The organism is Streptomyces wedmorensis, from assembly GCF_000716445.1.
Taxonomy (GTDB): domain Bacteria; phylum Actinomycetota; class Actinomycetes; order Streptomycetales; family Streptomycetaceae; genus Streptomyces; species Streptomyces wedmorensis.
In genome coordinates this window covers 110,959-163,938 of the sequence record NZ_JNWK01000008.1, presented here as the reverse complement: position 1 = coordinate 163,938, position 52,980 = coordinate 110,959, and the positions used below count along the sequence as shown (strand labels likewise).

54 protein-coding genes, 1 tRNA gene and 1 pseudogene (1 of these 56 only partly in view) are annotated in these 52,980 nt (G+C 71.9%); 24 read left to right on the top strand and 32 right to left on the bottom strand.

The features are described from left to right. Positions 1 to 229 precede the first annotated feature (229 nt). Positions 230 to 418, top strand: coding sequence for a hypothetical protein (locus tag OO54_RS47230; protein ID WP_017240135.1), 189 nt, complete (start codon positions 230 to 232; stop codon positions 416 to 418). 99 nt (positions 419 to 517) lie between these two features. On the opposite strand, the gene OO54_RS09605 is transcribed toward OO54_RS47230, so the two are convergent. From OO54_RS09605 to nth, 3 genes are all read right to left on the bottom strand, one after another. Next, the gene (locus OO54_RS09605) at positions 518 to 1,717 is read right to left on the bottom strand and encodes a MarP family serine protease (RefSeq protein WP_033202405.1); all 1,200 of its coding nucleotides are present in this window, start codon (positions 1,715 to 1,717) and stop codon (positions 518 to 520) included. An 82-nt stretch (positions 1,718 to 1,799) separates the two neighbouring features. Continuing rightward, positions 1,800 to 2,504 (bottom strand): NUDIX hydrolase, encoded by a 705-nt coding sequence (locus tag OO54_RS09600; protein ID WP_033202404.1) that lies wholly within the window; start codon positions 2,502 to 2,504, stop codon positions 1,800 to 1,802. 204 nt (positions 2,505 to 2,708) lie between these two features. Beyond that, the gene (nth, locus tag OO54_RS09595; protein ID WP_033202403.1) at positions 2,709 to 3,566 is read right to left on the bottom strand and encodes an endonuclease III; all 858 of its coding nucleotides are present in this window, start codon (positions 3,564 to 3,566) and stop codon (positions 2,709 to 2,711) included. A 230-nt stretch (positions 3,567 to 3,796) separates the two neighbouring features. Between nth and OO54_RS09590 the strand changes: the two genes are divergently transcribed. Next, positions 3,797 to 4,471 carry a Crp/Fnr family transcriptional regulator gene (locus OO54_RS09590; protein ID WP_015034542.1) on the top strand — a complete coding sequence of 225 codons (675 nt, stop codon included), beginning with the start codon at positions 3,797 to 3,799 and terminating at the stop codon, positions 4,469 to 4,471. 105 nt (positions 4,472 to 4,576) lie between these two features. Here OO54_RS09590 and OO54_RS09585 read toward each other — a convergent pair whose 3' ends face one another. From OO54_RS09585 to sp36, 5 genes are all read right to left on the bottom strand, one after another. Further along, on the bottom strand, positions 4,577 to 5,461 hold the full coding sequence (locus OO54_RS09585) for a prohibitin family protein (RefSeq protein ID WP_033202402.1): 885 nt from the start codon (positions 5,459 to 5,461) through the stop codon (positions 4,577 to 4,579). Between the two features lie 109 nt (positions 5,462 to 5,570). After that, the gene (locus tag OO54_RS09580; protein ID WP_033202401.1) at positions 5,571 to 6,401 is read right to left on the bottom strand and encodes an MBL fold metallo-hydrolase; all 831 of its coding nucleotides are present in this window, start codon (positions 6,399 to 6,401) and stop codon (positions 5,571 to 5,573) included. After that, the gene (locus tag OO54_RS09575) at positions 6,398 to 7,285 is read right to left on the bottom strand and encodes an NUDIX hydrolase (protein ID WP_033202400.1); all 888 of its coding nucleotides are present in this window, start codon (positions 7,283 to 7,285) and stop codon (positions 6,398 to 6,400) included. Before OO54_RS09575 ends, OO54_RS09580 begins: the two co-directional genes overlap by 4 nt. An 87-nt stretch (positions 7,286 to 7,372) precedes the next feature. Beyond that, positions 7,373 to 7,843 carry a RidA family protein gene (locus OO54_RS09570; RefSeq protein WP_017240142.1) on the bottom strand — a complete coding sequence of 157 codons (471 nt, stop codon included), beginning with the start codon at positions 7,841 to 7,843 and terminating at the stop codon, positions 7,373 to 7,375. Beyond that, on the bottom strand, positions 7,840 to 7,998 hold the full coding sequence (gene sp36 / locus OO54_RS44980; RefSeq protein ID WP_015034547.1) for a Sp36 family protein: 159 nt from the start codon (positions 7,996 to 7,998) through the stop codon (positions 7,840 to 7,842). Before sp36 ends, OO54_RS09570 begins: the two co-directional genes overlap by 4 nt. A gap of 190 nt (positions 7,999 to 8,188) precedes the next feature. Here sp36 and bagA point away from each other — a divergent pair, with 190 nt between their 5' ends. Together bagA and bagB are read left to right on the top strand one after the other, a co-directional pair. Further along, the gene (gene bagA / locus OO54_RS09565) at positions 8,189 to 9,151 is read left to right on the top strand and encodes an ATPase BagA (RefSeq protein WP_200146768.1); all 963 of its coding nucleotides are present in this window, start codon (positions 8,189 to 8,191) and stop codon (positions 9,149 to 9,151) included. Further along, positions 9,148 to 10,518, top strand: coding sequence for an ATPase BagB (gene bagB, locus OO54_RS09560; protein ID WP_033202398.1), 1,371 nt, complete (start codon positions 9,148 to 9,150; stop codon positions 10,516 to 10,518). Before bagA ends, bagB begins: the two co-directional genes overlap by 4 nt. Before the next feature lie 83 nt (positions 10,519 to 10,601). Here the strand turns inward: bagB and OO54_RS09555 are convergent, their stop codons facing one another. Then, positions 10,602 to 10,946 carry a WhiB family transcriptional regulator gene (locus tag OO54_RS09555; protein ID WP_030495795.1) on the bottom strand — a complete coding sequence of 115 codons (345 nt, stop codon included), beginning with the start codon at positions 10,944 to 10,946 and terminating at the stop codon, positions 10,602 to 10,604. A gap of 416 nt (positions 10,947 to 11,362) precedes the next feature. Here OO54_RS09555 and OO54_RS09550 point away from each other — a divergent pair, with 416 nt between their 5' ends. Next, positions 11,363 to 13,597, top strand: coding sequence for a transglycosylase domain-containing protein (locus tag OO54_RS09550; protein WP_033202397.1), 2,235 nt, complete (start codon positions 11,363 to 11,365; stop codon positions 13,595 to 13,597). A gap of 76 nt (positions 13,598 to 13,673) precedes the next feature. Here OO54_RS09550 and OO54_RS09545 read toward each other — a convergent pair whose 3' ends face one another. Beyond that, positions 13,674 to 14,138, bottom strand: a complete 465-nt coding sequence (locus OO54_RS09545) for a GatB/YqeY domain-containing protein (RefSeq protein ID WP_017240147.1) — start codon at positions 14,136 to 14,138, stop codon at positions 13,674 to 13,676. Between the two features lie 74 nt (positions 14,139 to 14,212). Here OO54_RS09545 and OO54_RS09540 point away from each other — a divergent pair, with 74 nt between their 5' ends. From OO54_RS09540 to OO54_RS09530, 3 genes are all read left to right on the top strand, one after another. After that, positions 14,213 to 15,151, top strand: a complete 939-nt coding sequence (locus tag OO54_RS09540; RefSeq protein WP_033202396.1) for a metallophosphoesterase — start codon at positions 14,213 to 14,215, stop codon at positions 15,149 to 15,151. A 17-nt stretch (positions 15,152 to 15,168) separates the two neighbouring features. After that, positions 15,169 to 15,906: a Pr6Pr family membrane protein gene (locus tag OO54_RS09535; RefSeq protein ID WP_033202395.1), complete on the top strand. Its 738-nt coding sequence runs from the start codon at positions 15,169 to 15,171 to the stop codon at positions 15,904 to 15,906. A gap of 38 nt (positions 15,907 to 15,944) precedes the next feature. Further along, a tRNA-Pro gene (locus tag OO54_RS09530) sits at positions 15,945 to 16,018 on the top strand. 209 nt (positions 16,019 to 16,227) lie between these two features. On the opposite strand, the gene OO54_RS09525 is transcribed toward OO54_RS09530, so the two are convergent. Next, positions 16,228 to 17,106, bottom strand: a complete 879-nt coding sequence (locus tag OO54_RS09525) for a glycosyltransferase family 2 protein (RefSeq protein ID WP_234439556.1) — start codon at positions 17,104 to 17,106, stop codon at positions 16,228 to 16,230. Between the two features lie 298 nt (positions 17,107 to 17,404). Here OO54_RS09525 and OO54_RS09520 point away from each other — a divergent pair, with 298 nt between their 5' ends. Further along, complete coding sequence (locus OO54_RS09520; RefSeq protein ID WP_078905112.1) at positions 17,405 to 18,616, top strand: serine/threonine-protein kinase; 1,212 nt, start codon at positions 17,405 to 17,407, stop codon at positions 18,614 to 18,616. 50 nt (positions 18,617 to 18,666) lie between these two features. Here the strand turns inward: OO54_RS09520 and OO54_RS09515 are convergent, their stop codons facing one another. After that, positions 18,667 to 18,948, bottom strand: coding sequence for a hypothetical protein (locus OO54_RS09515; RefSeq protein ID WP_033202392.1), 282 nt, complete (start codon positions 18,946 to 18,948; stop codon positions 18,667 to 18,669). Positions 18,949 to 19,099: 151 nt separating this feature from the next. Between OO54_RS09515 and OO54_RS09510 the strand changes: the two genes are divergently transcribed. Beyond that, positions 19,100 to 20,941, top strand: a complete 1,842-nt coding sequence (locus OO54_RS09510) for an alkyl/aryl-sulfatase (protein WP_033202391.1) — start codon at positions 19,100 to 19,102, stop codon at positions 20,939 to 20,941. A gap of 30 nt (positions 20,942 to 20,971) precedes the next feature. Here OO54_RS09510 and OO54_RS09505 read toward each other — a convergent pair whose 3' ends face one another. Together OO54_RS09505 and OO54_RS09500 are read right to left on the bottom strand one after the other, a co-directional pair. After that, positions 20,972 to 21,979 carry a YdcF family protein gene (locus OO54_RS09505; protein WP_033202390.1) on the bottom strand — a complete coding sequence of 336 codons (1,008 nt, stop codon included), beginning with the start codon at positions 21,977 to 21,979 and terminating at the stop codon, positions 20,972 to 20,974. A 177-nt stretch (positions 21,980 to 22,156) separates the two neighbouring features. Then, on the bottom strand, positions 22,157 to 23,515 hold the full coding sequence (locus OO54_RS09500; RefSeq protein WP_234439557.1) for a tetratricopeptide repeat protein: 1,359 nt from the start codon (positions 23,513 to 23,515) through the stop codon (positions 22,157 to 22,159). A 196-nt stretch (positions 23,516 to 23,711) separates the two neighbouring features. On the opposite strand from OO54_RS09500, the gene OO54_RS09495 reads away from it, so the two are divergent. Together OO54_RS09495 and OO54_RS09490 are read left to right on the top strand one after the other, a co-directional pair. Further along, positions 23,712 to 24,749, top strand: a complete 1,038-nt coding sequence (locus tag OO54_RS09495) for an Lrp/AsnC family transcriptional regulator (RefSeq protein WP_051786808.1) — start codon at positions 23,712 to 23,714, stop codon at positions 24,747 to 24,749. 56 nt (positions 24,750 to 24,805) lie between these two features. Continuing rightward, positions 24,806 to 25,096: a DUF6191 domain-containing protein gene (locus OO54_RS09490; protein WP_017240156.1), complete on the top strand. Its 291-nt coding sequence runs from the start codon at positions 24,806 to 24,808 to the stop codon at positions 25,094 to 25,096. A gap of 3 nt (positions 25,097 to 25,099) precedes the next feature. On the opposite strand, the gene OO54_RS09485 is transcribed toward OO54_RS09490, so the two are convergent. Then, a complete protein-coding gene (locus OO54_RS09485) occupies positions 25,100 to 25,930 on the bottom strand; it encodes a class I SAM-dependent methyltransferase (protein WP_033202388.1) in 831 nt (276 codons plus the stop codon). A gap of 71 nt (positions 25,931 to 26,001) precedes the next feature. On the opposite strand from OO54_RS09485, the gene OO54_RS09480 reads away from it, so the two are divergent. Both OO54_RS09480 and OO54_RS09475 read left to right on the top strand, forming a co-directional pair. Beyond that, positions 26,002 to 27,834: a S9 family peptidase gene (locus OO54_RS09480; protein ID WP_033202387.1), complete on the top strand. Its 1,833-nt coding sequence runs from the start codon at positions 26,002 to 26,004 to the stop codon at positions 27,832 to 27,834. Positions 27,835 to 27,960: 126 nt separating this feature from the next. Continuing rightward, positions 27,961 to 28,701 (top strand): SURF1 family protein, encoded by a 741-nt coding sequence (locus tag OO54_RS09475; protein WP_017240159.1) that lies wholly within the window; start codon positions 27,961 to 27,963, stop codon positions 28,699 to 28,701. 138 nt (positions 28,702 to 28,839) lie between these two features. On the opposite strand, the gene OO54_RS09470 is transcribed toward OO54_RS09475, so the two are convergent. The 7 genes from OO54_RS09470 to OO54_RS09440 all read right to left on the bottom strand — a co-directional run bounded on the left by OO54_RS09470 (position 28,840) and on the right by OO54_RS09440 (position 35,363). Beyond that, positions 28,840 to 30,096 carry a hypothetical protein gene (locus OO54_RS09470; RefSeq protein WP_033202386.1) on the bottom strand — a complete coding sequence of 419 codons (1,257 nt, stop codon included), beginning with the start codon at positions 30,094 to 30,096 and terminating at the stop codon, positions 28,840 to 28,842. Then, on the bottom strand, positions 30,093 to 30,680 hold the full coding sequence (locus OO54_RS09465; protein WP_033202430.1) for a SigE family RNA polymerase sigma factor: 588 nt from the start codon (positions 30,678 to 30,680) through the stop codon (positions 30,093 to 30,095). Before OO54_RS09465 ends, OO54_RS09470 begins: the two co-directional genes overlap by 4 nt. A 420-nt stretch (positions 30,681 to 31,100) precedes the next feature. Further along, the gene (locus OO54_RS09460; RefSeq protein WP_033202385.1) at positions 31,101 to 32,168 is read right to left on the bottom strand and encodes an aspartate-semialdehyde dehydrogenase; all 1,068 of its coding nucleotides are present in this window, start codon (positions 32,166 to 32,168) and stop codon (positions 31,101 to 31,103) included. After that, a complete protein-coding gene (locus OO54_RS09455) occupies positions 32,165 to 33,436 on the bottom strand; it encodes an aspartate kinase (protein ID WP_033202384.1) in 1,272 nt (423 codons plus the stop codon). Before OO54_RS09455 ends, OO54_RS09460 begins: the two co-directional genes overlap by 4 nt. A 209-nt stretch (positions 33,437 to 33,645) precedes the next feature. Next, a complete protein-coding gene (locus OO54_RS09450) occupies positions 33,646 to 34,314 on the bottom strand; it encodes a DUF5063 domain-containing protein (protein WP_033202383.1) in 669 nt (222 codons plus the stop codon). A 47-nt stretch (positions 34,315 to 34,361) separates the two neighbouring features. Then, positions 34,362 to 34,961, bottom strand: a complete 600-nt coding sequence (gene recR / locus OO54_RS09445; RefSeq protein ID WP_033202382.1) for a recombination mediator RecR — start codon at positions 34,959 to 34,961, stop codon at positions 34,362 to 34,364. Between the two features lie 69 nt (positions 34,962 to 35,030). Continuing rightward, positions 35,031 to 35,363 carry a YbaB/EbfC family nucleoid-associated protein gene (locus tag OO54_RS09440; protein WP_017240167.1) on the bottom strand — a complete coding sequence of 111 codons (333 nt, stop codon included), beginning with the start codon at positions 35,361 to 35,363 and terminating at the stop codon, positions 35,031 to 35,033. 270 nt (positions 35,364 to 35,633) lie between these two features. On the opposite strand from OO54_RS09440, the gene OO54_RS09435 reads away from it, so the two are divergent. Further along, entirely contained in the window at positions 35,634 to 36,338 is a 705-nt protein-coding gene (locus OO54_RS09435; RefSeq protein WP_234439559.1) for an SLATT domain-containing protein, read from the top strand. A 53-nt stretch (positions 36,339 to 36,391) separates the two neighbouring features. Here the strand turns inward: OO54_RS09435 and OO54_RS09430 are convergent, their stop codons facing one another. The 3 genes from OO54_RS09430 to OO54_RS09420 all read right to left on the bottom strand — a co-directional run bounded on the left by OO54_RS09430 (position 36,392) and on the right by OO54_RS09420 (position 39,326). After that, on the bottom strand, positions 36,392 to 37,042 hold the full coding sequence (locus tag OO54_RS09430) for a hypothetical protein (RefSeq protein ID WP_033202381.1): 651 nt from the start codon (positions 37,040 to 37,042) through the stop codon (positions 36,392 to 36,394). Between the two features lie 127 nt (positions 37,043 to 37,169). Next, positions 37,170 to 37,892 (bottom strand): GntR family transcriptional regulator, encoded by a 723-nt coding sequence (locus tag OO54_RS09425; protein WP_033202380.1) that lies wholly within the window; start codon positions 37,890 to 37,892, stop codon positions 37,170 to 37,172. A gap of 69 nt (positions 37,893 to 37,961) precedes the next feature. After that, complete coding sequence (locus OO54_RS09420) at positions 37,962 to 39,326, bottom strand: aspartate aminotransferase family protein (RefSeq protein WP_017240171.1); 1,365 nt, start codon at positions 39,324 to 39,326, stop codon at positions 37,962 to 37,964. 143 nt (positions 39,327 to 39,469) lie between these two features. Between OO54_RS09420 and OO54_RS09415 the strand changes: the two genes are divergently transcribed. From OO54_RS09415 to OO54_RS09405, 3 genes are all read left to right on the top strand, one after another. Further along, positions 39,470 to 40,075: a DJ-1/PfpI family protein gene (locus OO54_RS09415; protein WP_033202379.1), complete on the top strand. Its 606-nt coding sequence runs from the start codon at positions 39,470 to 39,472 to the stop codon at positions 40,073 to 40,075. Positions 40,076 to 40,082: 7 nt separating this feature from the next. Then, on the top strand, positions 40,083 to 40,568 hold the full coding sequence (locus OO54_RS09410; protein ID WP_033202378.1) for a MarR family winged helix-turn-helix transcriptional regulator: 486 nt from the start codon (positions 40,083 to 40,085) through the stop codon (positions 40,566 to 40,568). 128 nt (positions 40,569 to 40,696) lie between these two features. Continuing rightward, entirely contained in the window at positions 40,697 to 41,593 is an 897-nt protein-coding gene (locus OO54_RS09405) for a hypothetical protein (RefSeq protein ID WP_157856445.1), read from the top strand. Here the strand turns inward: OO54_RS09405 and OO54_RS09400 are convergent. Beyond that, a complete protein-coding gene (locus OO54_RS09400) occupies positions 41,580 to 41,993 on the bottom strand; it encodes a hypothetical protein (RefSeq protein WP_033202429.1) in 414 nt (137 codons plus the stop codon). The two genes, OO54_RS09405 and OO54_RS09400, sit on opposite strands and share 14 nt — an antisense overlap. Positions 41,994 to 42,219: 226 nt before the next feature. On the opposite strand from OO54_RS09400, the gene OO54_RS09395 reads away from it, so the two are divergent. Then, a complete protein-coding gene (locus tag OO54_RS09395; RefSeq protein ID WP_267888970.1) occupies positions 42,220 to 42,567 on the top strand; it encodes a Scr1 family TA system antitoxin-like transcriptional regulator in 348 nt (115 codons plus the stop codon). 40 nt (positions 42,568 to 42,607) lie between these two features. After that, positions 42,608 to 42,700 (top strand): annotated as a pseudogene (locus tag OO54_RS48730) (DUF397 domain-containing protein); the annotation flags it as partial. 3 nt (positions 42,701 to 42,703) lie between these two features. Here OO54_RS48730 and OO54_RS09390 read toward each other — a convergent pair. Further along, positions 42,704 to 43,627, bottom strand: coding sequence for a glycoside hydrolase family 19 protein (locus OO54_RS09390; protein WP_033202376.1), 924 nt, complete (start codon positions 43,625 to 43,627; stop codon positions 42,704 to 42,706). A 167-nt stretch (positions 43,628 to 43,794) separates the two neighbouring features. Continuing rightward, a complete protein-coding gene (locus OO54_RS09385; protein ID WP_017240178.1) occupies positions 43,795 to 44,244 on the bottom strand; it encodes a MarR family winged helix-turn-helix transcriptional regulator in 450 nt (149 codons plus the stop codon). Between the two features lie 95 nt (positions 44,245 to 44,339). Between OO54_RS09385 and OO54_RS09380 the strand changes: the two genes are divergently transcribed. Beyond that, positions 44,340 to 45,209, top strand: coding sequence for a haloalkane dehalogenase (locus OO54_RS09380; protein ID WP_033202427.1), 870 nt, complete (start codon positions 44,340 to 44,342; stop codon positions 45,207 to 45,209). Positions 45,210 to 45,478: 269 nt separating this feature from the next. Here the strand turns inward: OO54_RS09380 and OO54_RS09375 are convergent, their stop codons facing one another. Further along, positions 45,479 to 46,420 (bottom strand): NADP-dependent oxidoreductase, encoded by a 942-nt coding sequence (locus OO54_RS09375; RefSeq protein ID WP_033202375.1) that lies wholly within the window; start codon positions 46,418 to 46,420, stop codon positions 45,479 to 45,481. A gap of 157 nt (positions 46,421 to 46,577) precedes the next feature. Here OO54_RS09375 and OO54_RS09370 point away from each other — a divergent pair, with 157 nt between their 5' ends. Then, positions 46,578 to 48,116 carry a PstS family phosphate ABC transporter substrate-binding protein gene (locus OO54_RS09370; RefSeq protein ID WP_033202374.1) on the top strand — a complete coding sequence of 513 codons (1,539 nt, stop codon included), beginning with the start codon at positions 46,578 to 46,580 and terminating at the stop codon, positions 48,114 to 48,116. 111 nt (positions 48,117 to 48,227) lie between these two features. Then, positions 48,228 to 50,177: a serine/threonine-protein kinase gene (locus OO54_RS09365; protein WP_033202373.1), complete on the top strand. Its 1,950-nt coding sequence runs from the start codon at positions 48,228 to 48,230 to the stop codon at positions 50,175 to 50,177. 58 nt (positions 50,178 to 50,235) lie between these two features. On the opposite strand, the gene OO54_RS09360 is transcribed toward OO54_RS09365, so the two are convergent. Both OO54_RS09360 and OO54_RS09355 read right to left on the bottom strand, forming a co-directional pair. Continuing rightward, positions 50,236 to 50,583 (bottom strand): hypothetical protein, encoded by a 348-nt coding sequence (locus OO54_RS09360; protein WP_033202372.1) that lies wholly within the window; start codon positions 50,581 to 50,583, stop codon positions 50,236 to 50,238. Next, on the bottom strand, positions 50,580 to 51,215 hold the full coding sequence (locus OO54_RS09355) for a DUF6232 family protein (protein WP_234439211.1): 636 nt from the start codon (positions 51,213 to 51,215) through the stop codon (positions 50,580 to 50,582). The genes OO54_RS09360 and OO54_RS09355 overlap by 4 nt, the downstream gene beginning before the upstream one ends. Before the next feature lie 195 nt (positions 51,216 to 51,410). On the opposite strand from OO54_RS09355, the gene OO54_RS09350 reads away from it, so the two are divergent. After that, the gene (locus OO54_RS09350) at positions 51,411 to 51,620 is read left to right on the top strand and encodes a hypothetical protein (protein WP_033202371.1); all 210 of its coding nucleotides are present in this window, start codon (positions 51,411 to 51,413) and stop codon (positions 51,618 to 51,620) included. A 97-nt stretch (positions 51,621 to 51,717) separates the two neighbouring features. Here OO54_RS09350 and OO54_RS09345 read toward each other — a convergent pair whose 3' ends face one another. Continuing rightward, on the bottom strand, positions 51,718 to 52,980 hold the 3' portion of the coding sequence (locus OO54_RS09345; RefSeq protein ID WP_033202370.1) for an adenylosuccinate synthase. 21 nt of this gene lie beyond the right edge of the window; 1,263 of the gene's 1,284 nt are visible here — the last part of the coding sequence; the start codon falls outside the window, past its right edge; it ends in the stop codon at positions 51,718 to 51,720.

The following is a 52,980-nucleotide window of genomic DNA, read 5'->3' as shown; positions in this document are numbered from 1 at the left end:
TCGAACGCCTCGCCTCATATCTGAACAGAATTCCTGACTCAGAAGACTAGGGCCTGTCTGACAATTCGCGTCGGATCAGGCCGGGTCGTTCGGTGCGTGACCCGACGGGAATTTTCAGACAGGTCCTAGGGGCACAGGCGTCCCTCGAACGGCCATGTGCCCGGCGCATACTCCAATTGGCGGGCCCCCGGGCGGTTACCGACCTTGGGGCCCGGGCAGACGTCGAGGTATGGGCTGGACGCACGACTACAGTGACACGGCACGCGACCGCCGCTCGGCCACGGGGCCGGGCTCCCGGGAGAGGGGTGGCCCCCAGGACACGGGCCGCGCGCACGACGTGCCAGAGGTGGGGATCTCGCGCATCCTGCGACGCCGGGCCCGCTGGGTCTCGGCCCGGCTCCGGCATCCACGCGACTGACCCGACGGCCGACCGGCCCGCCGGGTCCCCGCGCTCCCGAACCTGGACATCCGCTGTCCGGCGAGCATCCGCTGTCCGGCCTGACCGGCCGGACACCCCCTAGAGGGCGCAGGCCTGGGTGTCGACCTGCTGGTCGGCGGTCCGGCCGCGCTCGATGTCCTCGCGGATCTCGTCGACCGTCAGGGCGTAGCCGGTGTTCGCGTCGTCGAGGGAGCGGGCGAAGATCACGCCGTACACCTCGCCGTCCTCGGTGAGGAGCGGACCGCCGGAGTTCCCCTGCCGGACCGTCGTGTACAGCGAGTAGACCTCCCTGCGGACCTGGTCGCGGTGGTAGATGTCGGGTCCGGTGGGGCTGATGCGGCCCCGGACGCGCGCCGAGCGCACGTCGTACGAGCCGTTCTCCGGGAAGCCGGCGACGATCGCGTCGTCGCCGCTGCGGGCGGCCTCGTCGGTGAAGGTGAGCGGCGTGGCCTTGAGGTCCGGAACGTCCAGGACGGCGATGTCGCGCTGCCAGTCGTAGAGGACGACCTTGGCGTCGTAGAGCCTGCCCTCGCCGCCTATCTGCACGGTCGGCTCGTCGACGCCGCCGACGACGTGGGCGTTAGTCATGATCCGGCGGTCGGCGAAGACGAAGCCGGTGCCTTCGAGGACCTTGCCGCAGCTCTGGGCAGTGCCGACGACCTTGACGATGGAGCGCTGGGCGCGGGCGGCGACGGGGCTGTGGGCGAGCGCCGGGTCCGGGGGAAGCACCTCGGTGATGGGCTCGTTGGCGAAGGGGCTGAAGACCTGGGGGAAGCCCGTGCGGGCGAGCGTCGAGCTGAAGTTGGCGAACCAGGTGGAGGCCTGATCCGGCATCACCTGGGAGACGCCGAGGAGCACCTTGGAGTTCCGCACCTCCTTGCCCAGGGTGGGCAGCGTGGTGCCGGCCAGGGCGGAGCCGATCAGCCAGGCCACGAGCAGCATCGCGACCACGTTGACGAGGGCGCCGCCGGTGGCGTCGAGGGCGCGCGCGGGCGACCAGGTGATGAACCGGCGGAGCTTGTTGCCGAGGTGGGTGGTGAACGCCTGGCCGATCGAGGCGCAGACGATGACCACCATCACGAAGATGACCGTCGCCGTCGTCGAGACCTCGCTGTTGTCGGTCAGCTGGTCCCAGAGGATCGGGAGCAGCAGGACGGCGACGAGGCCGCCGCCGAGGAACCCGAGCACCGAGAGGATGCCGACCACGAATCCCTGGCGGTAACCGATGATCGCGAACCAGACGGCGGCGAGCAGCAACAGGATGTCCAGCACGTTCACCGTCAGTAGCCTCGCAGATTCGTTTCCGGTCGCCCGGGGCGAGCTCGACCGGAGGCCGGACCCGCACCCGGAGGTCAGCCTGTCATGAGCGCCAGTCGAGCGGGACCTGTCTCGTGCGGTCCCATGGACGCTCCCAGCCGGCGAAATGGAGTAGCCGGTCGATCACTCCGGCGGTAAAACCCCAGACCAGAGCGGATGCGACGAGGAACGCGGGGCCCTGGTGGCCGCTCGGGTGGAGGGTGGTCGCGCGGTTCGCGGGATCCGTGAGATCCGCCACGGGCACGGTGAAGACCCGGGCGGTCTCGCCGGGGTCGACGACCCCGACCGGGCTGGGGGTGCGCCACCAGCCGAGGACGGGGGTGACGACGAAGCCGCTGACCGGGATGTAGAGCTGGGGCAGCACGCCGAAGAGCTGGACGCCGGCGGGGTCGAGGCCGGTCTCCTCCCGGGCCTCGCGCAGGGCGGCGCGGAGCAGTCCGCCGTCGGCCGGCTCGCCGTCCTCGGGGTCGAGGGCGCCGCCGGGGAAGGAGGGCTGACCGGCGTGCGAGCGCAGGCTGCCGGACCGCTCCATGAGGAGCAGTTCGGGACCGCGCTCGCCCTCGCCGAAGAGGACGAGGACGGCGGACTGGCGGCCGGCCCCGCTCGCGGGCGGCAGGAAGCGGCTCAGCTGCTCGGGCCGCACCGTCCGGGCGGCCCGGTCGACGGGTCCCAGCCAGGCGGGCAGTCCGTCCCGGCTGAGCAGGCCGCCCGTGCCGGGTCCGTGGATGTCTTCGTCAGTGCGCGTCATAGGCACCCCCGTGGTTCTCAACGCGATCAGTGGACGGGTTCGTTCCCGGGGCCCGCTCCGGGAGGGTCGGGCTCCAGGGCCCCGGGGCCGGTGGCGCCGATTCCAGGGGCTCGGCCCGGGGCCGGTGGCGCCGATTCCAGGGGCTCGGCCCGGGGGCGGCGGCGCCGAAGCCCGGGGCCCGGCTCCGGGGCCCCGGGGTCGGGCTCAGGCGCTCGCGCCCAGGGGTGGTGCCGGGCGGCCGGGGTAGCCGGGCGGCGGGTTGAGCCGCTGGCCCGGGAGGCCGCCCATCTCGTACTTCAGCAGCTTCCTGGCCTTCTCGGGGTCGGTCTCGCCCTCGCCGTACGAGGGGCAGAGGTGGGTGATCGGGCAGGCTCCGCAGGCGGGCTTGCGGGCGTGGCAGATCCGGCGGCCGTGGAAGATCACCCGGTGCGAGAGCATGGTCCACTCGCTCTTCGGGAAGATCTCGGCGATCTCCGCCTCGATCTTGACCGGGTCCTCCTGCTCGGTCCACTTCCAGCGCCGGACGAGCCGCATGAAGTGGGTGTCGACGGTGATGCCGGGGACCCCGAAGGCGTTGCCCAGGACGACGAAGGCGGTCTTGCGGCCGACGCCGGGCAGCTTGACGAGGTCGTCGAGGCGGCCGGGGACCTCGCCGCCGAAGTCGTCCCTGAGGGCGGCCGCGAGACCCATGATCGACTTGGTCTTCGCGCGGAAGAAGCCGGTGGGGCGGATGAGCTCCTCGACCTCCTCGGGCACGGCGGCCGCGAGGTCCTCGGGCGTGGGGTACTTCGCGAAGAGGGCGGGGGTGGTCTGGTTGACCCGCAGGTCGGTGGTCTGCGCCGAGAGGACCGTGGCGACGAGCAGCTCGAAGGGATTGCGGAAGTCGAGCTCCGGATGGGCGTACGGGAAGACCTCGGCGAGCTCCCGGTTGATCTTGCGTGCTCTGCGGACCATCGCGAGCCGCGATTCGGGCTTCGCGGGCTTCACGGGCTTCCGATTCGCGGCTTTCACCCGTTTCGACACGCCGTGTTCGCCCACGGCGGAATTACCTTCGGCCGACACTCTTCCAGCCCCCTTGGCCTGCGCTCTCACCGGCGAGTTGGACACCCGGCCAGCCTAGGGGCCGCCGCCGACATCCGCCCCGGGCGTGGCCGATCCGCCCCCAATCGGGCCCCTGGCGTACGGACGGGTAGCTCCGTGGGTCAAACTTGCTGTGATTGATCGCACTGTTTTGTGCGTCCGGCATCATGGGACCCAGGTCCTTTGAGCAGGTCGACAGTAGGAGAGAACTCGTGGACGACGTTCTGCGGCGCGCCCCGCTCTTCGCGGCGCTCGATGACGAGCAGGCAGCCGAGCTGCGCGCCTCGATGAGTGAGGCGACGCTCGCCCGTGGCGACGCGCTCTTCCACGAGGGCGACCCCGGTGACCGCCTCTACGTGGTCACCGAGGGCAAGGTGAAGCTGCACCGCACCTCCCCCGACGGCCGCGAGAACATGCTGGCCGTCCTGGGTCCCGGCGAGCTGATCGGCGAGCTCTCGCTCTTCGACCCGGGCCCGCGCACCGCCACCGCCACCGCGCTGACCGAGGTCAAGCTGCTCGGCCTCGGCCACGGCGACCTCCAGCCCTGGCTGAACGCCCGCCCCGAGGTCGCCACCGCACTGCTGCGCGCGGTCGCCCGCCGGCTGCGGAAGACCAACGACCAGATGTCCGACCTGGTCTTCTCCGACGTCCCGGGCCGTGTCGCCCGTGCGCTCCTCGACCTGTCGCGCCGCTTCGGCGTGCAGTCGGAGGAGGGCATCCACGTCGTCCACGACCTCACCCAGGAGGAGCTGGCCCAGCTGGTCGGCGCCTCCCGCGAGACGGTCAACAAGGCGCTCGCCGACTTCGCCCAGCGCGGCTGGCTGCGCCTGGAGGCCCGCGCCGTGATCCTGCTCGACGTGGAGCGCCTCGCGAAGCGCTCGCGCTGAGCCCGTCCGGCGGATCAGGGCCGGACAGGACCTGACACCAGACGTACGCGGAAGGCCGCCCCGGTCCGAGGACCGGGGCGGCCTTTCACGTACCCGCGGGGACGGTCAGCGCTTCGAGCCGTCCACGATCACCGGGGCGGAGACGCCGTTGCCGCAGGGCACGGTGTAGATCGCGTTCTTCGCCGCGGCCTCCTTGAACGCGTCGATGCACTGGTTCATCAGGACCTTGTCCGTCAGCGAGTCGTTGAGGATCTTGTTGGCGCGGGCGATGCCCTCCGCCTCGATCCGGCGCCGGTCGGCCTCCGCCTTGGCGGTGCGGGAGGCCTCGATGGCCCGCTCGGTGGCCTGCTGCTGCTGGATCTTGCGGTCGATCTGGCCCTGGAGGGCGTCCGAGGGCTTCACGTTGCGCAGGTTGACCGTGGTCACGACGATGCCGCGCGGGGCCAGGCGCTCCTTGATCAGGTCACCGATCTCGGCGTTGATCTTCTCGCGGTCGGAGGCGTACCCCTGCTCGCTCGAGTAGCGGGCGAAGACGTTGCGGACGATCTCCCGGCTGTCGGGGTAGACGAGCCGCTGCTGGATGGCGTCCTCGGTGCCCGCGAGCTTGTACAGCTCGACGGCCTTGGACGGGACGACGGCCCACTTCACCGTCACCTCGGCGTACATGACACCGCCCTGGGAGGAGCGGACCTCGACCACGTCCTTGTCGGAGAGGTTGAGGTCGACCGGGCGGGTCGAGAAGGTCGTGACGTTGGTGAAGGGCGACTTCACGTGCATGCCCGAGGTCATGGGCGAGCCGACCTTGCCGAAGGCGACCGGCACGCCGACCTCGTACGCGCTGATCACGTAGGTCATGCTCACGATCAGCGAGAAGACACCGGCCAGGACGGCGCCGAGGGCACCGAGCTTCAGCCCCGTCGAGTCGTTGGCACGGCCTACGAAAAAGAGCACCACTGCGGCTATGACCAGCAGGATGGCGATGACGAACACGGGCGTTCCCCCCGAAAGCTACGGCCAGAAGTAAGCGGAGCGTAAAACACGGGTCAAGCTGACCGAATGGTCGGGGGCCCACTCGGTTCAGGATCGTGACACTCCGGGCTCAGACCTGGCCGCGCTCCCGCAGGTACTCCAGCTGCGCCCGGACGGACAGCTCCGCCGCCGGCCACAGCGAGCGGTCCACGTCCGCGTAGACATGGGCGACGACCTCCGCCGCCGTCCGCAGGCCGCTCGCGACCGCCGACTCCACCTGGGCGAGCCTGCCCGCCCGGTGCGCGAGGTAGAACTCCACGGCCCCCTGCGCGTCCTCCAGGACCGGCCCGTGCCCGGGCAGGACCGTGTGGACCCCGTCGTCGACGGTCAGCGAGCGCAGCCGCCGCAGCGAGTCCAGGTAGTCGCCGAGCCGCCCGTCCGGGTGCGCCACCATCGTCGTCCCGCGCCCCAGGATCGTGTCCCCCGTCAGCACCGCCCGGTCGGCCGGCAGATGGAAGGAGAGCGAGTCCGAGGTGTGCCCGGGCGTCGGAACGACCCGCAGCTCCAGACCGCCGACGGTCACCACGTCCCCCGCGCCGAGCCCCTCGTCGCCGAGCCGCAGCGCCGGGTCCAGCGCCCGTACGGCCGTCCCGGTCAGCTCGGCGAAGCGCCCGGCGCCCTCCGCGTGGTCCGGGTGGCCGTGGGTCAGCAGGGTCAGCGCGACCCGCTTGCCGAGCATCGAAGCGGTGTCGACGACATGGCGCAGATGACCCTCGTCGAGGGGACCCGGGTCGACCACGACGGCCAGGTCCGAGCCCGGCTCGGAGAGGAGCCAGGTGTTGGTGCCGTCAAGCGTCATGGCGGACGGGTTCGGCGCCAGGACGTTCACGGCGCGGGGAGTCGCGGGCCCGGAGACCACGAGACCGCGCGGCTGCCCGGGCAGCGCCGCCGCGTCGCTCATCGCGCACCCCCGGTCGGGATGATCTTGGTGAACTCCTCGTGCCCCGGCCAGCTCAGGACCAGCTCGTCGCCCTCCAGGCGGGCCTGGGCGAGCACCGGGGTCATGTCCTGGCCGCCCGCCGCCGCCAGCGCCTCGGCCGCCGTGCCGTACGGCTCCAGGGTGCGCAGGGTCGAGATCGTCGGCGGCATCATCATCAGCTCGCCCCGGTCGTAGCCGGCCGCGGCCTCCGCCGGGCGGATCCAGACCGTGCGGTCCGCCTCGCCGGAGACGTCCCGGGTGCGCTGCCCGGCCGGCAGCGCGGCCACGAAGAACCAGGTGTCGTAACGGCGCTGCTCGAACTCCGGCGTGATCCAGCGGGCCCACGCGCCCAGCAGGTCCGAGCGCAGGACGAGCCCGCGCCGGTCGAGGAAGTCGGCGAAGGACAGCTCGCGGGCGACCAGTGCCTCCCGGTCGCGCTCCCACTCCTCGCCGGTCGTGTCGCCGACCACGGTGTCCGCGGTCTCGCCGGCGAGCAGGACGCCCGCTTCCTCGAACGTCTCGCGCACGGCGGCGCAGACCACGGCCTGGGCCTGCGCGGGGTCGTCGAGACCGAGCCGCCCGGCCCACTCGCCGAGGGAAGGGCCCGCCCAGCGGACCGGCTGCTCGTCGCGCGGGTCGACACCGCCGCCGGGGTAGGCGTACGCGCCTCCCGCGAAGGCCATCGAGGCGCGGCGGCGCAGCATGTGGACGTCAGGCCCCGCCGCCGCGTCCCGCAGGAGCAGCACGGTGGCGGCGCGGCGGGGCGCCACCGGGGTGAGCTCACCGGCGGCGAGGGCGCGGATGCGGTCGGGCCATTCCGGCGGGTACCACTGACCGTTCGACTGATTCGGCTGACCATTCGGCATGGCCGGATGCTATGCGCAAGCATCGGAATGCACGAGAGCCGGCTTCCCCGGAACGGGAAAACCGGCTCCACGCGCGCGTGCGGAACGTCAGGCCTCGACGAGCTCGACCTGGACCTCGACCTCGACCGGGGCGTCGAGCGGCAGCACGGCCACGCCGACGGCGCTGCGGGCGTGCACGCCCTTGTCGCCGAGCACGGCGCCGAGCAGCTCGCTGGCGCCGTTGATCACGCCGGGCTGGCCGGTGAAGTCCGCGGCGGAGGCGACGAAACCGACGACCTTCACGACGCGCTTGATGCGGTCGAGGTCACCGGCGACCGACTTCACGGCCGCGAGGGCGTTGAGCGCGCACGTGGCGGCGAGCTGCTTGGCCTCCTCGGCGGTGACCTCGTCGCCGACCTTGCCGGTCACCGACAGCTTGCCCGCCACCATCGGGAGCTGGCCCGAGGTGTAGACGTACACGCCCGACTGCACGGCCGGCTGGTACGCGGCCAGCGGGGGCACGACCTCCGGCAGGGTCAGGCCGAGCTCGGCGAGCCTCGCCTCGACGGCCCCGCTCACGACTTGGCCCGCTTCAGGTAGGCCACGAGCTGCTCGGGGTTGTTCGGCCCGGGCACGACCTGGACGAGCTCCCAGCCGTCCTCGCCCCAGGTGTCCAGAATCTGCTTGGTCGCGTGCACCAGAAGCGGCACCGTGACGTACTCCCACTTGGTCATGGGCCGACTGTATCCGCTGTCGGCGGGCTGCCTTCCGAGGCGGCCTGCGGGACGGCCCCGCGGCTCCCCCGAAGCACCCCCGCGGTGCGGGGCGACGCGAGCCCTGCCTGATCGGCAAGAAGCCCCCTAGGGGGCTTCTCCGGGGCGGTCAGCTGATTGGGCACGGCCGCCAGTGGTTAGGCTCGACAGCGTGAGCAGGCTCCAGGTCGTCAGTGGCAAGGGCGGTACCGGTAAGACGACGGTCGCCGCCGCCCTCGCCCTCGCCCTCGCGACGGAGGGGAAGCGGACCCTCCTCGTCGAGGTCGAAGGCAGACAGGGCATCGCACAGCTCTTCGAGACGGAGGCGCTTCCGTACGAGGAGCGCAAGATCGCCGTCGCGCCGGGCGGCGGCGAGGTGTACGCGCTGGCGATCGACGCCGAGCGCGCGCTCCTCGACTACCTCCAGATGTTCTACAAACTGGGCAGCGCCGGGCGGGCCCTGAAGAAACTCGGCGCGATCGACTTCGCGACGACGATAGCCCCGGGGGTCCGTGACGTCCTGCTGACCGGCAAGGCCTGCGAGGCGGTCCGGCGGCGCGAGAAGCACGGCGGCCACACGTACGACCACGTCGTCATGGACGCGCCGCCCACCGGCCGCATCACCCGCTTCCTCAACGTCAACGACGAGGTCGCGGGCCTGGCCAGGATCGGCCCGATACACAACCAGGCGCAGGCCGTCATGCGGGTCCTCAAGTCCCCCGAGACGGCGGTCCACCTGGTGACCCTCCTGGAGGAGATGCCGGTCCAGGAGACCGCGGACGGCGTCGCGGAGCTCCGCGACGCCGAACTGCCGGTGGGGCGGGTCGTGGTGAACATGGTCCGGCCGCACGTCCTCGACGGCGCGGCGGTACGGGCCGCCTCCGGCGACCATCGGGACGCGATCGCCCGGACCCTGGCATCGGTCGGCGTCGCGGGCGGCACGCGCCTCGTCGAGCCGCTCCTCGACGAGGCGGTCGAGCACGCCCGCCGGGTGGAGCTGGAGCGGGAGCAGCGCGCGGTCCTCGACGGCATCGGCGTCCCCGCGTACGAACTCCCCTTCCTGGGGGACGGGGCGGACATCGCAGGGCTCTACCGGCTCGCGAAGGAACTGCGGAAGCAAGGGGTGGGCGCGTGACGGAGAAGGCTGCTGCCGGCGGGCTCGACTCCGTGCCGCTCCTGGAGCTCGATCCGCTGATCGACGACCGGGGGACCCGGATCATCGTCTGCTGCGGCGCGGGCGGGGTCGGGAAGACGACGACGGCGGCGGCGCTCGGCGTGCGGGCGGCGGAGCGCGGTCGGCGGGTCGTCGTCCTCACCATCGACCCGGCCCGCCGGCTCGCCCAGTCCATGGGCATCGACTCCCTCGACAACACCCCGCGCAAGGTCGACGGCATCAAGGGCTCCGACGGCGGCGAACTGCACGCGATGATGCTCGACATGAAGCGGACCTTCGACGAGATCGTCGAGGCGCACGCGGACCCCGAGCGGGCGCAGGCCATCCTGCGGAACCCCTTCTACCAGTCCCTGTCGGCCGGATTCGCCGGTACGCAGGAGTACATGGCGATGGAGAAGCTGGGCCAGCTCCGGGCGCGCGACGAGTGGGACCTGATCGTCGTCGACACGCCGCCGTCCAGGTCCGCGCTGGACTTCCTCGACGCGCCGAAGCGGCTCGGCTCCTTCCTCGACGGCACTTTCATCAAGCTGCTGATGGCCCCGGCGAAGGTGGGCGGCCGGGCGGGGATGAAGTTCCTCAACGTCGGCATGTCGATGATGACCGGCACCCTCGGGAAACTGCTCGGGGGTCAGTTCCTCAAGGACGTGCAGACGTTCGTGGCGGCGATGGACACGATGTTCGGTGGTTTCCGGACCCGCGCCGACGCCACGTACAAGCTGCTCCAGGCCCCGGGCACGGCGTTCCTCGTGGTCGCCACGCCGGAGCGGGACGCGCTGCGCGAGGCCGCGTACTTCGTGGAGCGGCTGGCCGCCGAGGAGATGCCGCTGGCGGGTCTCGTACTCAACCGCGTCCACGGCAGCGGCGCCGTTCGGCTGTCGGCCGAGCGGGCGAGAGCCGCCGCGGAAAATCTTGACGAGGGGCGCATTGTGGATCAGGGGGGCGGGAAGGCTGAACTGCGTGGCTCCCCGGCCACCAAGCCCGAGCCGTCCGATCTCGCCACCGCCGCCGCAATCCCCCCGACCGAGGCTGCCCCCACAGCCGAACCGGCCGCACAGCACGACGACGCAGTCGCAGACACACGCACGGACTCAGAACAGCACCCCGACATGGACGTCGACGTTCGTATGCTCACCGCGGGACTTCTGCGCCTGCATGCCGAGCGCATGCGGGTGCTCGCGCGTGAGCAGCGCACGCGCGACCGCTTCACCGCGCTCCACCCCGAGGTGGCGGTGGCCGAAGTGGCCGCCCTGCCCGGCGATGTGCACGACCTCGCCGGGCTGCGGGCCATCGGTGACCGCCTCACGGCCGGGCGGATGCCCTCACCCTGAGCGGTGTCCCCGTCTCCGTACCGCGCACGGTCGCGGTCCAGCCGACCTCAGCGCACGTCTCCGTACCGCGTGCCGATCGGGTTCTAGCCGACCGCCGCGTACTCCTCGTACGTCGCGTCGTCCTCCATGGCGACGGGCAGCAGGCCCGCGCCGCGCTCGTACTCCGTGCGCGCGGTCTCCAGGAGCCGGCGCCACGACGTGACGGTCGGCCTCCTGCGCAGCAGGGCGCGGCGCTCGCGCTCCGTCATGCCGCCCCACACGCCGAACTCCACGCGGTTGTCGAGAGCGTCGGCGAGGCACTCGGTCCGCACCGGGCATCCGGTGCACACCGCCTTCGCCCTGTTCTGTGCCGCTCCCTGCACGAAAAGTTCATCCGGATCGGTAGTGCGGCAGGCCGCCTGCGCACTCCAGTCAGCTACCCAGCCCATACCGGCGCCGTCCTCTCCCGAATCGAGGCTCCCCCACGGCGACAGCGGCATATTCACCGCTGCCAGTTGGGACGTTACGGAAGGTGGGCACAGCGCAACACCCCCTTCGGGCCCAATCTTGGATGGCCCGAACGGACTATGCGTGCGCGTCAGATCACCCAGGGGAGTGATCGAAGGACATGCGTGTGATAGCGGACATATCTCTCAGATACGCCCTTCCTCGACCGGGCCACTTCGGGCACCGTGTGACGCATGAGCCGGAATCGGACACGAGCTTCCCGTGTTTCGGGGTCACGGGAATTCATACCGATGTCACGCACGGGTCTTGATGCGAGACCGCACTGCTGTGACAGTTGTGAGCAGCTTAGGCCAAGGCATATACGCGTGTCCGGCGAATGAGAACGTAGGCTGCCCCCATGGCAAAGAAGCGCTCGGGCGGTGGTCTGACCGGGACCCAGCAGGCCGCCAAGTTCCTCGGTGTCAGTGTGCTCTCCGGAGCCGTGCTGGCGGGCATCGCCCTGCCCGCGGCCGGCGCACTCGGACTGGCCGCGAAGGGCACGGTCGAGGGGTTCGACGAGATCCCCTCCAACCTGAAGACCCCGCCGCTGAGTCAGCGCACCACCATTCTCGACTCCCAGGGCGGACTCATCGCCACGGTGTACTCCCGGGACCGGCAGGTCGTCCCGCTGGAGAAGATCTCCCCGTACATGCAGAAGGCGATCGTCGCGATCGAGGACGGCCGCTTCTACGAGCACGGGGCCATCGACCTCAAGGGCGTGCTGCGCGCGATCAACCGCAACGCGCAGTCCGGCGGAGTCGCGCAGGGCGCGTCCACCCTCACCCAGCAGTACGTGAAGAACGTCTTCGTCGAGGAGGCGGGTGACGACCCCGAGAAGGTCGCCCAGGCCACCCAGCAGACCATCGGCCGCAAGGTCCGCGAGCTGAAGTTCGCGATCCAGGTCGAGGAGGAGCTGGGCAAGAAGAAGATCCTGGAGAACTACCTCAACATCACGTTCTTCGGGCAGCAGGCGTACGGCATCGAGGCCGCCTCCCAGCGGTACTTCTCCAAGCCGGCCGCCAAGCTCGACCTCGGCGAGGCGGCCATGATGGCCGGTCTCGTCCAGTCGCCGAGCCGCTACGACCCCATCAACGACATCCAGGAAGCCACCAAGCGCCGCAACGTGGTCCTCCAGCGGATGGCCGACGTGAAGGACATCAGCCAGGCCGAGGCCGACAAGGCGAAGGCCGCCCCGCTGAAGCTGAAGGTCAAGACGCCGAAGAACGGCTGCATCACCGCCGTCGACGGCTCCGGCTTCTTCTGCGACTACGTCCGCAAGACGATCCTCAACGACCCGGTCTTCGGCAAGACGGCCGAGGAGCGGCAGAAGCTGTGGAACCTGGGTGGTCTCACCATCAAGACCACGCTCGACCCGCGCGCCCAGGCCGCCGCCAACGAGGCCGCCATCGCGAGGGTCAACAAGGACGACCCGGTCGCCGCCTCGGTCGTCCAGGTCCAGCCCGGGACCGGCAAGATCGTCTCGATGGGCCAGTCCCGTCCGTACGGCCTGGACCAGAAGCAGCACCAGACCACGCTCAACCTCGCCGTCGGCAGCAAGATGGGCGGCACGACGTACGGCTTCCAGGTCGGCTCGACGTTCAAGCCGATCACCGCGGCCGCGGCCCTGGAGAAGGGCCTGAGCCCGGCGCAGGTCTTCGACACCCCCACGCAGATCAACATCCCGGAGACCGACTACACCCGCTGCGACGGCAGCCCCGCGGGTTACGGGAACTGGGAGGTGAACAACGAGATCAAGTCGGAGAAGGGCGCCTATGACATGACGAGCGCCCTCGGCAAGTCCATCAACACGTACTTCGCCAAGCTGGAGCAGATGGCCGGCCTGTGCGAGACGCTGACGATGGCGAAGCACGTCGGCTACGAGCGCGAGCTGGGCAAGCCCGTCAAGCAGAGCCCGTCCATCACGCTCGGCAGCATCGAGAGCACCCCGCTCGACATGGCGTCCGTCTACGCGACCTTCGCCAACCGCGGCATGTACTGCACCCCGGTCGTGATCGAGTCGATCAAGGCCGCCAACGGCGACAAGCTGAACGTGCCCCAGTCGAAGTGCTCGCGCGCGATGTCGCAGCACACCGCCGACGTCATCAACCAGATGCTGAAGGGCGTCGTCGAGGACGGCACCGGCACCAAGGCCGGCCTGAGCGACCGCGACAACGCGGGCAAGACCGGTACCACCAACGACCGCAAGGACGCCTGGTTCGTCGGCTACACCCCGAACCTGTCCACCGCCGTCTGGGTCGGCGACGACGTCGGCGAGAAGAAGTCGATGTACGACATCACCATCGGCGGCGAGTACTACGAGAAGGTCTGTGGTGGCTGCCTCCCCGGCCCCATCTGGAAGATCGCGATGACGGGCGCGCTCGACGCGTCCGAGACGCCGGGCTTCAACACCGTCCCCGTGCCGCGGGCCGAGAAGCCCAAGGACCCGGAGGGCGACCAGGGCCCGAACAAGCCCCGCAAGCCGGGTGACGCCAAGCCGGGCGACACCGACCCGACCAACCCGTTCCCCGGCATCACGATCCCGCCGGACATGCTGGGCGGCGGCGACGGCCGCGGCGGCCGCGGGAACCGCTGACGCACCGACAGACGAGAGGGCGCCCCCACCTGGTGGGGGCGCCCTCTCGCGTATCGGCGGCCGATGCCGCGCGGGTTCAGCCCGCGAGCAGCTTCTTGACGGAGGCGGCGACGCGGCCGCCCTCGGCCTGGCCGGCCACCTTCGGGTTCACGATCTTCATGACGGCGCCCATGGCGCGCGGCCCCTCGGCGCCCGCGGCCTTCGCCTCCTCGACGGCCGCCGCGACGATCCCGTCGAGCTCCTCGTCGCTGAGCTGCTTCGGCAGGTACGCGTCGAGGAGGACGCCCTCCGCCTTCTCCCGCTCGGCGGACTCGTGGCGACCGCCCTGCGCGAAGGCCTCGGCGGCCTCGCGGCGCTTCTTCGCCTCCTTGGCGATCACCTTCTGCACCTCGTCGTCGGAGAGTTCGCGCTTCGTCTTGCCCGCGACCTCCTCCTTCGTGATGGCGGTGATCGTGAGTCGCAGCGTCGAGGAACGCAGTTCGTCGCGCTCCCTGATCGCGGCGTTGAGGTCGGCCTTGAGCTTCTCCTTGAGCGTGGTCATGGGGACAAGTGTGGCAGGTCTCCCGCCCCACCCGCCCGCGCATTTCCACCGCACGGGTCTGCGACGATGGGGGGATGCGCGCACGGTACGGGATCCCCCTGAAGGTCACTGCAGGTCTGACGGCGGCGGCCGCGGCCGGACTCGTCTACGCCGCCGGTTTCGAGGCCCGCTCGTTCCGGCTGCGCCGACTGACGGTCCCGGTCCTCCCGCCCGGCATGCGCGACCTGCGCGTCCTCCAGGTCTCCGACATCCACATGGTGTGCGGCCAGCGCAAGAAGCAGGCCTGGCTCCAGTCCCTCGCGGGGCTGCGCCCCGACTTCGTCGTCAACACCGGTGACAACCTGTCCGACCCGGACGCGGTGCCCGAGGTCCTGGACGCGCTCGGCCCGCTGATGGAGTTCCCGGGCGTGTACGTCATGGGCTCCAACGACTACTACGGGCCGACGCCGCGCAACCCCGCCCGCTACCTGAAGGAGAAGGCCCAGGGCCGCCACGGCCTCAACGGCAACGGGCCCGTCGTCGGTGCCCGCCACAACCCGTGGGAGCCCATGCGGGACGGCTTCGACGCGGCCGGCTGGGTCGACCTCACCAACACCCGCGGCCGGCTGAAGCTGCCCGAGGCCGACCTGGCGTTCACCGGACTCGACGACCCGCACATCAAGCGCGACCGCTACGAGCGGGTGGCCGGCGGCCCCGACGCGTCGGCCGACTTCACGGTGGGCGTCGTCCACGCCCCGTACCTGCGCTCGCTCGACGCCTTCACCGCCGACGGGTACGAGCTGATCCTCGCCGGACACACCCACGGCGGGCAGCTGTGCATCCCCTTCTACGGGGCGCTCGTCACCAACTGCGACCTCGACACGGACCGGGTGAAGGGGCTCTCCACCCACACGGTCGCCGACCGCACCTCGTACCTCCACGTCTCCGCGGGCTGCGGCACCAACCGGTACACCCCAGTCCGTTTCGCCTGCCCGCCCGAGGCCACCCTGCTCACCCTGACCGCCCGCGCCTGAGCACTTACGGTGGGGGGATGCTCACGCCCCGGTCCTCGGCCGTGCCGGCCGCCGCCGTCTCGCCCCCCGCCCCGCACCGGCCGTACGCCGCGGCATTCCGGGGCCTGATCGCCTTGGCCGCGGCGACGGGCCTGGTCATCGAATGCGTCCACGGCAACGTGCTCGTCGTCCTCAGCTTCTTCACGATCTGGTCCAACGTCCTGGTCGCCGTCGTCCTCGGCTGGGGCGCCGCCCGCGCCTGGACCCGCCGCCCTCCGCTGCCCGCCCTGTGGACCGGAGGGGTCCTGCTCTGCATCTCGGTCGTCGGCCTCGTGTTCCACCTGGTCCTCGACAACCCCGCGAGCCAGTTCAACCAGGCCGCCGAGATCGCCCGCCTCAGCGGTGCCAGGGCCGTCGCCAACCAGCTCCTCCACACCGTGAGCCCCATCGGCACGGCCCTCGACTTCCTCCTCCTGACCGCGCCCGGCGCCCTCCGGCCGCGCCACGCCGCCCAGTGGCTCGCCGTCCCCGGCCTCTACCTCGCCTTCGCCCTGGTTCGCGGCGCCCTCCTCTCCCCCGGCTCCGCCGCCCGCTACACGTACCCGTTCCTCGACGTCACCCTCCACGGCTACGCCGGCGTCGCCGTCAACGCCGTCGTCCTCGGCGCGGCCTTCTACCTCCTCGGCCTCGCCATCGTCGGCCTGGACCGCATCCGACCCGCCCCGCCGTCCCCCGAATACCGGATTTCGTCTGAGCGCGCGCGTGGGCTAAAGTAAGCGATGTCGCCGCGACGTGAAGCACAGAGCAGCGACATCGGGGTGTAGCGCAGCTTGGCAGCGCGCTTCGTTCGGGACGAAGAGGTCGTGGGTTCAAATCCCGCCACCCCGACAGCCGTAAGACCTTCAGGGGCCTGATCCGCGAAAGCGGGTCGGGCCCCTGAGTGGTTTCCGGGGTCTTGCGTTCGGCGCTCCGGGCCGGTTCCCGCGGCCGCTGCGAGAGAGGCGCTCGCACCGCCCGCGGAAAGCTGACCGCGCGAGCCCGGCCTGATCGGCGAGACACCCCCGAGCCCCCCGATACCCCCGATACCCCCGATACCCCTAGATGATCGGGGGGCGGCCCAGGCGGGTCATGCGGAGGACGGTGGACCAGCGGATGGGGCGGCGGGGGCCGCAGGGGCGGCGGAGGCCTTCGGCGAAGCCGGCGAACCAGGCGGCGAGGCCGGGGAGGGAGCGGGTCCGCGCGAGGGTGAGGAGGGTCCAGACGCCGAGGTAGAGGGGGACGAGGAGGGCCGGGAGGTTGCGCTTGGCGAGCCAGACGCGGTTGCGGGCGGTCATCCGGTGGTAGACGGCGTGGCGGGCGGGGCTGGTCTTGGGGTGCTGGAGGAGGAGCTCGGGCGCGTAGAGGATCTTCCAGCCGGCGTCGAGGGCGCGCCAGGCGAGGTCGGTCTCCTCGTGGGTGAAGAAGAAGTCCTCCGGCCAGCCGTCGATCCGGTCGAGCATCCGCATCGACAGGCCGTGGCCGCCGCCGAGGAAGGTCGTGACCTCACCGCCGCGCAGCGGGTCCTTCGCGCCGAGGCGGGGGACGTGCCGACGCTGGGTCTCGCCGGTCTCGTCGGCGATGCGGAAGGAGACGACGCCGAGGGCGGGGTCCGCCGCGTACAGGTCGGCGAGGCGGCGGAGGACGTCGGTGTCGACGAGGAGGCCGTCGTCGTCGAGGTCGACGACCACGTCGACGTCGCCGAAGGCGCGCAGCGTCTCGATGGCGACGTTACGGCCGCCTGACACGCCCCGGTTCTCGGGCAGTTCGACGCCGGTCACGCCTTCGGGGAGGTCCGGGAGCGAACCGGTGCCGTTGCCGACGACGACGATCCGGGCGGCCGGCTCGTCCTGCCGCGCGACGGAGTCGAGGAGCGCCCGCAGTTCGGCGGGGCGCGTGCCCATCGTCAGTACCGCCACACCCATACGCGGTCGTGCCACGACCCACTCCGTCCCACATGCGTGAATGCTCCGGGCCGCGATGCTAGCCGCCTGCCGACACGACCCGTTCACCCGGCGTGCAGCCGGACGCCGGAGAGCCGTCATGCCCGGCGGCCCGTCACGCCCCGCGAGCCTTCGCGTCCAGCGGTCCGGGACGCCCCCCGCGAGCCATCGCGTCCGGTGCTCCGTCATGGGCGGGGGCCGGTACGGAGGGGAGCGCGGCGAGGGGCGGTGGCCGGCGGCTCTACGCTGGTTCCCTTCCGTCAGGTTGATCGATCGTCGAAAGGGTGGTCTCCAGGTGCTGGTCGCGGACCGATATCGGCTTCATGTGTGTATCGGCCGGGGCGGCATGGGCGAGGTGTGGCAGGCCACCGACGAGGTGCTGGGCCGGGCCGTGGCCGTGAAGCTGATGCTGGCACAGGGGACCGACCCCTCCGCCGCCGACCGGTTCCGGCTGGAGGCGCAGACCGCCGCCCGGCTGAGTCACCCGCACGTGGTGGGCGTCTTCGACTTCGGCACGTGGGACGGAAAGCTTTTCCTGGTCATGGAGTTGGTCGAGGGCGACAGCCTCGCCGGCAGCCCGTCCGACCCGCTGCTGCTGCCCGCCGAGCGGGTCGCCGTGGTCGCCGCGCACGCCGCCGCCGGGCTCGCGGCCGCGCACCGGCAGGGGGTGGTGCACCGGGACATCAAGCCGGGGAACCTGCTCGTCGACGCCGAGGGGACGGTGAAGCTGGCCGACTTCGGCATCGCGCGGTTCGTCGACGATCCCTCGGCGGCGCTCACGACGACGGGTCAGATCGTGGGCACGGGGCTGTACCTGGCGCCCGAGCGGGCCCTCGGGCAGCCGGCCTCGCCCGCGTCCGACGTGTACTCGCTCGGCTGCGTGCTGTACCAACTCCTCACCGGTCGCCCGCCGTTCCGGGCGGACACGGCGACGGCGCTGCTGTACCAGCACATCGACACCCCGCCGGTGCCGCCGACCCGACTCGGGGCCGCCCTGCCGCCCGAGTTCGAGACCTATCTGCTGAGCCTGCTGGCCAAGCAGCCGGAGCAGCGGCCCTCGGCGCAGTCGATCGCGGACTGGTTCTCCTCCGGTGCGTGGCGGTCCTACGGGCAGCCCGCCCCGGGCGTGGCCCGTCCGCCCCGTGCCCCGCACCACACCGGTGTCCCCGGCCGCGGCCCCGCCGTCGCCGCACACCCGACGCCGATGCCGACGCCGATGGCGGGGTCGGGCTCGGGGGCGATGCCGATGGCGGGGTCGGGGGCGATGCCCGGGGCCGCGCCCATGCCCGGGGCCGTCCCCCGGCAGCCCGGACCGTCCCGGTCGGCTGCCCGGGCGCCACGGACCGCTAGTGGTCCCGGCACCGCGTCGCGGCGGCGTGAGCGGTCGGGCGGCACGGGCGGGGGGCTCGCCGAGCTCTCCAGACGGCGGCCCCGCAAGACTGCGGCCGTCGCCGGGGCGATCGCCTTCGTCGTCTTCCTGATCATCGGGATGGCCTGGCTCTCCTGAGCCCGACGGACCGGGCCCTCAGAGGCCCGCCCCGGCCTTCGGGACCGCGCTCAGTACAGCCGCGGTGCCATCACCTGCCCCTCGCCGTCGGCCGTGGCGAGAAGGAGGCAGCGGGGGACGCCGGGCCCCGGGGTCGCCCGGATGGTGACGGGCGTCGGTGGGTCGGTGGGGAGCTCGATGGGGACGGTGACCGGCCGGTCGGCCTTCGTGGTGGCGTAGCCGGTCTCCTTGCCGTCGACGAGGACCTCGACGACGGAGGTGTGCCCGGTCTGCACGGTCGCGGAGACCGAGTGCCCGAGGTAGTCGATGTGGAAGTGGTGGCGTGCCCTCATGGGCCACCTCCGTACCGCCGGAGTGGGACGCGTATCTCCAGAGTAGGTACGGTCCGGCGCTCCCGCCGCTCCGAAGTGCGGTCGTAGTACCCCGGTGTTCAGATGGACCGGTACGCCGAACCACCGCCCGCGCGAACGGAGCCCCTGGTCCATGAGCGATGCCCTGCCCTCCTTCGAGGACGCGACCGACTTCGACAACGCCGACCGGGGCTTCCTCGGCTCCCTCGTCCCCGGTGTGGTGAAGGCCGACGACGGCCGGGTGGTCTGGGACAACGACGCCTACGAGTTCCTGAAGGCGGAGTGCCCGGAGACCGCGCACCCCAGCCTGTGGCGGCAGGGCCGGCTGTGCGCCCGCCAGGGCCTGTACGAGGTGACCGACGGCATCTACCAGGTGCGGGGCCTGGACATCTCCAACATGACGATCGTCGAGGGCGAGCGCGGGATCGTGGTCATCGACCCGCTGATCTCCGTGGAGACCGCGGCCGCCGCCCTCGCGCTGTACAAGGAGCACCGCGGTGACCGGCCGGTCACCGGGGTGATCTACACGCACTCGCACGGCGACCACTTCGGCGGCGTCCGCGGCGTCCTCCCGCACGGCACCGAGGAGGGCGTGCCGATCCTCGCCCCGGCCGGTTTCCTGGAGCACGCGGTCAGCGAGAACGTGTACGCGGGCAACGCCATGACCCGCCGGGCGAGCTACATGTACGGCGTCGGCCTCCCGAAGGCCCCGGACGGCCAGATCGGCGTGGGTCTGGGGCAGGCCGCATCGACGGGCACGATCAGCCTGATCCCGCCGACCGTGGACATCACGGAGACCGGGCAGGAGGAGACGGTCGACGGCGTGCGGATCGTCTTCCAGCTCACGCCGGGCACCGAGGCACCCGCCGAGATGAACTTCCTCTTCCCCGACCACCGCGCCCTGTGCCTGGCGGAGAACGCCACGCACAACATGCACAACGTGCTCACCCTGCGCGGCGCGGTCGTCCGCGACTCCCGGATCTGGGCCCAGTACCTGGACGAGGCGATCGAGTACTTCCACGGGCGGTACGACGTCGGCTTCGCCTCCCACCACTGGCCCACCTGGGGTCACGACAACGTGGTGGAGTTCCTCGCCGGGCAGCGGGACCTGTACGCGTACATGCACGACCAGACGCTCCGGCTGCTGAACGCGGGGTACACGGGAGTCGAGATCGCCGAGCGGATCGAGCTGCCGCCCGCCCTGGAGAAGGCGTGGCACGCCCGCGGCTACTACGGCTCGCTCAGCCACAACACGAAGGCGATCTACCAGCGCTACCTCGGCTGGTACGACGGCAACCCGGCCCACCTCTGGGAGCGGCCGCCCGCCGAGCTGGCCGCGCGGTACGTGGAGGTGGCCGGCGGCGCCGCCGACGCCCTCGCCAAGGCCCGGGCGTACGCCGAGGACGGCGACCTGCGCTTCGCGGCGACCCTCCTCGACCACGTGGTCTTCGCCGACCCCGGGAACGAGGAGGCGAAGGAGGTCCTCGCCGGGGTGTACCAGCGGCTGGGGTACGGCGCCGAGAACGCCACCTGGCGCAACTTCTACCTGCGCGGCGCCCAGGAGCTCCGCGACGGCGTCGCGGGGGAGATGGTCGACATGACCAACCCCGAGATGTCGATGGCCCTCTCCGTCCCGATGCTGATCGACTCGGTCGCCGTGGCGATCGACGGGCCGCGTGCCTGGGACGACGACCTGACGATCGACCTGGTCCTGCTGGACGCCCCGACGGGCGCGGGCGAGCGGCGGCGCCTGACCCTGCGCAACGGGGCTCTCACCCACCGGGTGGCCGCCGCGCCCCGGACGCCCGCCGGGCTCACCCTCACCCTCGGGGGGAAGGCGCAGCTGCTCGGTCTGCTCGGCGGCAAGAGCCCGCAGGAGCTCGGGATCGGGGTGGAGGGCGACCCCGCGCTGCTCGTCCGGCTCCTGTCGTACGTGACGAAGCCCGACCCGTTCTTCCCGATCGTCACCCCGTGAGGAGACCGCGATGAACCGGACCGACCGCTCTCAGCGCACGGCCCACGCCAGGACCCCCAGCAGGATCAGCGTCAGGCAGATCCCGAGGTTGACCACCTTGTACTGGAGGAAGACCGCGACGAACTCGCGGATGGTCGCCGACGGCCAGAAGTAGGCGGCGGTCGGGGATCCCACCACCTGGCCGTCGAGGCCCGCACGGCGGGCCGTCAGGGCGGCCCGGAAGGCGTGGAAGTTGTTGGTGACGATCACGCAGGAGGAGCCCGGCCGGTCCCGCTCCATCAGCTCCTTGCTGCGGAGCATGTTCTCCTCGGTCGTCCGGGAGCGGTCCTCGCGCAGGACCGCGCCGGCCGGGAAGCCGCGCTCGACGAGGTAGTCGGCCATCGCGTGGGACTCGGGCAGCGCCTCGTCGGGACCCTGGCCGCCCGAGGTGATGAGGACGGGTGCGTCCCCGCCGCGCGCGGCCAGCATCTCGTACACCTGCCTTCCGCGGTCCAGGCGGCTCGCGAGGAGCGGCGGCACGCGGTGGCCGCCGACGAGTCCCGAGCCGAGGACCACCACGTAGTCGGCGTCGCGACGGATCCGCATCCGGCCGTACAGGTAGGCGTAGCCGACGAAGCAGAGGAAGAGGAACGAGACGTAGGCGAGGACGAGCAGGGTGGTGCCGACGAGGACACCGAGGGCCGGCGAGCGGGTGACGGCCGCGGCGATCGCGAGGCCCATCAGCGCGAACATGCCGAGTCCGGCGAGGAGCGCGAGCAGGTTGGCCGGGCGTCTGCCCTCCTTGCGGACCATCTTCACGCCGTTAGCGCAGAGCAGTGCGGCGAGGACGACCGGGCCGAGGCCGAGGACGAGCAGTCCGACGATCATCACGGTCTCGGCGACGCCGGGCGGGGCGTCGTCGATGCCCGCGAGGAGCCCGATGCCGAGGAAGGTGACGGCGAGCCCGAGGTACACCGCGTTGCCGAAGCGGCGCCGGTCGCGCAGCACACCCGCCGCGAAGAGCAGCAGGAACACGGCGGCCACGACGAAGGCGAACATTCCGACATCGTAGACAGGGCCTCGGACAAGGGGCCCAGGCCGGGACCTGAAGGGCCGGAACCTGTCGGACCCGACCCGACGGGCCGGAACCTGTCGGACCCGAACTGAAGGGCCGGAACCTGTCGGTCCCGACCCGACGGGCCGGAACCTGTCGGTCCCTGAACCGCCGTCGGGCTCCTAGCCTTCGCCCGCGAGCATGAACAGGCCGCGCCTCGCGCCCTCTTCGTACGCGCTCTTCAGGTCCGTGTCGTCGAACAGGGCCCGGAGGGCCGCCTCCCCGCGGGCGCGTGTCACCACGCAGTACTCCGCGGGCCGGTACGAGGAGTCGAAGACCGAGGTGCGCAACAGGTCGACCGCGCCGAGGAGATGGGCCGCCTCGTCGTGGCACCCGTCCAGCGCCCGCATCTGGGCCAGGAGTTCCGCGGCACAGGCCGCGCCCACCGCGGAACCGAGGCGCAGGTGCTCGCGCAGGGCCCGCCGGGCGTACTCCGCGGCCCGCCCCCGGTCCCCGTCCCAGGCCACGAGTTCGGCCCGTACGTGGTACGCCCAGGCGTCGGCGAACAGGTCGCGGCCCACCCAGGCCCGACGGCTCTCCCGGTCCAGGTCGGCCTGGTCCAGCGCCTCCTGGGCGGCCTCCGGCTCGGTGCGGCACAGGGAGAGCGCGAGGCCGACCCAGCACGCCCGCCGGGTCGGCCCGAACTCCGGGTGCTCCTCCATCAGGACCAGCGCGTCCCGGAATTCGGCCGCCGCCGCGCGCGTACGCCCCTGGTAGAGGGCGGTCGAGCCGCGCAGATGGGCGAGGAGCGCCAGGCAGCGGTCGTCCCCGTCCCGTACGGCCGCCGCCCACGCCTGCACGAGGAGCGGGTCGGCGTCCTCGGGGCGGCCCGACTCCAGCTCCAGGAAGGCGGCGAGCCACAGGGCGCGGGCGGGCGCGGGTCCCGCGTGCAGGCTGAGGGCGTGCCGCAGCCGGGCCCGGCCCTCTGCGATGCGCCCGCAGGCCACCCACAGGAACCACAGGGAGACCGCGATGTCGACGGCCGTGTCGGCCTCGTTGCTCGGCGACAGCGGCGCGGTCGTGGGGTCCATGGCGGCCGCCAGGTCGGGGAGTTCCCGCAGGGCGAGGTCCCTGGCGTCGAGCTGCCGGCCGCGCTGCCACCAGTCGGCGGCCTGCCGGGCCAGCTTCACGCACCACCTGCGGTGGTGCAGGACGACCACCCAGCGGTCTCCGCGCGCGGTGAGCCGGCGGGCGCCGACGGCCCGCATCGGGTGCGGCATCCAGTAACGGGGCAGGCCTTCCTCGCCGTCGAAGAGGTCGTCGACGGGGAGCAGCGCGAGGGGCGCGAGCCGGTCCAGGACCGCCTGGATGTCCTTGGCGGGCAGCGCGCCGGAGGCGCAGACCTCACGGACGGCGTCCCTGCCGAAGGCGCCCTCGAAGACGGACAGCCGCTCCCACAGGAGCTGTTCGGCCGGTCCGCAGCCGGCGTAGCCGCTCTCGGCGGCGGCGAGCTGGTCGAAGCCGACCGGCTCGCCCCACAAGATTGCGCTTTCCGCCGATTCTCCTGCCCACATCGCCCCAGCCCCCGTGTTCCTTCTCCGTCCTTCTCCTGTGACTTAGGACGGATTTCATGGAAATCAGCCACCGTCGCGGCTTGAATGCATTTGCCCTGGTCCACATCCTGGGGCTTCCCGGAGCCCGCACCCAGGGTTTGCCCGGGATCGACCAAGGAGGTACATGGATACCGGGGAATCCGTCCTGGGAGAAGCGGATCTGTCACTGATCCACGCATTGCAGATCGCCCCGCGCGCCAGCTGGACCCAGCTGTCGGCGGTCCTGGGCACGAGTCCCGACACCCTCGCCCGGCGCTGGGAGCACCTCAACTCCGGAGGCTACGCCTGGAACTCCCTGCTCGCCGCCCGTCTGGGCACGGACGCCACCCTGCACGCCTGGATCGAGCTGGAGTGCGTCCCCGGCGACGCGGAGGCCACCGCCGTCGAGGTCGCCGGCGACCCCTGCACCCTCGGCGTCCACCAGGTGACGGGCGACGCCGATCTGGTGCTGCTCGTGGCCTGGCCCGACCTGTACGCGCTCGACGCCTACCTCGCCGACCGCATCCGGCGGCTGCCCGGGGTGGTCCGGTCCCGCACCCAGGTCGTCACCCGGCTCCACAACCGCCCGTACCGGTCCCGGCTCGAACAGCTCCCCCCGGGACAGGCCCAGCTCCTCGCCGAGACCGTGAACGGCGACCGGCGGCCCCGCCTCGCGCACGCGCGCGCGTACCCGTACGTCACGGAGCTCGACCGCAGACTGGTCGCGGAGCTCGCCGGAGACGCCCGCCGCAGCGCCGCCGAACTCGCCCGGCAGTGCGGCACGAGCGAGTCCACGGTGCGCCGCCGCCTGGACACCCTCACCAGTGCCGGCGTGCTCCACCAGCACTGCCAGGCCGCCCCCCGGTTCTCCGGGCGCCCGGTCTGGGCGATGGTCACGGCCGACGTCCCGCCCCTGGAGGTGTCGGCGACGGTGGCGGCGCTGACCCGGCTGCGGCAGACCCGCGTGATCACCTCGGTCACCGGGCCGCACAACCTGGCCCTCGCCATGTGGCTCCGTACCGTCGACGAACTGCACGACATCACCGCGGCGATGGTGCGGGCCGCCCCGGCGCTCCGCGTCGCGGGCACCTCGCTCTCGCTCCGCACCCACAAGATAGGGGCGCAGGTCCTCGGCCCGGACGGCCGCCGGACCCACCACGTGCGGCCCTACAGCGCCCCCTGAACGCGGGGCCGACGGCACCGCTGACAGTGCGCCCCGGGCCGTGTTCTGATGGGCGCATGGAGTTCGCCGTGTTCGTGACGCTGCCCGGCCTGGTCATCCTGCTCACCGTGATCGCCTTCGCCGACCAGCTGCTGCGCGTGACGGGGCGCGGCAAGCGCACCGGCCAGGTCTCCTCGACCGGCTTCGAGCAGCTGCACGCGACCTTCTCGCAGGGCAAGCAGAACGAGCTCAAGGAGCGCCAGAGCTCCCTGGTCATGCGCGACGACGAGGAGGACGGCGCCCCGCCCCACCACTCGACGGTGGATCTGAAGGGCGGACGCGCCGTCATCAGGCTCGGCCGGTCGTAGCGGTCAGGCCGGGCGGGAGGCCTTGACCGAGTACATCAGGGGGATGCGGGGGCGGTCCGCGGGGAACCGGTAGTAGCCGTCCTCGTGCCGCTGGAGCGCGCCGTAGCGCGGGAACAGCGACGCGTCGTGCTCGTGGAGGAACTCGATCCGCAGACCGGCCTCGGCGAGCGCCGTGACGACCTCGCCGACCGGGTGCACCCACTCCACGCTGCGGTTGTGGACGGTCGTGGCGTCGAGGTCGGCGTACGTGCCCGGCGTCGTGTCCACCCAGGGATCACGGACGAAGTAGTCGTGGACGACCCGGCTTCCGGTCTCGTCGTCGAGCGAGTCGGTCAGCGGGTGGAACTCCGCCACGTAGAGGAAACCGCCGGGCGCGACCAGCGAGGCGGCGGTCTCCGCCCAGCGGTCGATGTCCGGGAGCCAGCACAGCGCCCCGCTGCCGGTGTAGACGATGTCGTACGCGCGGTCCGGGACGGCCTCCGCCGCGTCGTACACGTCGGCGGCGACGAACGCGGCCCGCTCCTGCGGGAGGCCCAGGTCGGCGGCGAGCGAGCGGGCGGTGTCGACGGCCGGCTCGGAGAAGTCCAGGCCGACGACGTGCGAGGCGCCGTGCCGGGCCCAGGAGAGCGTGTCGAGGCCGATGTGGCACTGGAGGTGCAGCAGGGAACGCCCGGTGACGTCGCCGACCTCGGCGAGCTCGAAGTCGCGCAGGGCGTCCTTGCCCGCGCGGAAGGCGTCGAGGTCGTAGAACTCGCTCGCGGCATGGATCGGGACGCGCTCGTCCCAACGCGCGCGGTTGGCCTCGAGCCAGTCTTCGGGGGTCGGAGAGTACATGTCGGCGAGGTTATCCACAGGCCGGGGAGGACGCGACCCGAATTGTCGGCCGCCCGGAGCATCATGGGTCCATGACTGAGAGCAAGAACACCGAGCTCACCGCAGAGACACCGGCGTGGGAGCAGCGCTTCCGCGCACCACGCGTCTCCCTGCCCGAGTGGGCCGAGGAGGCCCCCGACCGCTCGCTGTTCGTCTCCAACGCGACGGGGACGTACGAGCTGTACGCCTGGGACCGGGCGAGCGGCACGCAGCGGCAGGTCACGGACCGGCCCAACGGGACGACGGACGGCACGCTGTCCCCGGACGGCGCGTGGATCTGGTGGTTCGCGGACACCGACGGCGACGAGTTCGGGGTGTGGATGCGCCAGCCGTTCGACGGCGGCCCGGACGAGCCCGCCGTGCCCGGCCTCGCCGCCTCCTACCCGGCCGGACTCGCCATCGGCCGCGAGGGCACGCTCGTGGTGGGCCGCTCCACGGACGAGGACGGCTCCACGGTCCATCTCGTACGCCCCGGTGCCGCCGCTCCGGTCGAGGTCTACCGGCACCGGGAGTCGGCCGGGGTCGGTGACCTGTCGTACGACGGGTCGCTGATCGCGATCGAGCACACCGAGCACGGGGACGCGATGCACTCGGCGCTGCGCGTGCTGCGCGCCTCGGACGGAACCGTCCTCGCCGATCTCGACGACACCAAGGGCGGCACGGAGGAACTGGGGCTCACGGTCCTCGGCTTCGCCCCGGTGACGGGCGACACCCGGCTGCTCGTCGGGCACCAGCGGCGCGGCCGCTGGGAGCCGATGCTGTGGGACGTGGCGGCCGGCACCGAGACCGACCTCCGGCTCGACCTGCCGGGCGACGTGTCGGCGGAGTGGTACCCGGACGGCTCCGGCCTGCTGATCGTGCACAGCTTCGAGGCGCGCAGCGAGCTGTGGCGGTACGAGATCGCCACCGGCGCCCTGGTCGGGGTGGAGACCCCGGCCGGCTCGGTGTCGAGCGCGACGGCCCGGCCCGACGGCAGCGTCGAGTACCTGTGGTCCTCGGCCGCCGAGCCGCCGGCGGTGCGCTCCACGGCCGGCGGCGTCGTCCTCGACCCGCCCGGCGCGAAGGCCCCGCCGTCGGTGCCCGTGGAGGACGTGTGGGTGGACGGACCCGGCGGCAGGGTCCACGCGCTCGTGCAGCGCCCGGCGGAGGGCGAGGGCCCCTTCCCCACGATCTTCGAGGTGCACGGCGGCCCGGCCTGGCACGACAGCGACGCCTTCGCGTCGGGGCCGGCGGCCTGGGTGGACCACGGCTACGCGGTGGTGCGGGTCAACTACCGGGGCTCGACGGGGTACGGCCGGGAGTGGACCGACGCGCTCAAGCACCGGGTCGGTCTGATCGAGCTGGAGGACATCACGGCGGTCCGCGCGTGGGCGGTGGCGAGCGGCCTCTCCGATCCGTCGCGACTCGTCCTCTCCGGCGGCTCCTGGGGCGGCTACCTGACGCTCCTCGGCCTGGGCACCCGGCCGGACGACTGGGCGGTCGGTCTGGCGGCGGTCCCGGTCGCGGACTACGTCACGGCGTACGAGGACGAGATGGAGGCCCTCAAGGCGCTGGACCGGACGCTGCTCGGCGGTTCGCCCGAGGAGGTGCCCGAGCGGTACGCGGCCTCGTCCCCGCTGACGTACGTGGACGCGGTGAAGGCCCCGGTGCACATCTCGGCCGGCGTCAACGACCCGCGCTGCCCGATCCGGCAGATCGACAACTACGTGGACCGGCTCGCGGCCCGCGGCGCGGTCCACGACGTCTACCGGTACGACGCGGGCCACGGCTCGCTGGTGGTGGAGGAGCGCATCAAGCAGGTCGGCCTGGACCTGGCCTTCGCCGCGAGGCATCTGGGGGGTGAGGTGCCGGGCGGCCCGGCCTGACCGGCGGGGCACTGACGGTCGCCCGCCCTGCCCGGCCTGATCACCGGGCGGGGCGGGCACCGGGACGGCGCCTCCGGCGGGGACCCGGCCGACGGGGGGCGGGGCGGGCTTGCGTACCGTGGGGGCGTGTACCGGTTCCTGAGAACGCCCCGCTGGTGGGGGATCAACGCCTTCGTGCTCCTCGCGATCCCGTTCTGCGTCTTCATGGGCACCTGGCAGCTCGGCAAGTTCGAGGACCGCGTCGACTCCCACCAGGAGGCCGAGCAGCGGCCCGCGCCCAGCTCGCTGAAGGCGGAGCCGCTGGCGTCCCTGCTGCCGGTGGACACCGAGACCTCGGGTCGTCCGGCCGAGGCGCGCGGCCGGTTCGGGGAGCAGTTCCTGGTCCCGGACCGCGAGCTGGACGGCCGCACCGGCTCGTACGTCCTGACGCTGCTGAAGACGGACGGCGGCCGGTCCCTGCCGGTGGTCCGGGGCTGGCTCCCCACGGGCGCCGAGGCCCCCGCGCCGCCGTCCGGCGAGGTCACGGTGGTGGGCGCGCTCCAGGCCTCGGAGAACGCGGGTACGAAGGGCGTCCACACCGCGGGCGGGCTGCCCGAGGGCCAGCTCGGCATGATCAGCGCGGCGTCCCTGGTGAACGTGGTGACGGACGACGTCTACGACGCCTGGATCACCCTCGCCGACTCCCCCGCCGGCCTGACGCCGGTCCCGGCCGCCGCGGCGGCGGGGACAGGCCTGGACGCGAAGGCCTTCCAGAACCTCGGCTACACCGCGGAGTGGTTCGTCTTCGCCGGCTTCGTCGTCTTCATGTGGTTCCGCCTCGTCCGCCGCGAGGCGGAGGCGTCCCGGGACGAGGCCCTGGGCCTGTAGGCCCTGGACCCGCGGGCTTCTGGGCCTGTAGGTCCCTGGACCCGCAGGCCTCTGGACCTGTTGTAGGCCCCTGAACCCGCAGGCCTCTGGGCCTGTAGGTCCCTGGCCCCCGGCCCGGGGGTCCACCGGGTGAGCGCCTCAGGAGGCGCTCAGGATCCCGGTCCGGTAGATGACGCCGGCGCAGGCGTTGGTGACGATCGCCGATGCCGTGGGGCCGCCCGGCTCGGCGGTGTGGCTGACCACGACGCTGCCGTCCGCCGGAGCCCCGTCGTCGTGGAGCAGCTGGGCCGAGACTCCGGCCCCCGCCTCGGAACCCGCGCCCGCCTCCGCGCCGGTGCCCGCCGTACCGGTGCCTCCGGTGCCCGTGGTGGGTCCGGGGTCGACGGTGGTGGTGGGCGGGGCCGTCGGCGGCTGCTCGGTCGGCTGCTCGGTCGGGGTGGGCGGCGTCGGGGTCGGCGAGGTCCCGGTCGTGGGACAGGTCTCGCTCGGCACCCAGACGAACTTCACCTCGTACGAGCCGTTCGGCTTCAGGACGACCGAGGACGACTCCTGCGAGGGGTCGGGCAGCCCGCCGCCGCCGTCCCCCGAGGTGTGCCGGACCACGGAGATCCGCCCCGGGTCGGCCGCGCCGCGGGCCTCGAAGCCGACGACTCCGGCGCCGTCCACGACGCAGTCCCGGCCGGACACGTTGGCGATGCGGAAGTTGCCGTGGAACCTGCCCTGGTCGTCGGGCCCCTGGGCCCCTTCGCTGCTGACGCCGAGCTGGTCGGCGGCGCAGCGGGGGGCGGAGCCGTTGCCCCCGTCCTGCGACTGGCGCGGTCCGCCGGCGGCTCCCGGCGACCGCGGGTCGCCCGCGGAGCCCTCGTCGGTGCCCTGGCTCGGCGAGACGCCGCCGACCGGGGCCTTGGTGCTCTGGGCGCCCTCGACGCCGGCGTCGTCGCCGGTGCCGCCCTGGGCGTCCTCGCCGTGGCCGGCGTTCACCGCGTCGGAGGCCGAGAGGCCGCCCGAGGAGGCGACGTGCACGAACGCGGGCACGGCCGTCCCGATGAGGACCGCGGCGGCGCAGGCCCCGACGAAGGCCTGGCGCTTGCGGGCCCGGCGCGCGGGGACGGCACGGCGCAGGTGCTCCAGCGAGCCCGCGGTGGGCTCCAGGCCGGCCACGGCTCCCTGGAAGAGCCGCCGCAGCGCGAGTTCTTCGTCGCCGTCGCCCGCGCCGGGCCCGGTCTCGATGTTCACCATGCGCTGTCCACTCACGTCGTTGCGTTCATCCAGGGCGTCGCGCTCGTCACGAGCACCGCCGTCCCCGCGGAGCACCTCACCGGGCGTCCCGTCCGGCGCCGTGCCGGACACCTCGTCAGGCGCCTCGTCGGGCGCCCTGCCTGAGGTCTCGCTCATGCGCTCGCTCCCATCGCGACGCGCAGCGCCGCGATGCCCCGCGAGCCGTACGCCTTCACGGATCCCAGGGATATCCCGAGCGTCTCGGCGACCTGCGCCTCGGTCATGTCGGAGAAGTACCGCAGGGCCAGCACCTCGCGCTGGCGCCGCTGGAGTCCGCGCATCGCCTTGATCAGGTCCTCGCGCTCCAGCTGCTCGTACGCTCCCTCCTCCGCGCTGGCCATGTCGGGCATCGGCTTGGACAGCAGCTTGAGGCCGAGGATGCGGCGGCGCAGCGCGGACCGGGAGAGGTTCACGACGGTCTGGCGCAGGTAGGCGAGCGTCTTCTCGGGCTCGCGGACGCGCTTGCGGGCCGAGTGGACGCGGATGAACGCCTCCTGGACGACGTCCTCGCAGGAGGCCGTGTCGTCGAGGAGCAGCGCGGCGAGGCCGAGCAGCGACCGGTAGTGGGCGCGGTAGGTCTCGGTCAGGTGGTCGACGGTGGTGCCGGCGGCCAGGGCGCCTTCGGCGCCTGCGCGGGGCGACGGGATGGCGTCCATCCCGGTCGTGCGGGGCGCGGCGGGCACGGGGGCGATCACCGGCATCCCGCCGAGTGCCCGCGGCCGTCTGAACGGGCGGACCGCGGAGCCGCGCACGGGGCCGACGGCGCTGCCGCGGAGCGGGAGCACCGCGGCGCTCCGCACGGGGAGCACGCCTGTGCCCGCGCCGCGGAGCGGGGCGATTGTCGCGATGTCGAGTACCTCTGCCACGCCTGTTGGACACGCGTCCCCCCGACAGGGTTGTACGCGTACGCCACCCTTTTTGACGGTGAGTCGTATGTCCTCATGCGTAACCGTTCTCCCCCTGTGCCCCGCTTTCACGGCGTGCTCCGCGCCACAAGGTCGTGGGTGAACGCAGAGACGCCCTCCACCCGGCCGTTGGTTGCGACAAGGGGGAAGAGCATCCTCTTCCACGGCATCGCCGCAGTTCAAGAGGTATCTGACGCCTAATTGCTCACAGGACGTTCACAGATCCCACAAAGCCGTGACAACGGATTCCGCGATCTGAAGGGCATTCAGGGCCGCACCCTTGCGCAGGTTGTCGGCGCAGACGAAGAAGTCGAGGGCCCGCTCGTCGTCCATGGAGCGCCGGACCCGGCCGACCCAGGCGGGGTCGGTGCCGACGACGTCGGCGGGGGTGGGGAAGTCGCCCGCGGCGGGGTCGTCGTACAGCACGACGCCGGGCGAGGTCGCCAGGACCTCGTGCGCGCGCCCGACCGGCACGGGGTGCTCGAAGCGCGCGTGCACGGAGACGGAGTGCCCCGTCACGACGGGCACGCGGACACAGGTTGCGGCGACCCGCAGTGCGGGCAGTCCGAGGATCCGGCGCGTCTCGTCCCGTACGCGCTCCTCCTCCGACGAGGCCCCGTCGGCGCCCGCCGTGCCCGACCATGGCAGGACGTTGAGCGCCAGGGGTCCGGGGAAGGGTCCGGTGTCCTCGCCGACGAACCGCCGTACGTCACCGGGGTGGGTGCCGAGGTCCCCGTCGCCGGCCACCAGGCCGAGCTGGGCGCGGAGCGCCTCGACGCCCGCGTGTCCGGCGCCGGCGCCGCTGGCGGCCTGCTGGGCGGTGACGACCAGTTCGGCGAGGCCGAACTCGGCGTGCAGGGCGCCCACGGCGACGATCAGCGCGAGGGTGGTGGAGCCGGGGCTGGCCACGATGCCCCGGGGCCGTACGCGCGCGGCGTGGGGGTTGGTCTCGGGGACCACCAGGGGCACGTCGGGGTCGGCCCGGAAGGCCGCCGAGGTGTCCACCACCACGGCGCCCTTGGCGGCGGCGATGGGCGCCCACTGCGCCGCGACCGCCTCGGGCACCAGGAAGAGCGCCAGGTCGACGCCTTCGAGGGCCTCCTCGTCGAGCGGGAGGATCTCGCACTCCTCCCCGCGCACGGAGGCCTTGCGGCCCGCCGAACGCGGGGAGGCGAGGAGTCGGATCTCGCCCCAGACGTCCGCGTGGTGCGACAGCATCTGGAGCATCACCGAGCCGACGGCTCCGGTCGCACCGACGACCGCGAGCGTCGGCTTGGGCGTCATCGGCCGGTGCCTCCGTAGACGACGGCCTCGTCCGAGTCGCTGTCCAGACCGAAGGCGGTGTGGACGGCGCGCACGGCCTCGTTGACGTCGTCGGCGCGGGTGACGACCGAGATGCGGATCTCGGAGGTCGAGATGAGCTCGATGTTCACGCCCGCGTCGGACAGCGCCTTGAAGAAGTCGGCGGTGACGCCCGGGTTCGTCTTCATGCCGGCGCCGACCAGGGAGATCTTGCCGATCTGGTCGTCGTAGCGGAGCGAGTCGAAGCCGATCGCGTCCTTCGCCTTCTCCAGCTCGTCGATGGCCTTGCGGCCCTCGGCCTTGGGGAGGGTGAAGGAGATGTCCGTGAGGCCGGTGGAGGCCGCGGACACGTTCTGCACGATCATGTCGATGTTGATCTCGGCGTCCGCGACGGCGCGGAAGATGGCCGCGGCCTCGCCCGGCTTGTCCGGCACGCCGACGACGGTGATCTTCGCCTCGGAGGTGTCGTGGGCGACACCCGAGATGATGGCCTGCTCCACCTTCTGGTCCCCTTGCGGTTCGTTGCTGACCCACGTGCCCTGCAGTCCCGAGAAGGACGAGCGGACGTGGATCGGGATGTTGTAGCGGCGCGCGTACTCGACGCACCGGTGCAGCAGCACCTTGGAGCCGGAGGCGGCGAGCTCCAGCATGTCCTCGAAGGAGATCCAGTCGATCTTCTTCGCCTTCTTCACGACGCGCGGGTCGGCCGTGAAGACGCCGTCGACGTCGGTGTAGATCTCGCAGACCTCGGCGTCGAGCGCGGCGGCGAGCGCCACGGCCGTCGTGTCGGAGCCGCCGCGGCCCAGCGTGGTGATGTCCTTCTTGTCCTGGGACACACCCTGGAAGCCGGCGACGATGGCGATGTTGCCCTCGTCGAGGGCGGTGCGGATCCGGCCCGGCGTGACATCGATGATGCGCGCTTTGTTGTGGACCGAGTCGGTGATGACACCGGCCTGGCTGCCCGTGAACGACTGGGCCTCGTGGCCCAGGTTTTTGATCGCCATGGCCAGCAGGGCCATGGAGATCCGCTCTCCGGCGGTCAGCAGCATGTCGAACTCACGCCCGGCAGGCATCGGGGATACCTGCTCGGCGAGATCGATCAACTCGTCCGTCGTGTCGCCCATCGCGGAAACCACGACGACGACCTGGTGGCCGTCCTTCTTGGTGTCCACGATCCGCTTGGCGACGCGCTTGATGCCTTCGGCATCGGCAACGGAGGAGCCTCCGTACTTCTGCACGACAAGGCCCACGTGCGCTCCTCGCTCAGTCTGTGCCGCAGCCGGCGCTGCGATCGGCTCAGTCTATCGAGGGACCCGAAAACGCCACCGTGATATCGGATGGTGAGACGAGGCGCTCACCAAGTGATCATTCCGGCGTCACGGCAAGGGCATCGGCCACGCGGACCGCGTACGGGTGGTCCTCGCCGAGACGGCAGCGCGGGTGGATCCGGCCGGGGCGGTTACTTCCTGGCGGATCGGGTGCGGATGCCCAGGGGGGCCGCGATCTCTTCCAGCATGACGCGGCCGGCCTCTTCGGCGAGGTCGTCCTCGGTGAGGTCCTCGTCGGTGTCGAGACCGTCCAGCTCGGCCAGCGGCTGGTCGAGGCGGACGTGCGCGACGAGCGACTGGAGGGCGCGGAGGGTGGCCGAGGCGGTGGGGCCCCAGTTGGAGAAGTAGGAGAACTGCCACCACCAGAGGGCTTCGCTGGTGCGGCCGGCCCGGTAGTGGGCGAGGCCGTGGCGGAGGTCGGTGACGATGTCGGCGAGGTTGTCGGAGATGCGGGCCGGGACGGGGGCCTTGCGCGGCTCGTAGGGGTCGAAGACCTCGGAGAAGACGTCGACCGGGTCGAGCATCACGGCGAACCGCTCGCGCAGGTCGTCGACGTCCGGCTCGGGGCCCGTGTCCGGCTCGTACCGCTCGTCCGGGACGATGTCCGCGTGCGCGCCGAGCCGGCCGCCCGCGAGGAGCAACTGGGAGATCTCCAGGAGCAGGAACGGGACCGCGCTGTCCGGCTCGTCGCCTTTGGCGACCTCGGTGGTCGCGACGATGAAACTCTCGATCGAGTCGGAGATCTGGACCGCGAAGTCGTCCGGGTCCTGCGTGACGGAGTGCAGTGTGGCGTCAGACATCGAGCAGCCTCTCTGAGAGCGCGCACGAGAGCGCACCGGCCCTGTCCTCATACATCTAGCAGCCTCCGCCCCTCGAAGGCACGGCCGAGGGTCACCTCGTCGGCGTACTCCAGGTCGCCGCCGACCGGGAGCCCGCTCGCGAGCCGGGTCACCTTCAGCCCCATGGGCTTGATCATCCGCGCCAGGTACGTCGCGGTGGCCTCGCCCTCCAGGTTCGGGTCGGTCGCGAGGATCAGTTCGGTGACGGCCCCGTCCGCGAGCCGCGCGAGGAGCTCGCGGATGCGGAGGTCGTCCGGACCGACGCCCTCGATCGGGCTGATCGCGCCGCCGAGGACGTGGTACCGCCCGCGGAACTCGCGCGTCCGCTCGATCGCGACGACGTCCTTCGGCTCCTCGACCACGCAGATGACGGTGAGGTCGCGGCGCGGGTCCCGGCAGATGTTGCACTGCTCCTGCTGCGCCACGTTGCCGCAGACCGCGCAGAACCTGACCTTCTCCTTGACCTCCAGGAGCGCGTGCGCGAGCCGGCGGACGTCCGTCGGCTCGGCCTGGAGGACGTGGAAGGCGATCCGCTGCGCGCTCTTGGGACCGACGCCGGGCAGCCTGCCCAGCTCGTCGATGAGGTCCTGAACCACGCCTTCGTACAACGGAACGCCCTTCTCGGGAGTGCTTGATTCTTACGGTAGTGGCTGGAAGTGCTCGTTAGAAGAGCGGGCTCAGAAGCCCAGGCCCGGCAGGCCGCCCATGCCCTGCGCCAGAGGGCCGAGCTTGGCCTGCTGGAGCTGCTGCGCGTTGTCGTTGGCGGCCTGGACGGCGGCCACGATCAGGTCGGCGAGGGTCTCGGTGTCCTCCGGGTCGACCGCCTTCGGGTCGATGACCAGGCCGCGCAGCTCGCCCGAGCCGGTGACGGTCGCCTTCACCAGGCCGCCGCCCGCCTGCCCGTCGACCTCGGTCGCGGCCAGCTCCTGCTGCGCGCGGGCGAAGTCCTGCTGCATCTTCTGGGCCTGCTGGAGAAGCTGCTGCATGTTGGGCTGGCCACCGGGGATCACGGTCACTCCTGGAGTTCGGTACGTCCGTATGTGTCGGTACGCCGAGCCTACGTGGTCCCCGCCCGCCTTGCCTCCATCACTCTTTCGGGTGAGAAACTGCGGCCTCCTCTACCTGATCAACACCCTCTTGCGGGCGGAAATCCCGGGATTCCGGGCCCGCCGCCCACCATTCGGCGGTAGGAAGGGCAGGCACCACGTGCACCGCACGTCACAGAAGGACATGAGCGCTGAGCTGAACAGAGGAGTCCCCCGGTGAGCCAGCAGCCGGAGATGCAGCCGCCGGGGCCCCCCGGGGGAGACGTCCACCGTGATCTGACCGGTACGCCGTTCCCCCTGGGCGACTGGGGCGAGCCGGCGGAACGGCTCGACGAGCTGTACCGCTGGGTGGAGTCCAATGCCCTGCGCACCGCCGAGTGGTACCTCTCGGACCGCGTCTGGAAGCGCCGCTGCGCCCGGGCCCTGCGGATCGGCACGGCCGTAGGCGTGATCGCCGGCGCCGCGCTGCCGCTGCTCGACCTGACCGGGGTGGCCGCGGGCACCGCGGGCTGGGGCTACCTCTCGCTGCTGCTCGGCGCCGCCTGCATGGCCTGCGACCGGTACTTCGGGCTGACGTCCGGCTGGATAAGGAACGTGGCGACGGCACAGGCCGTGCAGCGCCGTCTCCAGGCGCTGCAGTTCGACTGGGCGTCCGAGAGCGTCCGGGAGGTCCTGGGCCCCACGGAGGGCACCGCGAGCGAGGCCGCCGAGCGATGTCTCGGGGTGCTGCGCCGCTTCTCGGAGGACGTGACGGAGCTCGTGCGGGCGGAGACCGCGGACTGGATGGTCGAGTTCCGTTCGGGCCCGGCGCCGCTGGCGCTCCAGTCGGTGGGCGTGATGCCCGCGCGGGCCGAGAGCCACCACCCCTCGGGCCGTTTCCCGCTCCCGCCCGGCACCCGTCCGAACATGCCCCGCCAGCGGCCCCCGGAGGCCCGCTAGGGCCTGTCCGGGGGCGACGCGGGGGCTTCGGCTCGGGACGATCCCCTGGGCGCTCAGCTCAGGATGATCATCGAGCCCTGGGCGAGGCTCCGGACCGCCGCCGCGTGCAGGCCCAGCCACACGTGACGCTCCCGCGCGAAGGGACTGCCGTCGTACGGGACGGGCGCGGCCGGTTCCTCCAGGGAGGTCGGCCGGTCCGGCGGCAGCGGGGCGGCCGGCGGGTTCGCCGGGTCGATGCCGATCGAGGGCGCCACGAACTCGAGCTCCCGGAGCAGCCCGTACGAGGATCCGAGCGGACCGCCGCCCTCCAGGAGCTCGTCGGTGGTGAGCGGCGCCGGGAAGTCGACCGGCACGTACGCGCCCGCGTGGTCGTAGTGCCAGACCAGGTGGGACTGCTGGGCGGTCGCCTCGAACATCTCCAGGAGCTGCTCGTAGTCCCCGCCGAGCTCGCCCACCGGCTCGACCGGCAGCCCGCACACCTGGAGGAGGTACGCGCGGCGCAGGAAGTGCAGGGCCTCGTAGTCGAAGCCCGCGACGGGGGCGACGTCCCCGGAGAGCCCCGGCATGTACGCGTAGACGGGCACGGTCGGCAGACCGGACGCGCTCAGCACGGAGTCGAAGACGGCTATCTCTTCGGCGAAGGGGTTGTCGGGGCTGTGGCACAGCACGTCGACGAGGGGGACCAGCCACAGGTCACAGGCCAAGGGAGGCTCGCTCTCCGTCGGTTGCAGGGACGGCCAGGGTAGTCGGCGGCGCAGCCGACGACGCCCACCCGCTCAGGACCTGCCCCCGGAGACCGGGCCTCAACCCGACCTTTCGGTCCAGGGTCGTTCAGCGAGCCCGCTGTTCCAGGCGGTCCGCCCACTCCAGCGAGTGCGCGTTGTAGGCCCGTACGACCTCGACGGCGGCCTCCGCGTCGCCGCGGGTGATCGCGTCCACCAGCTCGACGTGCCCGCCCCACAGCCAGCCGAGGAGGTCCCGCTCGGAGCGCAGGTAGGGTACGGAGAAGACCCAGGCCTGGACGCGCAGCCGGTGCAGGAAGTCGGCGATGTAGGCGTTGGCGGCGACCAGGCGGCCCAGCTCGCGCCAGTAGCGGATGTCGTAGCCGATGAGGATGTCCAGGTCCCCGGCGCGGGCCGCGCGGGCCGCGGCCTCGCCCCGGCGGCGTACGGAGACGAGCGCCACCCCGACGTTGAGGTCGGGCTCGGCGGCGGGGGACGGCGTGGTCTGCGGGATCGGGAGCACCGCGGGCGCGTGGCGGCGGAAGATGCCGTCGACGACGAGCATCCGGGCCTCGACCATGCCCCGGTAGTCGTCGACCGAGTACTGGTGGACCCGGAAGCCGCGGTGCTGGTCGGAGTCGAGGAGCCCCTGCGCGCACAGGTCGACGAGTGCTTCCCGTACGGGCGTCGCGGACACCCCGTACTGCTCCGCGATCTGCTTGACGGTGAATTCCTCGCCGGGCTGGAGACGGCCCGCGAGCACCTCGTCACGCAGCGCGTCCGCGATCTGCTGTCGCAAGGTGTTGCGGGTGACAGCTCCGCTCGCGGGCATGGGTCGGCCCCCTCCGTCCGGTTTCGGGACACCCTAGTCCAGACGGAGGAGACCTCCCCGGTGCTGCGGTTACGCGGTGTGCTCGTCGGCCACCGAGAGGGCCGCGTCCAGCGCCGCCAGGCCTTCCTTCGCCTCCGCCTCGGAGACGTTGCAGGCGGGAACGGCATGGGTGCGGTTCATGTTCACGAAGGGCCACAGGCCCTGCTTCTTCGCCGCGGCGCCGAAGGCGGCCATCGGCGCGTTGGCCTCGCCGGCCGCGTTGTACGGGACGAGCGGCTCGCGCGTCTCCTTGTTCTTGACCAGGTCGAGGGCCCAGAAGACGCCCATGCCGCGGACCTCGCCGACCGACGGGTGGCGCTCGGCGAGCTCGCGCAGGCCGGGGCCGAGGACGGTCTCGCCGATGTGGGCGGCGTTCTCGACGACCTTCTCGTCCGCCATCACGTTGATCGTGGCGACGGCGGCGGCGCAGGCCAGCGGGTGACCGGAGTAGGTCAGTCCGCCCGGGTAGGGCCGCTTGTCGAAGGTGGCGGCGATCTCGGCGTTGATGGCGACGCCGCCGAGGGGCACGTAGCCCGAGTTCACGCCCTTGGCGAAGGTCATCAGGTCGGGGACGACGTCGAAGTGCTCGGCGGCGAACCACTTGCCGGTGCGGCCGAAGCCGGCCATGACCTCGTCGAGGATGAAGACGATGCCGTACTTGTCGCAGATCTCGCGGACGCCGGCGAGGTAGCCGGGCGGCGGGGTCATGATGCCGGCGGTGCCGGGCACGGTCTCCAGGATGATCGCGGCGATGGTCGCCGGACCCTCGAAGGCGATCGTGTCCTCCAGGTGCTGGAGGGCCCGCGCGCTCTCCTCCGCCTCGGTGGTGGCGTAGAAGGGCGAGCGGTAGAGGAACGGCGCCCAGAAGCGCACGACGCCGGCGGAGCCGTTGTCGGAGGCCCAGCGGCGCGGGTCACCGGTCAGGTTGATCGCGGTGGAGGTGGCGCCGTGGTACGAGCGGTAGGCGGAGAGCACCTTCGTGCGGCCGGTGTGCAGCCGGGCCATGCGGACGGCGTTCTCGACGGCCTCGGCGCCGCCGTTGGTGAAGAAGATCTTGTCCAGGTCGCCCGGGGTGCGCTCGGCGATGAGGCGTGCGGCCTCGGAGCGCACGTCCACGGCGAAGGCGGGCGCGAAGGTCGCGAGCTTCCCGGCCTGCTCCTGGATCGCGGCGACCACCTTGGGGTGCTGGTAGCCGATGTTCGTGTAGACGAGGCCGCTGGTGAAGTCGAGGTAGCGGTTTCCGTCGTAGTCCCAGAAGTACGAACCCTCCGCGCCGGCCACGGCGAGCGGGTCGATCAGGCCCTGGGCGGACCAGGAGTGGAACACGTGCGCGCGGTCGGCGGCCTTGACGGCCGCGCCGGCCTGGGGATCGGGTTCGATGACATGAGGGGTCATGCGGTCGAGGGTAAGGAACCGCAGGTGGGACGGGCCATGGCCATCTTGTCCACCGAGACCGGGCCGGACGCGACACCTTGCTCTGCCCGGCCTCCCCAAGCCCGACGATTGACAGCAAGCTGTCATCATGACAGCCTTCTGTCATGGGAACCGAGACCGACACCAAGACCGTTCATCTCGCCGTCTACGACACCCTCGCCGACTGGGAGACGGGCCACGCCACGGCCTGGCTCGCCCGCGCCGGATTCACCGTCCGGACCGTCGGCCCGGTCGCCGGGCAGCCCGTCACGACGATCGCCGGGATCCGGATCGTCCCCGACCTCGCGCTCGACGACCTCTCCCCCGAGGACAGCGCCCTGCTGATCCTTCCGGGCGCCGAGAAGTACGACGAGGGCGACGAGCTCGCCCCCTTCACCGCCAAGGCCCGGACCTTCCTCGACGCCGGTGTCCCGGTCGCCGCGATCTGCGGCGCCACGGCAGGCCTCGCGAAGGAGGGCCTCCTCGACGACCGCCCCCACACGAGCGCGGTCTCCTTCTACCTCGCCGCCACCGGCTACAAGGGCGGTGACCATTACGTCGACACGGACGCGCTGACGTCCGGGAACCTGATCACGGCGGGCCCGACGGAACCGGTCGCGTTCGCACGCGAGATCTTCGCCCTGCTCGGCGCGTACGAGGGCAAGCGGGACGCCTGGTACCGCCTCTTCCAGCACTCGGACCCGGCGGCCTTCGCCGAGCTGAACTCGTGAGGCGCGCATGAGCAGCGAACCCCTGGACCGCAGGCAGCGGCAGGACGCCCTCTCCCGTACGGCCCTGGGCGTCTTCCGGCTCAACGGCCAGTTCCTCGCCGTGTCCGAGAAGCTGGCCGAACCGGCGGGCCTCACCGCCGCCTGGTGGCAGGTCCTCGGAGCCGTACTCCCCCAGCCGCTCCCCGTCTCCGGGATCGCCCGCGTCATGGGCATCACGCGCCAGAGCGTCCAGCGGATCGCGGACCTGCTCGTACGGGAGGGCCTCGCCGCCTACGAGCCGAACCCCGCCCACCGCAGGGCCAAGCTCCTCGCCCCCACGGAGGCCGGCCGGGCGGCGGTCCGCCGCATCGACCCGGGCCACGCGGAACTCGCCGCCCTGCTCCTGCGGGAGTTGGGCGGCCAGGAGGCCTTCGGCGAGACGGTACGGGTCCTGGAACGGCTCTCCGAGGCCCTGGAGACCGTCAACGCGGAGTTCCGTACGCCGGAGGCGTGAGCGTGAGGCACGGAGCCTGTACGCACAAGGCGTGAGGGGGCGGGGGCCGGGCACCGGAGACGTGCGGCGCGGAGTTCCTTACGCCGGAGGCGTGAGGCGCGGCCCGCACGCGGCCTATGCTGCCCGCCATGAGCACGCCAGGGCGGAGCGCCGCCACGACGATCACCGGCTGGGGCATGGTCCTGAGCGCGACGGCCGCCGTGGCCGCCTCCGTCGGAGCGGTCAACCCCTACCCGCCGCTCATACCCGAACTGGCCCTCGCCGGCCTCGCCGTCCTCTTCGCGGCCGGCTGGGTCGTCGCCTCCTACCGGGCCGACGCACGCGCGCGCGACCCGCTGGCCAAGGCGTACCGCGAGACCCGGCGGCCGAACCGGGTCCTGCCGTACCTGATCGCCTTCGGCGTCCCCGTCGCCGCCTTCGCCGCCTTCCTGACGGCCTTCGACGTCAGCGCCGACTACGGCCGCGAGACCGAGCGCCTGGAGCGCGCCGGATACGACGAGTACGAGGTCTCCGTCGTCCGCCTCGCGGGCGAACCCGAGTTCCACGAGGGCGACGAGGACCGCGACCCGTACTACCTCACCGACCTCACCCTCCGGATCCCGTACGAGGCCGGCCCCCGCGAGGTCACCGTCCGCGGCATGTACACCCGCCACAAGTCCCCCCGCCCCGGCTGGAAGGTGAACGTCTACTTCGCGCCCCGCGACCCCGCCACGCCCGTCGTCGAGAACGGCGACCGCAAGGAACCGCGGTGGTTCTTCCTCTTCTTCCTCGGCATCTGGATCTGGCCCCTGCTCCTGGTCGCGGGCGGCACCATCAAGAGCCTCTCGGACGCGGACGACATCCACCGGCTGCGCCGCTTCGACCCCGGCACCCACCTGCCCGCCCTCGGCATCCTGCTGACCGGCCTCGTCCTGCTCCTGCCCAAGGCCCTGGGATTCGAGGTGGCGGGCTACGACCAGCTGCCCGCCCTCCTCGCCACCCTCGCCCCGCCCCTCGCCCTCCTCTGGGTGGTCAAGCGGTACTGAACAGCTCCGTCACGGCGCTCCGCAGCAGCAGCGGATGCACGAACCTGTCGGGCCCCGACGGCGGACAGCGCCAGGACAGCGGCCAGGTCCTCCCCGTCAGTGCCGGCACGGGCACATAGCTCACGTGCGCCGGCCCGGCGCTGAACCGCGTCACCCCGCGCGGCCACGACCTGTACGCCGTCGACCCCGGCGGCACCAGGAAATACACCCCCCGCCGCCCGTTCGCCTCCATCACCACCGGCCCCGGGTCCCCACCCGTCAGCACCTCCATCCAGTCGGCCGCCCGGCGCCCCTCGTCACCGTCGACCCGCACCGCGTCGAATTGCACCCCCGCCTTGCGGAGTTGGAATCCGGAAACAGGAATCCAATCCACGTCTACTTCCCGATTCTCTTCATTCACGAGGACATGCTCCCGCGCCGACGCCAGCGCTTTCCACGACTGCGGCGGGCGCGTCGACACCCCCTTGACCTGCACCAACACACCCCGTACGCAGTCGAATTCGGCGGGGAGCAGTTGCGACCGGTTGAGATCGGTTGAGTCCGAATGGGGAGCGGGAATGGAGCGAGCGGAGAACAAGGAAGCAGCGGGTCCGGCGGCACGGACCGTGGCAGGCATGGCGAAGAAAATGCGACAGCGAAAGGGGCTCACTCAGGAGCAGCTTGGGGCGCAGATGGGGTACACCGGCGCGGCGGTCAGCGCCTTGGAGACGCTCGCACAACCGGTGAGCGACGAGATGCTGGTGAAGCTCGAACAGGCGCTGGTCCTCAGCCTGTACGCGAACCACGTGGTGCACGGCCTCTTCCAGACGGAGGAGTACGCGCGCGCGTTGATCGCGGGAGGCTACCCGGAGCCGACGGCGGAGCGGGTCGAGGAGCTGGTGGAGATGCGGGTGGCGCGCAAGGCCCTCTTCGACCGTCGGCCTCCGTGCCGGATCGAACTGGTCCTGGACGAGTCGGTCCTCGCACAGCGATGACAGCGGCGGCAACTGCGTAGAGGTCGCTTCCTGCGCCGACGCCGCCCATTTCCGGGACTCGAAGGTGCAGGACGGCCCCACGTTCGCCGTGGAGCCGTCCTCGTGGAGCGCTTTCCCGGTGTGGCAGGGCTGATCGCTAGCAGGAGAGGTTCGCGCCGGCGGGGACGCCCAGGATCTGGGTGAACTGCTGGTACTTGGTGACCCGGCTCTGGACCTGGGCCGGGTTGCCGCCGTTGCACTCGAGGCTGCCGTTGATCGCCCAGATGGTCTGGCCGAAGCCGGCGCCGTTGACCATGGCGTTGTGGGCGGTCATGGTGCCGGGGCCGTTCTGGGTGTTCCAGTACCAGAGGCCGGTCTGCATGGCGACGGCCGGGTCCTGCTCGACGCGCCAGGGGTTGTTGAGGAGGTCGATGCCGAGGGCGTCGCCGGCGGCCTTGTAGTTGAAGTTCCAGGAGAGCTGGATGGGGCCGCGGCCGTAGTAGGCGGCCTGGCCGGCGGGGCAGCCGTAGGGCTGGCCGGGGTCGCAGTAGTGCGGGTAGTTGGCCGTGTTCTGCTCGACGATGTGGACGAGGCCGCCCGTCTCGTGGGAGACGTTCGCGAGGAAGGCCGCGGCCTCCTGCTTCTTCACCGTGTCGCTGCCGGTGTTGGCGAAGCCGGGGTACGACTTGAGGGCGTCGGTGAGGCCCTTGTACGTGTAGAAGGGGTTCCGGTTCGGGAACATCTGGTTGAACTGGGCCTCGGAGACGACGAATCCGGAGCTCGGCGGCGGGGTCGTGGGCGGGGTGGTGGGCGGGGTGGTGCCACCGCCGCCGCAGACGCCCTGGTCGGCCCAGACGCCCCACTCGCCGGTGGTGCCGGGAGTCTCGTTCTGGGTCCACCACTTGGCCGACCAGTTGTGGCCGTTGTGCGAGACCGTCATCCCGCCCGTGTAGACGCTGGAGGAGTTCCAGGCGGCCGCGCAGGCGGCGGCCGCGCCTGCGGAGGCGGCGGGGAGGAGGAGGACGGCGAGTCCGACGGCCGTACAGAGCGCGGCGATCGCGGTGACCAACTTGCGCAGCATGCGTGCTTCCTTCCGGGTGGGGTCCGGGCGGATTCCGCGCGGATTCCGGTCGCGGATTCCGGGTGGGAGAGCACAGCGAAGCGCTATTGGTCTGGACCTGTCAAGGTCTAGACCAGAAGTTGTGACAGTTGGGGTTCCGGTTGCCCCGGAAATCCTCGCGAATCGGCTCAGCGATCGAGCAGGCGCTCCAACAGGCTGGAGAGCAGGGCCCGTTCGGCGACGGTGAGCGGGCCCATGAGTTCTTCCTGGGCTTCGGCGAGGACCTTGTCGAGACGTTCGAGGTGCTTGCGGCCGCGCGCGGTGAGGGTGATGACGTTGCGCCGGCGGTCGGTGGGGTCAGGGGTGCGCTCGACGTGGCCCTGGTCGGCGAGTTCGTTGATGACGGAGACGAGGTCGCTGCGGTAGATGCCCGTACGGCGACTGAGGTCGGCCTGGCTGGCGGGGCCGCTCTCGTCGAGCGAGACCAGGGCCGCGTAGTGCCACTTGCGGGCGTCCTCGGCGGCGAGGCCCGCGCTGACGAGGCGGTCGGCCTGGGCGGCGGTGAGGGCGAGGAGGCGGCTGGGGAGGGAGCGGAGGCGCTCCGGGGTCTCCCCGGCCTCCGGCGAGTGCTCGGTCATGTCGCGCAGATTACCCGTTGCGTTAGTGTCCCGAACGGTATAACTTCATTAGTGTCACGAACGTTAGTGAACCGAACGTTAGGGGAGTGAACGCCATGCCCGTGATCGATGTCCTCGACTCGACGATGTTCTACGAGTCCCACGAAGGGACCGGCACTCCCTTCGTCTTCCTGCACGGCAACCCGACCTCGTCCCACCTCTGGCGCCACGTCCTGCCGGCCGTCGGCGGCGGGCGGCGCCTGCTCGCGCCGGACCTCATCGGGATGGGCCGCTCGGGGAAACCGGACATCGCCTACGACTACGCGGACCAGGCGCGGTATCTGGAGGCCTGGATCGAGGCGATGGAGCTCGACGAGGTGGTGTTCGTCGGGATCGACTGGGGCGGCTCGCTCGCCTTCGACTGGGCCGCCCGGCACCCCGAGCGGGTGCGCGGGACGGCGTTCATGGAGACGATCGTGCGCCCGATGGGCTGGGAGGAGTTCCCGGAGAAGGCACGGGAGCGGTGGGAGGCCTTCCGTACGCCGGGGGTCGGCGAGCGGATGGTCCTGGAGGAGAACACCTTCGTCGAGGACTCCTTCGCCCACACCGTCGCGACGGGGCTCGGCAAGGCCGACCACGACGTCTACCGGGCGCCCTACCCGACGCCGGAGTCCCGCCGGCCGATGCTGGAGTGGGCGCGCGCGATGCCGCTGGACGGGGATCCGGCGGAGGTCGTGGCCCGTGTCGAGGCGTACGGGGCCTGGCTGGCGGCCTCCCCGGAGGTCCCGAAGCTGCTGCTGACCTTCTCCGACTCGCCGACCCTGATGATCGATCCGCCTACGGCGGCCTGGTGCGCCGCCCACATATCCGCCCTCACCACGACCGCCTGCGGCCCCGCGGGCCACCAGGCCCCGGAGGACCAGCCTCAGGCCATAGCCACCGCGCTCACGACGTGGGCGGACACGGAGGGCCTGGCGGGGGCGTGACCCGCCGGGCGGGGCGCGGCCTGACCGGGGATGGTGGCGGACGCGGCCGGGGCGGCAGGGTGCGGGGCGGACGCGGCCGGGGCGGCAGGGTGCGGGGCGGCCTGACCGGGCGGCTACGGGCGCGGGCGGCACGGCCGGGACAGCCGGGACAGCAGGGACGGCCGGGGGGCGGGACAGCCGGGGCGGCGGGGTGCGGCCTGACCCGCCGCGCCCCGCCGCCACCGCGCCGCGCCCTTCCCGGCCCGCGGGGGGCGGCTCGGGGCGGCGGCTCAGATCATCAGGATGATGCGGCCGGGACGGTGACCGGCCTCTGCCCGGCGGTGGGCCTCCGCGACTTCCTCCAGGGGCATGACGTCGGCCACTCGGGTGATGAGCTCCCGGTCGGCCACCTTCTGGAGGTTCTGGCGGAGGCGGTCGGCGTCCGGTGTGGCGCGGACGGTCTCGACCCGGATGTTCCGTTCGGCGGTGGGGACGCGGTCGGGGGCGAGGGCGAGGAAGACTCCATCGTCCTTGAGGGCAGGGAGGAGGGCGTCGCCGACGAGCGCCCCGTCGAAGACCGCGTCCACGCGGTCCGGGTCGCCGGCGAGCACCTTCGCGACCACGTCCTCGGGTGCGCCGCGCGTGACGACGTGGTCCGCGCCGAGGACTCTCAGTTCGCTCTCGTCGCCCTCGTAGGCGACGGCCACCACCCGCATTCCGGCGGCCGAGGCGAACTGGACCGCCAGACGGCCCACCACCGCGCTGGCACCGGTCACGAGCAGCGTCGACCCCGCCGGGAGGTCGAGGCGGTCGAGGCCCTGCTGGGCGGTGGCCGCGGCGAGGGGGAGGGACGCGGCGACGGTGAACTCCACGTCGTCCGGGATCGGGGCGAGCCACTCCGGGGCGACCCGTACGACCTCGGCGTAGGTGCCTTCGCCGGTGAGCTCCTCGTACCAGGGCACGAAGCCGGCGACCCGGGTCCCGGGAGCCATCCCGGGGACGGGGTCCAGCAGCTTGCCCGCGAAGTCGGTGCCCAGGACGAAGGGGGGCTTGAGCGCGCCGACGGCGTCGGCGTACCGGCCGGCGCGGATCCGCAGATCCGCCTGGTTCACTCCGGCGGCCTTAAGGCGCACCCGTACCCGGCCCGGGACGTCCCCGGCCTCCGGTTCGGGCCGGCGGGCCATTCTGAGCACCTCGGGTCCGCCGTAGGCGGTCACTTCGACGACACGCATGGGGTACTCCTCAGACTGAAGGCCCCCTCGTGGCCATTACACCCACGCTCCCCACCCCCGGCAACCCCTGCCCGTCCGCCTGAAGGAACGGAGAAGTCCATGTGTCGGCCCGCTACACCGCTCCCGTCTTCGCACAGGCGTCCGTACCGTCCCGGCCATGGAGTGGATAACCGCGGAGAACGTCATCGCCCTGGGGACGGCGGTCCTGGGTGTCCTGGTCTCGGTCGGCGTCGTCTGGCTCGACCGGTTCTCGCCGCAGCGCAAGCGGCTCGGCTATCGCGTCCAGCTCAACACCCCGCTCCACCGGGAGGAGAACCAGGACAGCGAGGTCATGACCGTCCGGGAGGGCGAGGTCGTGGGGATGGCCGCACCCGCCAACGGGTCCACCCTCGTCCTCCTCCGCATAGAGAACGACCGGGACCTCGACATCAGCTCCGACGACTACGGTGCCTCCACCGACCCCCACGGGCTGCGGATCACCTTCGGCGACCGGACCGTGCAGGGAGTCGTCGCCACCGTCCCGGCCGGCTGGGTCTCCGTACGGGACGACCTGGAGCGTTCCCCCAAGCTGGGGCGGAACGGCAGCGCGGTCCTCGTTCCCAAGGTGGCGCTCGAACGGGGGCAGTACTTCAAGCTGCTCGTCCAGCTCTCCGGGGGCGTCGCCGACCGGGACGTCAAGGTCGACGGGAGCCTCCACGGCGGGGCGATCCGGCGCAACAGGAGCACCACCCCCGACGACAAGACGGCCCGGTTCAGCCCGACGGCCCGCACGGTCACCATCGTCCTCACCGCCTGCGTGGTCGCCCTCGCCGCGATCATCGTCCGGGAGCAGACGCCGCCGCCGGTCGGCTGCGCCCGGGGCACCCTGACCGTCACCGGGTCGACGGCCTTCGCGCCGGCCGTCCGCGAGGTCGCGGAGAAGTACGAGCGGGACTGCGAGGGCTCGACGGTGATCGTGGACGTGCACGGTTCGACCTCCGGGATACGGGAGCTGGCCGAGGCCGGGGCGAAGAAGGCGAAGGGCTCGCCGGCCGTCGTCGCCCTGTCGGACGGGCGCAAGCCGGGCGGCTACCCGGAGCTGCGGGAGAGCATGATCGCCGTCTCCCTCTTCACCCTCGTCCTGAACGACGGGATACCCGTCGACGACCTCACCCAGGATCAGATCCGGGAGCTCTACCGGGGCGAGATCACCAACTGGAACCAGCTCGTCCCCGGCCTCGACCGTCCGGTGCTGCTCGTCAGCCGGGACGCCGACTCCGGCACCCGGCAGGTGTTCCAGCGCCGGGTCCTGAACCGCAACGAACCGGCGAACTCCTCCCAGGACTGCGTGACGCGCGACGACCCCGAAGCGAAGGTGATCCGCTGCGAACTCGACTCCACCGCCCAGGTCCTGGCCACCGTGGCCAGGCTCCCCGGGGCCATCGGCTACGCCGAACTCCGCGCGAGCGACGGCCGGAAGGGCCTGCACAAGGTCGCCGTCGACGGGCGCAGGCCCGTCGTGGACGAGATCGGCACGTCCGGGTACCCGTACCGGGAGATCGAGTACGCCTACACCTGGGGCCGGCCGCCGGCCGACTCCCTGACCGCCAGCTTCCTGACCTACCTGGGGCGGGGCAGCGGCCAGGACGTCATCCTCACCCACGGCCACCTGCCCTGTGCCACCCCGAAGGGCCTGCGGGTCTGCGGAGACGGCTGACGGGCCTCGGCGGCCGGCCGGCGGCCATCCAGCGGCCATCGGCGGCCGGCCGGCGGCCATCGCCGGATCTTCACGGGACTGCCGACGCACTGTCTGGCATGCTCTTTCGACGTGGAGCCATTGAACGCGGAAGACCCGGTCGGCATCGGCCCGTTCCGACTGATCGGCCGCCTCGGGGTCGGGGGGATGGGCCGGGTGTTCCTGGCGCGTTCGGCCGGCGGGCGGACGGTCGCGGTGAAGGTGGTGCACGCGCAGCTCGCGGCCCAGGACGAGTTCCGGCGGCGGTTCGCCCGCGAGGTCGCCGCCCTGGAGCGGGTCGGGGGCACGGGCACGGCGCCCGTGCTGGGCTCGGACACCGACGCCGAGTCGCCGTGGGTGGCCATCGGCTACGTGCCGGGGCCGTCGCTGCGGACGGTGGTGGGCGACGAGTTCGGGCCGCTGCCGCCCACGACCGTGCGGTCACTGGCCTCCGGCCTGGCCCGCGCCCTCGTCCACATCCACGCCGCCGGGCTGGTCCACCGCGACCTGAAGCCGTCCAACGTGCTGCTGACCGTCGACGGGCCCCAGATCATCGACTTCGGCATCGCCCGTGCCGTCGACACGGTCACCGAGGGCGGCGGCCTGACCAGTACCGGCGCGGTCGTCGGCTCGCCCGGCTTCATGTCGCCCGAGCAGGTGCGCGGCGACCGGCTCACCCCCGCGTCGGACGTCTTCTGCCTCGGTTCGGTCCTCGTCTACGCGGCGACCGGCCGGGCGCCGTTCGGGACGGCCGACAGCGGCGTCCACGCGACCATGTTCCGCATCGCGCACGACGAACCCGACCTGACGGACGTGGCTCCCGAGCTCGCCGGACTGATCAGGGCCTGCCTCGCCAAGGCCCCGGAGGCCCGCCCGTCCGCCGCCGAGATCGCCGAGGCCGTCCCCGTCGCCGACCCCTGGCTTCCCGCCGACGTCCTCGCCCCCATCGGCCGTCACACGGCGCGCCTCCTGGAGGCGGAGGCCGAGAGCATGACGGGGACCGGAGCCGCCGCGGACTCCGGCACGAGGACCGGCGGAGCCTCGCTGTCCGCCGGGGACCCGACCCCGCCCACTCCCCTGCCGTCCACCGTCTCCTCCGCCGGCTCCTCGGCGGCCTCCACCGCCTCCACGGCGCCCCGGACGCCCGCCCGGCGGCCGCGCCGCACCGCGCTCGTCGCCGGCCTCGCGGCCCTCGTGGTGGCGGCCACGGCCGGCGTCGCGTACACCTTCTGGCCCGACCCGGACGTCGGCCGCGACGAGCAGAAGAACCGTCCCGTCGGCGCGACGGGCGACGTCTCCGCCCGCCCCGCCGGGATCGTCCCCGCCGGCTTCCTCGGCGCCTGGGAGGGCGTCCTCCAGGGGTCGCCCGAGTTCCCCCGCGAGACCGCCCGGATCGAGATCACCCAGGGCGCGGCGGGCTCCAAGAGCGCCGTCTACGTCCAGGTCACCGAGAACCGGCTGTGCATGGGCCGCTCGCGGCTCGTCTCGGCCGACGAGGACAAGGTCGTCTACGGCGAGTCCGACGTGACCACCAGCGTGCCCGCCGCGCGCTGCACGCCCGCCGCCCACCAGACCCTCACCCTGCGCTCCCCCGACGTCCTGGAATGGACCTCGGGCGCCGCGAAGGCCACCTTCCGCAAGGCCCCCAGCGGCCCGGCGGTCGTCCCGGCGAAGTTCCTCGGCCACTGGTCGCGCATCCCCGCGCCGGAGATGTACGGCAAGGACGACGAGCGCTACACCTCCGAGGTCACGATCACCCAGGGCCCCGTCGGCGCCCCCGTGATCAGCGTCATCGACGGCTATCCGCGCACCATCGACGGCGTGACCACCTCCGAGGACTGGTCCTGCGGCACCACGGCCGTCCTCGCGGGCGTCGGCGACATGCTGATCCTCGGCCCCAGCACCCGCGACACGACCGCCTGGGACCGCGAATGCCAGGAGGGCCTCTCCCGCCACGCGGTCGTCGACAAGCTGAACGGCAAGGACCGGCTCCGCCTCTACCCGATGCTCGACGGCGAACCGAACGAGTACCGCCGGTCCTAGGGCCTGTCTGACAATTCCCGTCGGGTCCGGCCCGCCCGGCACGCACGCTCGGCGTGCCTCAGCCGCCGAGCATGCTCAGGATCTGGTGGATGAGGGCGAGGGCGGGGGCGCCGGCCGTGCCCACGGACTCCAGGATCCCGCCGACCCGCTCCAGGGCGGTCCGCCGCACCTCCGGGTCCGCCGAGCCGCCGATCTCCGCCTCGGCGGCCTCCACGGTCCGGGCCGCGAGGGGCCGGAGCTGCCCGCGCAGCTCCTGGAGCAGCGGCAGCAGTTCCTGGACGGCCCGCTCCAGCTCCGGGACGGCGGCGGATCCGCCGTTCACGACCGTCCGCTTGTCGATGCCGACGCTGTTCGTGGTGTTCTCCATCCGCACCACGTCGCCGTAGTAGTGGTCCCCGCCGGTCACTTCGCCACCCCCGTGTTGCCGCTGCCGCCGTACATGTTCACCGAGTCGCCGAAGTAGTAGTCGCCGTAGTTGGTGATCGCGAGCGTTCCCACCGAGGCCTGGAACTCGGCGTCCGGCTTGTCGATCGCCTCGGCGATCGAGCGGACGAGGCCGTCGAGGTAGGCGCGCTTCCCGGTCACCAGGGCGGTGGACCGCCCGTTCGTCTCGATGGCGAGGACGTCGTGGGACATCGCGAAGACGACCGCGCACATCGCGCCGAAGAAGTAGAGCAGCAGGGTCCCGAGGATGAACAGGGCGATCGCGAGCACGCCGTCGTCGCCGCCGCTCGAACCGTAGGAGTCCCATGAACTCGACGACGAGTCCTCGAACTGCATGAGGATCAGGAACAGGACGAGCGTCAACCCGCCCCGCTTCAGGAACCGGGCGAAGGCCTCCCCCCGGCGCGGTCTGAGCACGAAGGTGTAGACCCGGACGATGTTCTCCAGCGGGTAGGCGCCCCCGTGGACCCACAGCAGCCGCTTGCTGATGACCAGTCCGTGCCGCGGCGGCGGCGCGGACGGCGGTGGCGCGTGCGCCGGTCTCGGCGTCGGCGTGTGGGTCGGCTTCGGCGGCGGCGTTCCGTTCGCTTCCATGCATCCCCCCGAGGTGGAGCCGCTACGACATGACCCCTCATTACGCAGCCGAACCACCCTTCCCACAAGGCGAGTTCAAGCCTCCCGTGGCTCCGGGACCGGCTCTGGGGATCCTGGACGGACCACACCCTCCTGTTCCGACCTGGTCGGGACACCGAGCTGCCACCGGGCAGCGCCCACGAGGGGGAGCCGAGCATGAGCAAGGTCTGGCTGATCACCGACGCCAACAGCGGATTCGGACGCGCCTTCGCCGAGGCCGCGATCGCCGCCCTGGCCTCCGACGAGACGTCCCTGCGCCCCGCCCTCGGCGACGACCCCATCGACGCCATCCACGCCCACCTCGACCAGGTCCGGGCCGACCTCGACGCCTGGGACGAGGTCGGCCGGGGCACGAAGCTGTCCTGACTCCTCCGGCGTCGCCCCGGCCCGGAAAAGACACCGTGCTCCCTCCCCCGGATCGGTCCGGGGGAGGGAGCACGGTGGTGTGCGCGGCGGGCGCGTCCTACAGGAAGGAGTTGATCTCGATGGTCTCGGTGCGGCCGGGGCCGACGCCGATGGCGGAGATGGGGGCGCCCGACATCTCCTCGAGGGCCTTCACGTAGGCCTGCGCGTTCTTCGGCAGGTCGGCGAAGGTCTTGGCCTTGGTGATGTCCTCGGACCAGCCGGGGAGCATTTCGTAGATCGGCTTCGCGTGGTGGAAGTCGGTCTGCGAGTAGGGCAGCTCCTCGACGCGCTTGCCGTCGATCTCGTAGGCGACGCAGACGGGGATCTGCTCCCAGCCGGTGAGGACGTCGAGCTTGGTGAGGAAGAAGTCGGTCAGGCCGTTGACGCGGGTGGCGTAGCGGGCGATGACCGCGTCGAACCAGCCGCAGCGACGGTCACGGCCGGTGGTGACGCCGCGCTCGCCGCCGATGCGGCGCAGCGCCTCGCCGTCCGCGTCGAAGAGCTCCGTCGGGAACGGGCCGGCGCCGACACGGGTCGTGTAGGCCTTGAGGATGCCGATGACACGGCTGATCTTCGTCGGGCCCACGCCGGCGCCGGTGCAGGCGCCGCCCGCGGTCGGGTTCGAGGAGGTGACGAAGGGGTACGTGCCGTGGTCGACGTCGAGCAGGGTGCCCTGGCCGCCCTCGAAGAGCACGACCTTGTCGTCGTCGAGCGCCTTGTTGAGGATCAGGGTGGTGTCGGCGACGAAGGGCTTGATCTGCTCCGCGTACTGGAGCATCTCCTCGACGATCTGGTCGGCCTGGATCGCGCGCCGGTTGTAGAGCTTGGCGAGGAGCTGGTTCTTGCCCTCGAGCGCCGCCTCGACCTTCTGGATGAGGATCGACTCGTCGTACAGGTCCTGGACCCGGATGCCGACGCGGTTGATCTTGTCGGCGTAGGTGGGGCCGATGCCCCGGCCCGTGGTGCCGATCTTGCGCTTGCCGAGGAACCGTTCCGTCACCTTGTCGAGGGTGACGTTGTACGGGGTGATCAGGTGGGCGTTGCCACTGATCAGGAGCTTCGACGTGTCGACGCCGCGCTCGTTCAGTCCGCTCAGCTCGGAGAGCAGGACCGCCGGGTCGACGACGACACCGTTTCCGATCACCGGGGTACACCCCGGCGAGAGGATTCCGGAAGGGAGAAGATGCAGCGCGTACTTCTGGTCGCCGACGACGACGGTGTGGCCGGCGTTGTTGCCGCCCTGGTAACGCACTACATAGTCAACGGAACCACCGAGGAGGTCGGTGGCCTTTCCCTTGCCCTCGTCACCCCACTGAGCACC

Coding starts and splice junctions, on each gene's coding strand:
- OO54_RS09425 (WP_033202380.1), bottom strand. CDS start 37,892: ATGCCCGCGAGCGGAGCTGTCACCCGCAACACCTTGCGACAGCAGATC.
- OO54_RS09490 (WP_017240156.1), top strand. CDS start 24,806: ATGGAGTTCGCCGTGTTCGTGACGCTGCCCGGCCTGGTCATCCTGCTC.
- OO54_RS09375 (WP_033202375.1), bottom strand. CDS start 46,420: ATGCGTGTCGTCGAAGTGACCGCCTACGGCGGACCCGAGGTGCTCAGA.
- OO54_RS09495 (WP_051786808.1), top strand. CDS start 23,712: ATGGATACCGGGGAATCCGTCCTGGGAGAAGCGGATCTGTCACTGATC.
- OO54_RS09410 (WP_033202378.1), top strand. CDS start 40,083: ATGAGCAGCGAACCCCTGGACCGCAGGCAGCGGCAGGACGCCCTCTCC.
- OO54_RS09555 (WP_030495795.1), bottom strand. CDS start 10,946: ATGGGCTGGGTAGCTGACTGGAGTGCGCAGGCGGCCTGCCGCACTACC.
- OO54_RS47230 (WP_017240135.1), top strand. CDS start 230: ATGGGCTGGACGCACGACTACAGTGACACGGCACGCGACCGCCGCTCG.
- OO54_RS09470 (WP_033202386.1), bottom strand. CDS start 30,096: ATGAGCGAGACCTCAGGCAGGGCGCCCGACGAGGCGCCTGACGAGGTG.
- OO54_RS09535 (WP_033202395.1), top strand. CDS start 15,169: ATGCTCACGCCCCGGTCCTCGGCCGTGCCGGCCGCCGCCGTCTCGCCC.
- OO54_RS09385 (WP_017240178.1), bottom strand. CDS start 44,244: ATGACCGAGCACTCGCCGGAGGCCGGGGAGACCCCGGAGCGCCTCCGC.
- OO54_RS09480 (WP_033202387.1), top strand. CDS start 26,002: ATGACTGAGAGCAAGAACACCGAGCTCACCGCAGAGACACCGGCGTGG.
- OO54_RS09435 (WP_234439559.1), top strand. CDS start 35,634: ATGCAGCCGCCGGGGCCCCCCGGGGGAGACGTCCACCGTGATCTGACC.
- OO54_RS09580 (WP_033202401.1), bottom strand. CDS start 6,401: ATGAGCGACGCGGCGGCGCTGCCCGGGCAGCCGCGCGGTCTCGTGGTC.
- OO54_RS09485 (WP_033202388.1), bottom strand. CDS start 25,930: ATGTACTCTCCGACCCCCGAAGACTGGCTCGAGGCCAACCGCGCGCGT.
- OO54_RS09405 (WP_157856445.1), top strand. CDS start 40,697: ATGAGCACGCCAGGGCGGAGCGCCGCCACGACGATCACCGGCTGGGGC.
- OO54_RS09380 (WP_033202427.1), top strand. CDS start 44,340: ATGCCCGTGATCGATGTCCTCGACTCGACGATGTTCTACGAGTCCCAC.
- OO54_RS09370 (WP_033202374.1), top strand. CDS start 46,578: ATGGAGTGGATAACCGCGGAGAACGTCATCGCCCTGGGGACGGCGGTC.
- OO54_RS09575 (WP_033202400.1), bottom strand. CDS start 7,285: ATGCCGAATGGTCAGCCGAATCAGTCGAACGGTCAGTGGTACCCGCCG.
- OO54_RS09545 (WP_017240147.1), bottom strand. CDS start 14,138: ATGACCACGCTCAAGGAGAAGCTCAAGGCCGACCTCAACGCCGCGATC.
- OO54_RS09515 (WP_033202392.1), bottom strand. CDS start 18,948: ATGAGGGCACGCCACCACTTCCACATCGACTACCTCGGGCACTCGGTC.
- OO54_RS09505 (WP_033202390.1), bottom strand. CDS start 21,979: ATGTTCGCCTTCGTCGTGGCCGCCGTGTTCCTGCTGCTCTTCGCGGCG.
- OO54_RS09550 (WP_033202397.1), top strand. CDS start 11,363: ATGGCAAAGAAGCGCTCGGGCGGTGGTCTGACCGGGACCCAGCAGGCC.
- OO54_RS09540 (WP_033202396.1), top strand. CDS start 14,213: ATGCGCGCACGGTACGGGATCCCCCTGAAGGTCACTGCAGGTCTGACG.
- OO54_RS09420 (WP_017240171.1), bottom strand. CDS start 39,326: ATGACCCCTCATGTCATCGAACCCGATCCCCAGGCCGGCGCGGCCGTC.
- sp36 (WP_015034547.1), bottom strand. CDS start 7,998: ATGACCAAGTGGGAGTACGTCACGGTGCCGCTTCTGGTGCACGCGACC.
- OO54_RS09355 (WP_234439211.1), bottom strand. CDS start 51,215: ATGGAAGCGAACGGAACGCCGCCGCCGAAGCCGACCCACACGCCGACG.
- OO54_RS09450 (WP_033202383.1), bottom strand. CDS start 34,314: ATGTCTGACGCCACACTGCACTCCGTCACGCAGGACCCGGACGACTTC.
- OO54_RS09600 (WP_033202404.1), bottom strand. CDS start 2,504: ATGACGCGCACTGACGAAGACATCCACGGACCCGGCACGGGCGGCCTG.
- OO54_RS09350 (WP_033202371.1), top strand. CDS start 51,411: ATGAGCAAGGTCTGGCTGATCACCGACGCCAACAGCGGATTCGGACGC.
- OO54_RS09465 (WP_033202430.1), bottom strand. CDS start 30,680: ATGCCGGTGATCGCCCCCGTGCCCGCCGCGCCCCGCACGACCGGGATG.
- OO54_RS09460 (WP_033202385.1), bottom strand. CDS start 32,168: ATGACGCCCAAGCCGACGCTCGCGGTCGTCGGTGCGACCGGAGCCGTC.
- OO54_RS09415 (WP_033202379.1), top strand. CDS start 39,470: ATGGGAACCGAGACCGACACCAAGACCGTTCATCTCGCCGTCTACGAC.
- OO54_RS09510 (WP_033202391.1), top strand. CDS start 19,100: ATGAGCGATGCCCTGCCCTCCTTCGAGGACGCGACCGACTTCGACAAC.
- OO54_RS09390 (WP_033202376.1), bottom strand. CDS start 43,627: ATGCTGCGCAAGTTGGTCACCGCGATCGCCGCGCTCTGTACGGCCGTC.
- OO54_RS09395 (WP_267888970.1), top strand. CDS start 42,220: ATGCGACAGCGAAAGGGGCTCACTCAGGAGCAGCTTGGGGCGCAGATG.